At 43.0% G+C, this 46,341-nt stretch carries 51 protein-coding genes, 2 pseudogenes and 1 other annotated feature (1 of these 54 only partly in view); of the genes and pseudogenes, 14 read left to right on the forward strand and 39 right to left on the reverse strand.

Features of this window, described 5'->3' with window-relative positions; translation table 11 throughout:
* From IAE45_RS05110 to rpsB, 6 genes are all read right to left on the reverse strand, one after another.
* On the reverse strand, positions 1-474 hold the 5' portion of the coding sequence (locus IAE45_RS05110) for a phosphatidate cytidylyltransferase (RefSeq protein ID WP_077452615.1). It extends 333 nt beyond the left edge of the window; only the first 474 of its 807 coding nucleotides appear in the window; it begins with the start codon at positions 472-474; the stop codon falls past the left edge of the window.
* Entirely contained in the window at positions 471-1,271 is an 801-nt protein-coding gene (locus IAE45_RS05115; protein ID WP_086293422.1) for an isoprenyl transferase, read from the reverse strand. Before IAE45_RS05115 ends, IAE45_RS05110 begins: the two co-directional genes overlap by 4 nt.
* A gap of 191 nt (positions 1,272-1,462) precedes the next feature.
* A complete protein-coding gene (gene frr / locus IAE45_RS05120; RefSeq protein WP_077452616.1) occupies positions 1,463-2,020 on the reverse strand; it encodes a ribosome recycling factor in 558 nt (185 codons plus the stop codon).
* A 1-nt stretch (position 2,021) separates the two neighbouring features.
* Positions 2,022-2,744 carry a UMP kinase gene (gene pyrH, locus IAE45_RS05125; protein ID WP_005229433.1) on the reverse strand — a complete coding sequence of 241 codons (723 nt, stop codon included), beginning with the start codon at positions 2,742-2,744 and terminating at the stop codon, positions 2,022-2,024.
* A gap of 147 nt (positions 2,745-2,891) precedes the next feature.
* Positions 2,892-3,773 carry a translation elongation factor Ts gene (tsf, locus tag IAE45_RS05130; RefSeq protein WP_005229432.1) on the reverse strand — a complete coding sequence of 294 codons (882 nt, stop codon included), beginning with the start codon at positions 3,771-3,773 and terminating at the stop codon, positions 2,892-2,894.
* A gap of 110 nt (positions 3,774-3,883) precedes the next feature.
* Positions 3,884-4,672, reverse strand: a complete 789-nt coding sequence (gene rpsB, locus IAE45_RS05135) for a 30S ribosomal protein S2 (protein WP_005229426.1) — start codon at positions 4,670-4,672, stop codon at positions 3,884-3,886.
* Positions 4,673-4,974: 302 nt separating this feature from the next.
* Here rpsB and IAE45_RS05140 point away from each other — a divergent pair, with 302 nt between their 5' ends.
* On the forward strand, positions 4,975-5,445 hold the full coding sequence (locus IAE45_RS05140; RefSeq protein ID WP_200125254.1) for an arginine repressor: 471 nt from the start codon (positions 4,975-4,977) through the stop codon (positions 5,443-5,445).
* An 83-nt stretch (positions 5,446-5,528) separates the two neighbouring features.
* Here IAE45_RS05140 and argS read toward each other — a convergent pair whose 3' ends face one another.
* From argS to IAE45_RS05190, 10 genes are all read right to left on the reverse strand, one after another.
* Positions 5,529-7,220, reverse strand: coding sequence for an arginine--tRNA ligase (gene argS, locus IAE45_RS05145; RefSeq protein ID WP_200125256.1), 1,692 nt, complete (start codon positions 7,218-7,220; stop codon positions 5,529-5,531).
* A gap of 127 nt (positions 7,221-7,347) precedes the next feature.
* Positions 7,348-7,541: a binding site (T-box leader), on the reverse strand.
* Positions 7,542-7,620: 79 nt separating this feature from the next.
* Positions 7,621-8,634: an ornithine carbamoyltransferase gene (gene argF / locus IAE45_RS05150; RefSeq protein WP_200125258.1), complete on the reverse strand. Its 1,014-nt coding sequence runs from the start codon at positions 8,632-8,634 to the stop codon at positions 7,621-7,623.
* Positions 8,635-8,769: 135 nt separating this feature from the next.
* The gene (gene tsaD / locus IAE45_RS05155) at positions 8,770-9,789 is read right to left on the reverse strand and encodes a tRNA (adenosine(37)-N6)-threonylcarbamoyltransferase complex transferase subunit TsaD (RefSeq protein WP_077452619.1); all 1,020 of its coding nucleotides are present in this window, start codon (positions 9,787-9,789) and stop codon (positions 8,770-8,772) included.
* The gene (gene rimI / locus IAE45_RS05160) at positions 9,782-10,255 is read right to left on the reverse strand and encodes a ribosomal protein S18-alanine N-acetyltransferase (RefSeq protein WP_142962846.1); all 474 of its coding nucleotides are present in this window, start codon (positions 10,253-10,255) and stop codon (positions 9,782-9,784) included. Before rimI (IAE45_RS05160) ends, tsaD begins: the two co-directional genes overlap by 8 nt.
* The gene (rimI, locus tag IAE45_RS05165; protein WP_005237007.1) at positions 10,248-10,790 is read right to left on the reverse strand and encodes a ribosomal protein S18-alanine N-acetyltransferase; all 543 of its coding nucleotides are present in this window, start codon (positions 10,788-10,790) and stop codon (positions 10,248-10,250) included. The genes rimI (IAE45_RS05160) and rimI (IAE45_RS05165) overlap by 8 nt, the downstream gene beginning before the upstream one ends.
* On the reverse strand, positions 10,774-11,499 hold the full coding sequence (gene tsaB / locus IAE45_RS05170) for a tRNA (adenosine(37)-N6)-threonylcarbamoyltransferase complex dimerization subunit type 1 TsaB (protein ID WP_200125260.1): 726 nt from the start codon (positions 11,497-11,499) through the stop codon (positions 10,774-10,776). Before tsaB ends, rimI (IAE45_RS05165) begins: the two co-directional genes overlap by 17 nt.
* Positions 11,500-11,761: 262 nt before the next feature.
* The gene (locus IAE45_RS05175; RefSeq protein WP_200125262.1) at positions 11,762-12,742 is read right to left on the reverse strand and encodes a LacI family DNA-binding transcriptional regulator; all 981 of its coding nucleotides are present in this window, start codon (positions 12,740-12,742) and stop codon (positions 11,762-11,764) included.
* A gap of 32 nt (positions 12,743-12,774) precedes the next feature.
* The gene (gene galT / locus IAE45_RS05180) at positions 12,775-14,259 is read right to left on the reverse strand and encodes a UDP-glucose--hexose-1-phosphate uridylyltransferase (RefSeq protein WP_200125264.1); all 1,485 of its coding nucleotides are present in this window, start codon (positions 14,257-14,259) and stop codon (positions 12,775-12,777) included.
* A 3-nt stretch (positions 14,260-14,262) separates the two neighbouring features.
* The gene (gene galE / locus IAE45_RS05185; protein WP_200125266.1) at positions 14,263-15,261 is read right to left on the reverse strand and encodes a UDP-glucose 4-epimerase GalE; all 999 of its coding nucleotides are present in this window, start codon (positions 15,259-15,261) and stop codon (positions 14,263-14,265) included.
* 41 nt (positions 15,262-15,302) lie between these two features.
* Positions 15,303-16,460, reverse strand: coding sequence for a galactokinase (locus tag IAE45_RS05190; RefSeq protein ID WP_200125268.1), 1,158 nt, complete (start codon positions 16,458-16,460; stop codon positions 15,303-15,305).
* 150 nt (positions 16,461-16,610) lie between these two features.
* Here IAE45_RS05190 and IAE45_RS05195 point away from each other — a divergent pair, with 150 nt between their 5' ends.
* Positions 16,611-16,778: a DUF3042 family protein gene (locus tag IAE45_RS05195; protein ID WP_017144401.1), complete on the forward strand. Its 168-nt coding sequence runs from the start codon at positions 16,611-16,613 to the stop codon at positions 16,776-16,778.
* A gap of 55 nt (positions 16,779-16,833) precedes the next feature.
* On the opposite strand, the gene IAE45_RS05200 is transcribed toward IAE45_RS05195, so the two are convergent.
* The 9 genes from IAE45_RS05200 to IAE45_RS05240 form a co-directional block, all read right to left on the reverse strand.
* Entirely contained in the window at positions 16,834-17,190 is a 357-nt protein-coding gene (locus tag IAE45_RS05200) for a DUF488 domain-containing protein (protein WP_200125270.1), read from the reverse strand.
* A gap of 151 nt (positions 17,191-17,341) precedes the next feature.
* Positions 17,342-17,743: a rhodanese-like domain-containing protein gene (locus IAE45_RS05205; RefSeq protein ID WP_096742437.1), complete on the reverse strand. Its 402-nt coding sequence runs from the start codon at positions 17,741-17,743 to the stop codon at positions 17,342-17,344.
* Between the two features lie 83 nt (positions 17,744-17,826).
* Entirely contained in the window at positions 17,827-18,798 is a 972-nt protein-coding gene (locus tag IAE45_RS05210; protein ID WP_005229395.1) for an ROK family glucokinase, read from the reverse strand.
* Positions 18,798-19,007 carry a YqgQ family protein gene (locus IAE45_RS05215; protein ID WP_005229394.1) on the reverse strand — a complete coding sequence of 70 codons (210 nt, stop codon included), beginning with the start codon at positions 19,005-19,007 and terminating at the stop codon, positions 18,798-18,800. The genes IAE45_RS05210 and IAE45_RS05215 overlap by 1 nt, the downstream gene beginning before the upstream one ends.
* Before the next feature lie 30 nt (positions 19,008-19,037).
* Positions 19,038-19,706 carry a rhomboid family intramembrane serine protease gene (locus IAE45_RS05220; RefSeq protein WP_005229393.1) on the reverse strand — a complete coding sequence of 223 codons (669 nt, stop codon included), beginning with the start codon at positions 19,704-19,706 and terminating at the stop codon, positions 19,038-19,040.
* Between the two features lie 12 nt (positions 19,707-19,718).
* Entirely contained in the window at positions 19,719-20,258 is a 540-nt protein-coding gene (locus IAE45_RS05225) for a 5-formyltetrahydrofolate cyclo-ligase (RefSeq protein WP_200125272.1), read from the reverse strand.
* Between the two features lie 90 nt (positions 20,259-20,348).
* Positions 20,349-21,326, reverse strand: a complete 978-nt coding sequence (locus IAE45_RS05230) for a FecCD family ABC transporter permease (protein WP_200125274.1) — start codon at positions 21,324-21,326, stop codon at positions 20,349-20,351.
* Complete coding sequence (locus IAE45_RS05235; RefSeq protein WP_194195304.1) at positions 21,326-22,306, reverse strand: FecCD family ABC transporter permease; 981 nt, start codon at positions 22,304-22,306, stop codon at positions 21,326-21,328. Before IAE45_RS05235 ends, IAE45_RS05230 begins: the two co-directional genes overlap by 1 nt.
* On the reverse strand, positions 22,303-23,094 hold the full coding sequence (locus IAE45_RS05240) for an ABC transporter ATP-binding protein (protein WP_081118776.1): 792 nt from the start codon (positions 23,092-23,094) through the stop codon (positions 22,303-22,305). The genes IAE45_RS05235 and IAE45_RS05240 overlap by 4 nt, the downstream gene beginning before the upstream one ends.
* A 202-nt stretch (positions 23,095-23,296) precedes the next feature.
* Between IAE45_RS05240 and IAE45_RS05245 the strand changes: the two genes are divergently transcribed.
* The 7 genes and pseudogenes from IAE45_RS05245 to IAE45_RS05275 all read left to right on the forward strand — a co-directional run bounded on the left by IAE45_RS05245 (position 23,297) and on the right by IAE45_RS05275 (position 30,777).
* The gene (locus IAE45_RS05245; RefSeq protein WP_200125276.1) at positions 23,297-24,256 is read left to right on the forward strand and encodes an ABC transporter substrate-binding protein; all 960 of its coding nucleotides are present in this window, start codon (positions 23,297-23,299) and stop codon (positions 24,254-24,256) included.
* A gap of 137 nt (positions 24,257-24,393) precedes the next feature.
* Positions 24,394-24,543: a 50S ribosomal protein L33 gene (gene rpmG, locus IAE45_RS05250; RefSeq protein ID WP_005229384.1), complete on the forward strand. Its 150-nt coding sequence runs from the start codon at positions 24,394-24,396 to the stop codon at positions 24,541-24,543.
* A gap of 619 nt (positions 24,544-25,162) precedes the next feature.
* Positions 25,163-25,573: a FosX/FosE/FosI family fosfomycin resistance hydrolase gene (gene fosX, locus IAE45_RS05255; RefSeq protein ID WP_200125278.1), complete on the forward strand. Its 411-nt coding sequence runs from the start codon at positions 25,163-25,165 to the stop codon at positions 25,571-25,573.
* 64 nt (positions 25,574-25,637) lie between these two features.
* Entirely contained in the window at positions 25,638-26,024 is a 387-nt protein-coding gene (locus IAE45_RS05260) for a VOC family protein (RefSeq protein WP_077452634.1), read from the forward strand.
* A gap of 1,033 nt (positions 26,025-27,057) precedes the next feature.
* Positions 27,058-28,920, forward strand: a complete 1,863-nt coding sequence (gene ltrA, locus IAE45_RS05265) for a group II intron reverse transcriptase/maturase (RefSeq protein WP_002337637.1) — start codon at positions 27,058-27,060, stop codon at positions 28,918-28,920.
* Positions 28,921-29,033: 113 nt separating this feature from the next.
* A pseudogene (locus tag IAE45_RS05270) lies at positions 29,034-30,359 on the forward strand (Y-family DNA polymerase); the annotation flags it as partial.
* 142 nt (positions 30,360-30,501) lie between these two features.
* The gene (locus IAE45_RS05275) at positions 30,502-30,777 is read left to right on the forward strand and encodes a hypothetical protein (protein WP_074933093.1); all 276 of its coding nucleotides are present in this window, start codon (positions 30,502-30,504) and stop codon (positions 30,775-30,777) included.
* A 33-nt stretch (positions 30,778-30,810) separates the two neighbouring features.
* Here IAE45_RS05275 and IAE45_RS05280 read toward each other — a convergent pair whose 3' ends face one another.
* The 4 genes from IAE45_RS05280 to IAE45_RS05295 form a co-directional block, all read right to left on the reverse strand.
* Positions 30,811-31,269, reverse strand: coding sequence for a hypothetical protein (locus IAE45_RS05280; protein WP_008381061.1), 459 nt, complete (start codon positions 31,267-31,269; stop codon positions 30,811-30,813).
* 67 nt (positions 31,270-31,336) lie between these two features.
* Complete coding sequence (locus tag IAE45_RS05285) at positions 31,337-31,705, reverse strand: thioesterase family protein (RefSeq protein WP_077452636.1); 369 nt, start codon at positions 31,703-31,705, stop codon at positions 31,337-31,339.
* Positions 31,706-31,712: 7 nt separating this feature from the next.
* Positions 31,713-32,927 (reverse strand): CCA tRNA nucleotidyltransferase, encoded by a 1,215-nt coding sequence (locus IAE45_RS05290; protein WP_200125282.1) that lies wholly within the window; start codon positions 32,925-32,927, stop codon positions 31,713-31,715.
* Complete coding sequence (locus IAE45_RS05295; RefSeq protein ID WP_200125308.1) at positions 32,914-33,264, reverse strand: nucleotide pyrophosphohydrolase; 351 nt, start codon at positions 33,262-33,264, stop codon at positions 32,914-32,916. The genes IAE45_RS05290 and IAE45_RS05295 overlap by 14 nt, the downstream gene beginning before the upstream one ends.
* Positions 33,265-33,400: 136 nt before the next feature.
* Here IAE45_RS05295 and IAE45_RS05300 point away from each other — a divergent pair, with 136 nt between their 5' ends.
* Positions 33,401-34,306, forward strand: coding sequence for a YitT family protein (locus tag IAE45_RS05300; RefSeq protein ID WP_010749295.1), 906 nt, complete (start codon positions 33,401-33,403; stop codon positions 34,304-34,306).
* 44 nt (positions 34,307-34,350) lie between these two features.
* On the opposite strand, the gene IAE45_RS05305 is transcribed toward IAE45_RS05300, so the two are convergent.
* The 8 genes from IAE45_RS05305 to ilvD form a co-directional block, all read right to left on the reverse strand.
* On the reverse strand, positions 34,351-34,908 hold the full coding sequence (locus IAE45_RS05305) for a YpiB family protein (RefSeq protein ID WP_200125284.1): 558 nt from the start codon (positions 34,906-34,908) through the stop codon (positions 34,351-34,353).
* Positions 34,909-34,917: 9 nt separating this feature from the next.
* Positions 34,918-36,177, reverse strand: coding sequence for a tetratricopeptide repeat protein (locus IAE45_RS05310; RefSeq protein WP_086292866.1), 1,260 nt, complete (start codon positions 36,175-36,177; stop codon positions 34,918-34,920).
* The gene (locus tag IAE45_RS05315; RefSeq protein WP_077452640.1) at positions 36,178-37,227 is read right to left on the reverse strand and encodes a hypothetical protein; all 1,050 of its coding nucleotides are present in this window, start codon (positions 37,225-37,227) and stop codon (positions 36,178-36,180) included. It lies immediately after the preceding gene.
* Between the two features lie 168 nt (positions 37,228-37,395).
* Positions 37,396-38,649 (reverse strand): threonine ammonia-lyase IlvA, encoded by a 1,254-nt coding sequence (ilvA, locus tag IAE45_RS05320; protein WP_233618966.1) that lies wholly within the window; start codon positions 38,647-38,649, stop codon positions 37,396-37,398.
* A gap of 11 nt (positions 38,650-38,660) precedes the next feature.
* Positions 38,661-39,650, reverse strand: a complete 990-nt coding sequence (gene ilvC, locus IAE45_RS05325; protein ID WP_077452642.1) for a ketol-acid reductoisomerase — start codon at positions 39,648-39,650, stop codon at positions 38,661-38,663.
* Between the two features lie 50 nt (positions 39,651-39,700).
* Positions 39,701-40,177 (reverse strand): acetolactate synthase small subunit, encoded by a 477-nt coding sequence (gene ilvN / locus IAE45_RS05330; protein WP_077452643.1) that lies wholly within the window; start codon positions 40,175-40,177, stop codon positions 39,701-39,703.
* Positions 40,178-40,181: 4 nt separating this feature from the next.
* Positions 40,182-41,882, reverse strand: a complete 1,701-nt coding sequence (ilvB, locus tag IAE45_RS05335; RefSeq protein WP_200125288.1) for a biosynthetic-type acetolactate synthase large subunit — start codon at positions 41,880-41,882, stop codon at positions 40,182-40,184.
* Between the two features lie 2 nt (positions 41,883-41,884).
* Positions 41,885-43,573 carry a dihydroxy-acid dehydratase gene (gene ilvD / locus IAE45_RS05340; protein WP_096742425.1) on the reverse strand — a complete coding sequence of 563 codons (1,689 nt, stop codon included), beginning with the start codon at positions 43,571-43,573 and terminating at the stop codon, positions 41,885-41,887.
* Between the two features lie 808 nt (positions 43,574-44,381).
* Here ilvD and IAE45_RS05345 point away from each other — a divergent pair.
* The 4 genes from IAE45_RS05345 (at position 44,382) to IAE45_RS05355 (ending at position 45,621) form a co-directional block, all read left to right on the forward strand.
* A complete protein-coding gene (locus tag IAE45_RS05345) occupies positions 44,382-44,672 on the forward strand; it encodes a DUF5960 family protein (protein ID WP_200125290.1) in 291 nt (96 codons plus the stop codon).
* Position 44,673: 1 nt separating this feature from the next.
* Positions 44,674-44,940, forward strand: coding sequence for a hypothetical protein (locus IAE45_RS18850; RefSeq protein ID WP_200125292.1), 267 nt, complete (start codon positions 44,674-44,676; stop codon positions 44,938-44,940).
* Entirely contained in the window at positions 44,861-45,130 is a 270-nt protein-coding gene (locus IAE45_RS05350) for a hypothetical protein (protein WP_200125294.1), read from the forward strand. The genes IAE45_RS18850 and IAE45_RS05350 overlap by 80 nt, the downstream gene beginning before the upstream one ends.
* A gap of 101 nt (positions 45,131-45,231) precedes the next feature.
* A complete protein-coding gene (locus tag IAE45_RS05355; RefSeq protein WP_200125296.1) occupies positions 45,232-45,621 on the forward strand; it encodes a hypothetical protein in 390 nt (129 codons plus the stop codon).
* Positions 45,622-45,641: 20 nt separating this feature from the next.
* On the opposite strand, the gene IAE45_RS05360 is transcribed toward IAE45_RS05355, so the two are convergent.
* Positions 45,642-45,887 carry a hypothetical protein gene (locus tag IAE45_RS05360; protein WP_200125297.1) on the reverse strand — a complete coding sequence of 82 codons (246 nt, stop codon included), beginning with the start codon at positions 45,885-45,887 and terminating at the stop codon, positions 45,642-45,644.
* Positions 45,888-45,908: 21 nt separating this feature from the next.
* A pseudogene (locus IAE45_RS05365) lies at positions 45,909-46,341 on the reverse strand (C39 family peptidase); the annotation flags it as partial.

Below are 46,341 nucleotides of genomic sequence, written 5' to 3' on the forward strand. Positions count from 1 at the left end.
ACGTCGTCCCACCATGTATGCCCCAATATCCGTTGCCCACACGATAAAGAGACCGAAAACTAAAACGACTAAGCCATCCGTTGCTGACCGTGCCGTCAAAAAACGTTCAAACCCGACACCGGTATATAAGCTAACGATCACCGGAAAGCCAGCTTCATCGATGGTATACGTATTTTTCGAAATAACCGCGATCCCTAGTAACAAAAGAACGATCAGATAAAACAAGGCACTTTTATCTGTCCCCTCTGGCAAAAAGAAAAACCAGCGTTCTTGAGGCAAAACTAAGATTACCGCTCCGAGGATTGAAAGAATTCCTTCAAAACTGAAAATAGCTAATCCTTTCATTCGAAATAATTCATAAACACCAATTCCTGCCATTGCTGCTGCCAGCAATTCGACGGCAATGCCGCCAATATAAATAATTGGCAGGAAAAAGGCTAATGCGACGACCGCAGTGATTACACGTTGTCTCACTCTTCTTCCTCCTTCGTTTTCAAACCGCCAAAACGCCGGTTTCGTTGTTGAAAGCTCCCAATCGCGTCCTCTAATAACGCAGAATCGAAATCAGGCCAGAGCGCTTTTGTAAAGAATAACTCGCTGTATGCAATCTGCCATAATAAGAAATTACTGATACGTTCCTCACCACTCGTTCGAATCACCAATTCAGGATCACGTAACGCGTTTGGTAAAAAACCAGTCATCAAATGCGTCCCCAGCATGTCTTCCGTGAGCTCTGGTAGGGCTTCGCCGGAAGCTGAAAGTTCTTCATAAAGTGCTTGGACAGCTGTCAAAATTTCCGCGCGGCTGCCGTAATTTAAAGCAAAATTCAAGATCATCCCGGTGTTATCTTTGGTTTGGTCGATCGCTCGCTTGACCGCTTCTTGTGTATGCGCGGGTAAAGAATCCGTGAACCCCATCACTTTGACTTGAACATTTTCTTTGATCAGCTCAGGAACAAAGGTGTCGAAAAAGTCGACGGGCAGTTGCATCAAAAAGTCTACTTCTTCGTTTGGCCGTTTCCAATTCTCTGTCGAAAATGCATAAAGCGTCAATACCTTCACACCTAAGTGTGAAGCGTGTTTCGTGATTTTCTTTACCGTCTCCATGCCTTCTTTGTGGCCAGCTACTCTTGGCAAGCGCCGATTTTGCGCCCATCTGCCGTTGCCATCCATAATGATCGCGATGTGTTGGGGAATCGGCAGTGATGGATCAAATTCATGTTCAGCCGCTTCTTTGATATATTTGTCTTTTTGTGGAAAAAAACGCAGCATCGTATTCGCTCCTCTTCCAATTCTTGAAATTCATCTTTTACATTATAACAATAATCAGATTTCTTGCCTATGAAAACCAAGAAAAGATTTCTATATTAAGAAAAAACAAAAAAACAGCTGTCATATTCAAGTACATGAGCTACTTTCGCCCATAAAAAAAGAGCCGCTGAAGCGACTCTTCGTCATTCCTTTTAAACTTCAAGTAATTCTTGTTCTTTTTCAGCTGCGATGGCATCGATTTCTTTGATGCTGTTATCTGTAGCAGTCTGCACTTCTTTTTCAGATTCCCGCAAATCATCTTCTGTGATATCGCCAGCTTTTTCTTGTTTCTTGTAAGCTTCCATGGCATCCCGACGAATGTTACGGACGGCGATTTTCGCATTTTCAGCTTCTTTTTTCACATCTTTTGCTAATTCTTTACGGCGTTCTTCCGTTAATTGAGGAATCACCAAACGAATGACCGTTCCATCATTGGCAGGTGTAATCCCCACATCACTTTGCATGATAGCTTTTTCTACTTCTTGGATCATTGTTTTGTCAAAAGGTGTGATCATCAAAATTCTTGCTTCTGGAATCGTAATTGAAGCCATTTGGTTCAAGGGTGTTGGTACACCATAATAAGTAACCATTACGCGGTCTAAGATGCTCGCGTTCGCGCGGCCAGCACGGATTTGTCCTAATTCCCGCTGCAAGTTTTCTGCTGCTTTTTTCATTTTGTCTTTTGCTTCTGTTAAAATTTTGTCAGCCATGTTATTTCCCCCTTACTGTCGTTCCAATATGTTCACCTAAAATGGCGCGGCGAATGTTTCCATGCTCATTCAAGTTGAATACGACTAATGGAATATCGTTGTCCATACTTAATGAACTTGCGGTTGAATCCATTACTTGCAATCCTTTAGAAATGACTTCTAAATGAGTCAATTCTTCAAATTTCACAGCACTTTGATCCGTTTTAGGATCTGCTGAGTAGACGCCATCAACATTGTTTTTTGCCATCAAAATGACATCGGCGTTGATTTCAGCTGCCCGTAAGGCTGCGGTCGTATCAGTTGAGAAATAAGGGTTTCCGGTTCCGCCGGCAAAAATGACGACCCGCCCTTTTTCTAAGTGACGTTCTGCTCTGCGACGAATATAAGGTTCTGCGATTTGACGCATTTCGATCGAAGTTTGGACACGCGTTGGTACACCAGCGTTTTCTAGTGTATCTTGTAATGCTAAAGCATTCATCACAGTCGCTAACATGCCCATGTAATCAGCTTGGGCTCTTTCCATCCCCATTTGCGCACCGATTTGTCCACGCCAAATGTTCCCGCCGCCGACCACGATTGCCATCTGTACACCTAATTCGTGGACTTCCTTGATCTCTTTAACGATCTCTTGGATCGTCGGTGGTTTGATCCCAAAGCCTTCGTCACCCGCTAATGCTTCACCACTTAATTTTAATACAACACGTTGATATTTTGGTTTGCCCATCATGATTCCTCCGTACATTCTCCAATACTATTGTAGCATATTGGTGCTCTTTCGTTGAAAATTATCTACACTATTTCTTCAAAAACCGTTTTTGCTTAAAAAAAGGGAGCGCACTTCCATGCGTTCCCATCTGTTCGAGGAACAGAATTATTTTTTCACTTGGCTCATTACTTCTTCAACGAAGTTGTCTTCGCGTTTTTCGATACCTTCGCCGACTTCAAAGCGGACAAAAGATTTCACAGTTGCGCCTTTTGATGCAACATATTTTTCAACTGTCATATCTGGGTCTTTAACGAATGGTTGGTCAACCAAAGCGATTTCTGCTTTAAATTTCTTCAAGCGTCCTTCAACCATTTTTTCAACGATGTTCGCTGGTTTGCCTTCGTTCAATGCTTGTTCTGTCAAGACTTGTTTTTCATGATCCAATTCTTCTTGAGAGATTTGTGCTTCGTTCACGTAGCGAGGGTTGATCGCTGCAACGTGCATCGCAACATCTTTCGCAACTGATTCGTCAGTTGTTCCTTCAAGAACTGTCAATACAGCAATACGTCCGCCCATGTGTAGGTATCCGCCGAATGCAGCATTGTCATCTTTTTCAACAACTTCAAAACGACGGAAGCTGATTTTTTCTCCGATTACTTGTGTTGCTTCGATCAACGCAGCATCCATTGTGCCTTTAGAAGTTTCTAATTTTAAAGCAGCATCCATATCAGCTGGTTTGTTTGCTGCGATTACTTCAGCGATTTCTTTTACTAAGTCTTGGAACATTTCGTTTTTAGAAACGAAGTCAGTTTCTGAGTTCACTTCAACGATTGCTGCTGTGTTGCCGTTGATCGCTACAGATGCTAAACCTTCAGCAGCAATACGGTCGTTTTTCTTCGCAGCTTTTGCCATACCTTTTTCACGTAATAAGTCTACGGCTTTTTCGATGTCGCCTTCTACTTCAACTAATGCACGTTTTGCGTCCATCATTCCTACACCAGTCATATCGCGTAATTCTTTTACTAATTTAGCTGTTACTTCTGCCATTTTTTGTTTCCTCCTAAATGTTTTTAAACAAGATTGCTTGTCTTTAAAAAAAGCTGTTTCAAAGGAGAGTGAGGCTTGGCGCCTAGCCTTTGAAACAGCTCCATCATTTATTATTCAGCTGATGCGTTGTCGCCTTCGACAACATCAACGATTTCTTCGATTGAAGTTGCGTTTTCTGTTGATTCAGCAGCAAAATCTTCTTCTGCTACTTGGTCTTCGCCTTGGTTACCTTCGATGAAAGCATCTGCCATTTTCGCAGTGATCAATTTAACGGCACGAATAGCGTCATCATTTGATGGGATAACAACATCGATTTCGTCTGGATCACAGTTTGTATCGACCATCGCTACGATTGGGATATTTAATTTGCGTGCTTCTTGGATCGCGATACGTTCTTTACGTGGGTCAACAACGTACATTACATCTGGAATTCTTGGCATATCAGCGATACCGCCTAAGAATTTTTCAAGACGTTCGCGCTCTTTGTTCAAGCCAACGACTTCTTTTTTAGGAAGAACAGCAAATGTGCCATCTTCTTCCATTTTGTTGATTTGTTTCAAACGAGCAACACGTTTTTGGATTGTTTCCCAGTTTGTCAAAGTTCCACCTAACCAACGATGGTTAACATAGTATTGACCTGAACGGATTGCTTCTTCTTTGATTGCTTCTTGTGCTTGTTTTTTAGTACCTACGAATAATGCAACGCCGCCTTCTTCAGCAACATTTTTCATGTAGTCGTAAGCTGCGTCTACTAATTTCACTGTTTTTTGCAAATCAATGATGTAGATGCCGTTTCTTTCTGTGAAGATATATTTCTTCATTTTTGGGTTCCAGCGACGAGTTTGGTGACCAAAGTGTACGCCGGCTTCTAGTAATTGTTTCATTGAGATTACTGCCATGTTGTGTTTCCTCCAATTTGGTTTTTTTGTTTTCCTCTCTTGCTCTTTTACTCCTTGAAGAACTGAATTGATCAGCACCGCTTCGCAGATGGAACAAGATGTGGGATTGACGTGAAAAACTCACGCCTTAAACAGTATACAGTAGCTAAAAAAGAAATGCAACTGATTCAAATGAAAAACTACGATTCGTGGTTCGGCTTTTTTTTAACGTTCTAATTCTTTTCTTATTATATCTAGGTTTTTTCGGTGTTATCTGCTATGATAAGGCTGACTTAATCAATCATGCTTAAAGGAGTTTGCCTATGCGAAAAGCTGATCGCCATTTACTTATTAGACAAATCATTACTGAACATACTGTACGCACGCAAGAAGAATTATTGCAGCAATTGGAAGTCCAAGGAGTCTCCGCCACGCAAGCGACCATTTCTCGCGATATTCGTGATTTGAAAATCGTGAAAGTACCTGATGAGTCAGGTCAGACAAAGTTTGTCATTTTTCAAGGAATGCAAGCTTCTGAGGATGAAAAAGAAGAAGAGCAGCGCTTGATACAGATGATCGAAGACGTTGTCACTAAAGTAGATCGTGTGCAATTCATGACCTTGATCCACACCGTTGCGGACAATGCGCCTTTGCTTTCGGCAGCGATCGATGAAGTGACCATGCCAGAAAAAGTATGCTCGTTGGCGGGTTTTGATACAGTAGCGGTGATTTCCCGCAGCGACGAAGACGCCGAATCATTTTATCAATTTATCAGAAACCACGCGGTCTTATAAAACACTGAACAAATGTGCCCTATCTGTATTTTCACTACAAAAAGAGCTGTGCCCTTGTCGAAACAAGAGGCACAGCTTTTTTGTTACATTTTGTCAGGTGCATGTAAACCAAGCAACCGTAAATCTTCTTTCAATAAAGTAGTTACTGCATAAACCAGAGCCAGACGTGCGTCTTTTTCCGCATCCTCAGCCAAGATTTTCACATTGGCATAATACTTATTAAAGGCCTGTGCCAATTTAATGGCATGTTTGGCAATGACGGATGGTTCATATTTTTCCGCCGCTTGCATGACCGTTTCTGGGTAGCGTTGGATCAATTTGATAACTTCCCAGCTCTCAGCGTCTGCCAATGCCAGACTGCTGACAGCAGCGGGATCAAAGTTGGCTTTTTCAAGAATGCTCATGGCACGGGCATGAGAGTATTGCACGTAAGGACCGGTCTCTCCTTCAAAACGGACAACTTCTTCTAGCGTAAAGTCGAAATTATTCAAACGGTCATTTTTCAAATCGTGGAAAACGACTGCCCCGACACCAACTTGTTTTGCTACTTCTTCTTTGTTTTCAAGGGTTGGGTTCTTTTCAGTGATTTGTTCTTTTGCTGAATCGATCGCTTCATTCAATACTTCTTCTAAAAGAACGATCTTGCCTTTTCTTGTAGACAGTTTTTTCCCATCTTTGGTGATCAACCCAAATGGTACGTGGGTCATATCATCTGCCCACTCAAAGCCCATTTCCTTCAAAACAGCTTTTAATTGTTTGAAGTGATAACTTTGTTCATTCCCTACCACGTACAATGATTTTGCAAAGTTGTAGGTCCGTTTGCGGTACAATGCGGCAGCCATGTCCCGTGTGATGTAAAGGGTCGCACCATCGGATTTGCGGATCAAGGCTGGATTTAAGTCATAGGTAGCCAAATCAACGATTTCTGCCCCTTGGTCTTCTTTCAGCAAGTGTTTTTCTTCTAATAATTCCACGACTTCTGTCATTTTATCATTATAGAAAGCTTCGCCATTCAATGAATCAAAGGAAACTTCCAACATATCGTAGATTTTATTGAATTCTTTTAATGATTCATCACGGAACCATTGCCACAAATCCATTGCTTCTTGGTCACCATCTTCTAGTTTCTTGAACCAAGCTCTCGCATCATCTTCTAATTGTTTATCTGTCTCGGCAGCTTCATGAAAATCAACATACAAACGTAACAGTTCGTTGATTGGTTCCGCTTTGACCGCTTCTTCTGACCCCCATTTTTTATAGGCAACGATCAATTTCCCAAATTGTGTGCCCCAGTCGCCTAAATGGTTGATGCGAATTGGCTGATAACCGATTTTTTCTAAAATAAAGCCGATCGAGTTACCAATCACAGTGGAACGCAAATGCCCCATTGAAATTGGTTTGGCAATGTTTGGTGAAGACATGTCGATCGGTACTGCTTGCTGATTGCCGATGGTTTGATCGCCAAAATGATTTTTTTCTTTGAGAACCAGCTCTAAGACATGGGCAGAAATTGCTTTTTTATCCATAAAGAAGTTTAAATACGGACCGACCACTTCAATTTTTTCAAAAGACGCTTGATCGATTTTTTCTGCTAAGTCTGCGGCAATTTGCTGCGGCGCTTTCCGATAGACTTTTGCTAGCGAGAAGGCTGGGAATGCCACATCCCCATGGTCGGCTGACTTTGGATTTTCCAGTAATTGCTGAACTTGTTCAATCGATAGATCTTCTTTTACTACTTGATGGATCGCTTGTGCGACGATTTCTTTGTTATTCATAGTATCCCTCCTATAATGACTGAGCCCATGTATTGATGAAACGTTGTTTGAAGCAAGCAAACAGCTGTATGTTTTTCATGCAAGAAATGATTGATAAAAACAAAAAAGCCTCTAGCGCATAACATGCACTAGAGACGAGATTTCCCGCGGTACCACTCTGATTGTCCTTTTCGGACCCACTTTTTTCTGATAACGGCAGAATTCCGTTTGCTTGGCAAATTCTCACAAGTGCGTTTCACAATCTGATCAATTCGGCTTCCACCACCCCGAACTCGCTAACTGATACTCGAATCGCTACTTCTCTTGTTTCATCAAATCAAGGCTATTTACTTCCCAGAAAGTATAGCAAAGAAATGTTTGTTTGGCTAGCGAGATTTTGGCATTTTCAAAAAAAATTATTTTATACTTTAGGAATAAATAGATCTCCGGCAGTCACTGCCATGATTGCTTTGATTGAGTGCAAACGATTTTCGGCTTGATCAAATTGACGGGCATACTTACTGCGAAAGACCTCATCAGTGACTTCCATCTCAGAAATTCCATACGCCTGCGCTGCTTTTTTGCCATACGTGGTCTGATCATCATGAAAAGCCGGCAAACAGTGCATAAAAATCACTTGATCATTTTGGGTTTTTTTCATCAACGATTGGTTTACTTGATACGGCAGCAGCTGTTCGATCCGTTCTTGGAATTTTTCTTCTTCACCCATTGATACCCAAACATCGGTATACACGACATCGGCGCCTAGAACACCTTGATCCACATCATCAGTCACCAAAATCTTTGCCCCAGATTCCTTGGCATAGGCTTGTGCCTGTGCGATGATGGTTGCTTCTGGCTGCAAGGCCTTTGGGGTGACGACATGAATATTGACCCCTAAAATCGCACTGGTCACTAACAAAGAATTGGCGACATTGTTGCGCCCATCCCCACAGTATGCGATGGTCAAGCCAGTCAGCTCACCGAAGTTTTCTTGAATGGTCAAAAAGTCAGCGATCATTTGCGTTGGATGCCATTCATCCGTTAAGCCATTCCAAACAGGTACGCCTGAATAGCTGGCCAGATCTTCGACAACCTGTTGGCTAAAGCCGCGAAACTCGATCCCGTCAAACATACGGCCGAATACTTTGGCGGTATCTTCAACGGATTCTTTAGACCCCAACTGAATATCATTGGCCCCTAAAAATTCCGGATGCGCCCCCAGATCTACCGCTGCAACCGTAAAGGCTGCTCGCGTCCGTGTCGAATTCTTTTCAAACAAAAGTGCAATGTTTTTACCATCTAAATAACGATGTGGTTGATTGTTGGCCTTCATCCCTTTCAAGTGCTGGGAAAAATCAATCAAATATTGTAGTTCTTCTTTAGTAAAATCCTTTTCTGCTAAAAAACTGCGTCCTTTAAAAACCGATGTCATTGCATACCCGCCCCTTCATTAATTAATAAATATACACAATGATATCAAATTATGAAATAAAATACAACGAAATCTTCTGTTTGCTCATAAATGAAACAAAAAAACACCTAAGAACGGATCTTAGGTGCTATCATCTTAAGAAATCGGATGGGCAAAGCTGACACTTGGATCAGCATTCAATGAAAGATCTGCTAAGCGCTGCTTTTTCAACGCAACATGGGCATAGGCACCAATCATGGCCGCATTATCTCCGCAAAGACGCAATGGTGGAATCAACAATTCCACTTCCGGCAATTCCTGCATCGCTTCTTGTAAAGCGTCACGCAACCCTTGATTCGCGGCGACCCCGCCAGCGACGATCAGCTGGTTTACTGGATAGGCTTGGCATGCCCGCAACGTTTTATGAACCAATACTTCGACAACGCTGGCTTGGAAACTAGCTGCTAGATTTTCTACTGACAAAGCTTCCTCTCTTTGCTGTGCATTATGCACAAAATTGATAAAAGAACTCTTCAAGCCACTGAAACTAAAATCAAAATTATCTTCTTGTATCATTGCTCGAGGAAAGTGATACGTATCACTGCCTAGATGCGCAAGGCGATCAATTTCTTTTCCACTAGGATAAGGCAAACCCAGAACACGACCGACTTTGTCATAGGCTTCTCCAGCGGCATCATCTCTCGTTTCACCGATGATCTCAAAAGAGCCATCTTCTGCCATATACACCAATTCGGTGTGGCCACCGCTGACCAATAATGCCATTAAAGGAAAAACCAATGGCTTCACTAGACGAGCTGCATAAATATGTCCTGCCATGTGATTGACCGGAATCAGTGGTAAGCTGTGGGCCCAGGCAAAGGCTTTCGCTGCAGAAAGTCCAATCAATAATGCCCCAACCAACCCTGGACCATAGGTGACAGCAACAGCTGATAATTCTTCAGGCTGTGTGTCGGCCTGTGTCAATGCTTCCTCGATGCATAAAGTAATCTGTTCAACATGGTGACGACTAGCGACTTCTGGTACGACACCGCCGAAGCGCTGGTGGCTCTTGATCTGCGAAGCAACAATGTTACTTAAAATGGTGTCACCGTTTTTAATCACTGCCACACTTGTTTCATCACAACTGCTTTCAATGGCTAAAATCAACTCATTCATTTGATTTTTGTCCGCCTACTTTCTTTTCCATAATCAACGCATCCTCTTCAGGATGACTGTAATATTTTTTTCTACGACCGATGACTGTATAGCCCATACGTAAATAAAGAGCTTGTGCTTGCAAATTCGACACGCGCACTTCAAGATAGATTCGCCGACCATCAGTTTGTTCCACGATCGTTTCCATTCGTTTCAACAATTCTTTCGCCAAACCTTGCCCTTGATATGCTGGTAAAACCGCTACATTAAACAGCTCTGCTTCATCCAGCACTTGCTGAAAACAGAGAAACCCAATCAGCTCTTGATTAGTTTTTCCATAACGGAACAAATAGCGACTGTTGCTGTTTTGCAAATCTTGTTGAAATTGCTGCACATTCCAAGGCGAGCCAAAGGGATAGCTCTGATCTGCCAATGACCAAAGCATTTGCGGTGTCGGGATCGTTTGATCTGCTTGTTCGTTAGTCATTTAAAAATTTCACCATATCCAATGCGTCTTCATTGCCTTCGGTGTAGTACGCCGTTTTGATCGCCTGTGAAACAAACCCGAGGGTCCGATACAAACGTTGCGCATCACGATTGCCCAGGCGAACTTCTAATGTCAAACGGTCGCATTTGTTTTTCCTTGCATAACGTTCGATTTCTCCTAGCAAGAAAGAACCGATCCCTTTTCCTTGATAATCAGGAATGATCGCGATATTGGTGATATGGGCATCAGCGCCTAAAATCCGCACCCCGATAAACCCAATCATCCGCTCATTATGCAAGATGCCCAAATAAAGATGTTTGACCCGTGAATAAAGTTCTGACAAAAAGGCGCTCTTGGTCCAAGGCAGTTCCCCAGCATACACGAGACGCTCCACCTGCAGCAGCTCTTTAATGTCATCACCGACTAATTCACGAACAACGTATGTTTCCCCTCGTATCTCTTTTTTACGCTCTGGGTATTGAATCTGACGGAAAAGAGCCAGCTTTCCCGTCATCGTTTTAAATTTTTTCAACATAGGCATCCACTCCCGGTTCATGCGAGGCTAACCATTTTTCTTCGGCTTCAACTAATTTTAAATAGTCTGGTACAAAATCATGGATCGAAGCTACCGGCGCTTCTTCTTTCGCAATAGCAGCTAAAACCACGCCATTCGGGTAATTCCATAACGACACTTGATTGATATGGGCTGTCGGCAGTTCCGCCTCGATCATGTCTTTAAATTTGATGGTATCGGCGCCGACAAATAGCACTTCTTGACTATCGACTGCTTTTAGCTGGGTCAACAACTCAGACAGTGAGATATGCTGGTCTTTGATCCTTGTTTCTAAGGTCCCATTATGCCATTGGTAGGCACCTGCGTATACATTTTGACGGCGAGCGTCAAACAACGGAACGATCACTTGCGATACGCCCACGCAATTGGCAGCGACTGTTTTCAAACTAGAAACACCAATCAGCGGGATGTTCAATGTTTGTGCCAGCGTTTTTGCTGTTGTGACGCCGATTCGCAAACCTGTATAAGAACCAGGACCTTTCGCAACAACGATTTGCTCCAGCTCTTTAGAGGCCATCCCCACCGCTTGCATCAATCCATCAATGGCAGGCATCAATGCTGTGCTGTGGTTTTTGATCGCCATCGTCTGGCTTTGTCCCAACACTTCTTGACCATCGACCACCGCAACCGCCAGTGTCTGGTTTGAGGTATCAATCGCTAATGTTTTCATCTATCTTCTCCCCATTCAAAAAACTCTCTCATATTCTACCATATTCTAATCAAATGCCCAACCAAGTCTCCAAAAAGATGCCTGCGTTTAGAAAAAAAGCAATAGGACAACAATACCCGAACCTTTGAAAAAAGCAAGCGCGGCTGCAGCTGCAAACCGACGAGGCTGGTTAAAGGTTCGGGTAAGGCGATATGCATTTTTTGTTATTCCATTAAAACTCAGTTGCGTGTGTAACGACATCCTTCGGTGATTCAACTGGTTGCTAGGAAGACTGGCGCGTAATCAGTTCCGTTGCGATCGTAACTTTGCGAGGAACGGGTGCTGCATTCGTAATAATATCCAGCAAGGTCGTCACTGCCAACTCTCCCAGCCATTCCGTATGAACTTTGATGGTTGACAGAGTCGGAAAGACGTACTTTGCAACACTGACATCATTGAAGCCGATAATTGCGATCTCCTCAGGAATCTTGATGTTTTTTTCTTGCAAAGCACGCATAGCGCCAATCGCTAAGGCATCACTGGAAGCAAATAGAGAACTTGGCAACTCTTTGTTTTGCTGCAAATACTCTTTCATCGCCTCATAACCGCCCTCTACTGTAAACGGTGCGCTGAGATGATATTGCGGGTGGTGCAACTTCAACCGGCGAAGCCGTTCCTCAAAAATCCGGCGCCGAGGGTCTTCGATTTCTTGGTGATGATCCTTGGTAAACTCAACGCCTGATAACAAACCGATCCTTTGGTGGCCTTTTGCAATAAAGTCATCGATCACTAAATCCACCGCTTGTTGAAAGTCCACCACCAGAGAATTGACGCCCTGGGCCAATGCGTCAAAATCGACCATCAACAAATTGGATTGGCTTTTTTTCAATTGTCGAATCTGGTGATCATCGAATTTTCCTAGTGCAATCGTTCCATCGACGGCGGTATCAGTCAATCCTTCATAAGATTCTTTCAGCAACCGAATCCCTAATTCTTCGGTTTTATTTTCAATCCCGATACGGATCGCTAAGTAGTAAAGATCCGCTAATTCTTCCTCGGTATCAAACCATTGGATCAAGCGCATACTACTGGTTTCCGGCTGACTCTTCTTTTTATGTTTTGTGTAATTGAGTGCTTCTGCGGCTTTAAAAATTTTCTCTTTGGTTTCAGAGCTGACCGATAATTCTGAATCGTAATTCAGCACCCGTGATACAGTGGCTGGCGAGACGCCAGCCTGTTGTGCAATATCTTTGATCGTTGCCATCTTCCAGCCTCCTTTTTTTGCGGGGAACTTTTTTATAAAGTAGCTATAAAGCGAGCAAAGGCCGCTTGTCCTGTCTGGTCTCGTTTGAAGACGCCTGCATGCGTCAATACTTGTGTAAAGACTTCCCCTAATGCATGACGTAAAATCTGCGACACGTTTTCGGCATTGCATTCTGGGTGCTGGGCTTTGATCGCATCTGCCCAAGGAATATGGTATGCCGCGATCTGATTGGGCTGATCCAATAGATAAGCAGTCACTTCTTCTAGTTCCGGAGCTAAACGCGGTGGGAGAACTGCCAAGCCCATGACTTCAATCAATCCGATATTTTCTTTTTTGATATGCTGCACTTCTTGATGCGGATGAAAAATGCCGTCAGGATGTTCTTCGGAAACATTATTATCCCGCAAGACTAAGTCCATTTCAAACAGCTCTCCTTGCTTGCGTGCGATCGGTGTCACCGTATGATGAGGCGTTCCATCTTCTGAAAAGGCAGTGATCGAAACACTTGGATCTGAGTACTGTTGCCATTGGGCTAACATATATTGGCAAGCGGCGGCTAATTTTTGTTTGTTTTTCGCTTGTAGTCGTATCACCGACATTGGCCACTTCACGATCCCCGCAGCGACATCAGGAAAACCAGTCAAAGAAAAGCGTTGCTCGATCGGCGCTTTTGCCATGGCAAACGTGTGCCGTCCCCCTTGATAATGGTCATGAGACAAGATCGAACCCCCAACGATCGGCAGATCGGCATTGGACCCGACAAAATAATGCGGCATCACTTCAATGATCTGCAACAAGCGAGCAAAGGTTTGCAAATTGATTTTCATAGGACGATGATCTAAAGAGAGAAAAATCGAATGCTCATTGTAATAGGCGTATGGGGAATATTGAAAGCCCCATGCTTCATTATCCAAATTCATGCGAATGATCCGATGGTTGGTCCGTGCTGGATAATTGACTCGTCCTTGGTAGCCTTCATTTTCCAAACACAACATACATTTCGGATAATCTACAGAAGCAGCGGCTCCTTCTTGGGCAATTTGCTTGGGATCTTTTTCAGGTTTTGATAAATTGATCGTGATCTCGATCTCCCCATATTCGGTATCAACTGGGAACACGATATTCTTTGCGATGGCCCGAGTCTTGATGTAATCATTTTGACGGCACAGCTCAAAGAAATAATCCGTCGCTTCTTTAGGATCATTGGCATAATGCTGCGCAAAAAAAGCATTGACTACTGAAGGTGGTGGCGTCAAAAAGTCCATCAACTGGGCTTCAAAGATTTCTCTTTCTGCTTGAGAATCACCAATTTGCTGATTGCTCAAAGCGCATGCCACTAGTTCGTCCATCAATTCAATCGAGGAACGAGCAACAGAACGAATTTCGCTAGGCTCAAAAACAGCTTCCCCGATCATGGCTAGTACTCGGTTTTGCAAATAAATACGATCCATTTCCATCCAGCCGCCAGCCTTGATTGCTAAAGTGACGAAATCGCTGATTGTTTGGCTGATCGTCATTGGTTATTCCTCCTGCCCTTGATACCCATTTGGATGGCTGACATGCCAATTCCAAGCAGTCTCGATGATTGCTTCGACGTCGGTATAGACTGGTTTCCAGCCTAAAACCTTTCGTGCTTTTTCACTCGATGCCACTAAGGTACTTGGATCACCGGCACGGCGCGGCGCCACTCTGGCAGGGATCTCTTTTTTCGTTACATTGCGGGCAGCTTCCACCATTTCTTTCACAGAGTACCCATGATTGCTGCCTAGATTGAAGACATTGCTCTCATTGCCTTTTTGTAAAAATTCTAATGCCAACAGGTGAGCAGCGATCAGATCTTCAACATGGACATAATCGCGGACACAAGTACCATCTGGAGTATCGTAATCCTCCCCAAAAATCGCTACCTCTTTGCGTTGTCCTAAAGCAGCTTGCAAGATGATCGGTACTAAGTGTGTTTCTGGATCATGGTCTTCACCGATCGAAGCATCCGACTTCGCGCCAGCCACATTGAAATAACGCAATGCGACATACTTCATTCCATAGGCTTCATCGCACCAACGCATCATTTTTTCCATGATCAACTTGCTTTCGCCATATGGATTTTTAGGATTTGTTGGGGTTTCTTCCGTGATTGGACTATGGTCAGGTTCCCCATAAGTTGCTGCTGTAGAGGAAAAGACGATATGTTTCACTTGATGTTCGTTCATCACTTCTAAGAGGACCTGCATCCCATACACATTATTGTTGAAATACTTCAATGGTTTTTCTACGGATTCTCCCACCAAAGAGCTGGCAGCAAAGTGAATCACGCCATCGATCGTTTCTTTTTCAAATACCGATTGTAAAAATGCTTTGTCGCGAATATCTCCTTCATAAAAGGTTGCTGCTGGATGGATCGCTTTGCGATGTCCTGTCAGCAAATTGTCAACGACAACGACTTGTTTTCCTTGTCCGATCAATTGATCGACTGCATGAGAACCGATATAGCCGGCTCCTCCTAATACTAAAATCGCCATATTTTCAGCCTTCTTTCTTCATTCCTTCATCGTTTCTTATTCTACAGTTTTCGTGCACCATCATCAATACTTGCTTGATAAATGTCGGTTGCGTAGCCGATTTCTGCTAAATAGATTGCTTTGACGGACGCTTCAAAATCAGCCCATTCACTTGCTTTGACCAATGCGATCCCGCAGCCGCCAAAGCCCGCACCAGTCATCCGCGCACCTAAAACAGCAGGATGCGCTTGAGCAGCTGCGACTAATGTATCTAGTTCACGCCCTGTCACTTCATAATCATCCCGCAATGAAGCATGGGAGGCATTTAACAACTGGCCGAATTCTTCAAGATCACCAGCAGTCAAAGCGGCTTTTGCTTTTAATGTCCGTTGGTTTTCCGTCACTGCATGTTTCGCCCGTTTGATCAAAAGTGGATCATCGATCAATGCTGTATTTGCAAAAAAGGTTGCTTCGTCTAATGCGCCCAATGAATCAATGGCTAATGATTTTTGCAAACGAGCTAATGCTTCTTCACATTCTGCACGTCGTTCATTGTATTTAGAATCAGCCAATTCGCGGCGCTTATTGGTATTCATGATCGCTACGACATAATCGCCAAATGCCGCTGGTACGACTTCATAATTTAAAGTGTTCGTATCTAAAAGCAATGCATGGTCTTTTTGACCCATTCCGATCGCAAATTGATCCATGATCCCTGAGTTAACGCCAATAAACTCATTTTCGACTTTTTTGCCGATTTTAACTAAGTCCAAGGTCGTCAGGGTTAAATCAAAGAGATCTTTTAGACAAACTCCCGTCAGCAATTCAATCGATGCAGAGGAAGAAAGACCTGCGCCATTGGGAATGTTGCCATAAAAAGCGATGTCAAAGCCACGATCGATCCCTTGTCCCGCTTCTTTTAGGAAACGAACGACCCCTTTTGGATAGTTTGTCCAATCATCTTCTTTTCGGTAATCCAGCTCATCTAACGAAAAGGAAATTACGCCTTTTTCTGGAAAATTCTCTGAATAGAGTTGGATCAACTGGTCTTCACGTTTTCGTGCTACTGCATACGTCCCTAATGTGATTGCCGCCGGGAAAACATAACCGCCATTGTAATCTGTGTGTTCACCGATCAAGTTGATTCTCCCTGGCGCAAAATACACGCCTGTGCCTGCTGTTCCAAATTTATCAATAAAGATCTGTTGCAATTGCTCCATTTTTCTCACTCCTACTTTCTTTTTAGTAAACTTATTGTAAAATATTTACTAAATTATTTCAAGCGTTTTCAATCCCAAAAGTGATTTTTTTTGATATTTTTTCCGTTTTCATTCATAATGAACCTATAACTAAAGGCGAGGTGTTTAATGATGAAACGATTTCTTTCAGGATTTTTAGTAGGAACAGTCGCAACGGTTGCTGCAGCTGCAAGTGTTGTTATGACGGTCAAGAAACAAGTGATTGATCCAATTGATGAACAACAAGCGGATCATGATGAAAAACGGAAACGTGCGATGCGTAAAAGCGTTGCCCGTTAATCATTTGCTACAAAAGAGCCGTCAGCCTTCAATAGGCTGGCGGCTCTTTTAGGTATCATTCTTCCTTCTCCAGTAAGTCCTGCAAAAACACGGCTTGATTTTGTTCTTCATTTTTCGCTCCGTATAGTAAGGTCACAGTCTCTTGTTCAGCAACCAACGTTTTTAACTGTGCCAAGGCATCTTTGGCTGGCGTTTTCTCTAATTCTTGTAGATAGCGGTCTTTAAACGCATCAAAACGTTCAGGATCATGCCCAAACCATTTGCGCAATTCAGTACTTGGTGCGACTGCTTTGAGCCATAGATCGACCTGAGCTGTCTCCTTTTTCATTCCTCTAGGCCAGATGCGATCCACCAATACCCGATAGCCATCTGTCGCTTCCGCCGCTTCATAAATTCTTTTTCGCTTGATCAATGCACACTCTCCTTACTGATAGACCAAAGTTCTATAAATAAAGGCAAAAGCCCACAATGTAAATTGAATAATGCCTCACTTGAAACACTCCGTTTGGTGTTTCGTCGCTCATTCAAATTTACTTGTGTTCTTTTGCCTTGAGTTCTCTGTTTTATAAACTATTTTTCTTTTTCGTCTTGCCGCTCCAGCCTTCATACCCTTCTTTTAGGATATAGACATTGGTAAAGCCTTCTTTGCGTAATTTATTTGCTGCCCGAATGCTCAACGATTTACGCGTGTCATATAAGTAGATCGGTTGATCTTTACGAAATGCGCTGAAGGAATTCGTCAAAACAGTAAAGGGAATATTACGCGCCCCTAAAATATGTCCACTGTCAAACTCATTTTTTTCCCGAACATCGATCACTTGGGCTTTCTTCATTCCTGCTTTGAATTCATCTTCTGAGATGATCGTTGCTGAACGGCGTCCCATGATTTGAAAATACGCCCAGTTCAAAGCGAATGCTAAGATGATTAATCCCAAAACCAAGTTTAGCCACATAATTGGTGTCATTTCTTCTATTCCTCTCTATTGTAACAATCATTCTTTTTTTGATGTATGCTGCTTGAATGTATCATTGCCTAGCAGCTTGGCATCTATGCTTTTGCTGCAAATTGCAAAGCTAATGATGCTGCCCCGATCACACCGGCGTCATTCCCAAGTTCTGCCAATTTGATTTCGGTACTTTCCGTTACCTGTGGGAAGGTAAACTGAGCAAAGTAGGCAGCAACCCGTTCACGTAAAAATTCACCGGCTGCTGATACGCCTCCACCTAAAACGATACTTGATGGATTTAATGTGTTTCCTAGGTTTCCGCATGCCAACCCAAGGTAGAAGCACACTTTATCAACGACCATCAAGCCAAATGGATCGTTTGCTTGAGCTGCTTCAAAAATATCTTTACTTGAAACATCTTCCCCATTGTCCAGCTGTTGTTTCAATGCCGAGTCGCCAGCATATTCTTCTGCCAACTGTCGAGCAACTCGCACAACACCCGTCGCACTAGAAACCGTTTCTAAACAACCACGTTTGCCGCAAGTACATTCAAATCCCTCAGGATCAACAGTGATATGACCGATTTCTCCGGCACAACCAGCAACCCCATGAAGCAATTGCCCTTCCATGATGATACCGCCGCCAACACCTGTACCTAGTGTGATAAAGATGACATCAGGATTGTTATCCCCTGCCCCTTTCCAACGCTCACCTAAAGCTGCTACATTGGCATCGTTATCGATGGCAAACGGGATTTTTGTGCCTTTTTCAATCAGTTCTTTGACTGGCTGAAGTGTTTTCCAGTTCAGATTGTAGGCACCGATGACGGTTCCTTTGTCACGGTCGACACTTCCTGGTGTCCCCATACCAATACCAATAAATGCTTCCGGCTGTAAGCCATATAATTCTAGGCGATGATTGATCGATGCCACGATTTCTGGCACGATATGTGAGCCTTCATCAAGAATATTGGTGTCAATACTCCATTTTTGCTGAATCTCGCCTTCGCTCGTTAAAATAGCGAATTTCACAGTTGTTCCGCCTAAATCAATTCCGATGATTTTTTTGTCCATCACTTGTTTTCCTCCCGGCTTTCTTCAATTCGATGCTCCCGCGTAAGAATTCGCCGGGCAGTCAGATATACATCCCGATCTATCAAGCGACTGTCATAAAAGTTCTTCAGCTCGATTTGCATCAGTTCTATATCGTAGATCCGCTTGCCGACATATACGTAAACACCAAATTGTTTCAGTAATTGTTGTACGTCATATAACGTTTCCATTTAACCACTTCCTGCTTATTATACAAGTAATTAATATTTTTTAAAACCATATATCACAAAAATAGCCAATAAGAAAACAAAGAGTACGCCAGAGAGGATTCTGGTGTGGATCGAATATTTTCCGTAGTTCTTTGGCAATGCCAAAAGATTCCCTAACAATAACCCACCGAGGATCCCCCCAATGTGTCCCCACATATCGATCGTTTGATCAAACACCCCAAAAACTAGGTTCAATCCAACGAATAAGGCAAATTGCCGTACCATTGCTTGGATGCGATAATCATTTCTAAAATGCCAACCTAAGATCAAAAATGCCCCAAAAAGTCCAAATAAAGAAGTACTAGCGCCTGCTGATTGAACCCCTATTTGGTTGAATGCGAAACTCATGGTATTGCCCATGATGCCGCTTAGTAAATACAAGGCAAAAAAGCGGCTATGACCATAGATGGCTTCTACTTGCTGCCCCATATAATAGAGAATCACAGAGTTGATCGCAAAATGTGCCAACCCGAAATGTAGAAAGATTGGGGTAACGAAACGCCAATATTCATTTAAATAGACGACAAATGGACCAAACATCACCCCGCCTGATTGAATAGAGGGACTAAAATAACCTAAGATAAACACAATTGTTTGGATAGCTAAAAATAGATACGTGAAGACCGGCTGATTCAGCCATCTTTTCATTTGAGAATTCATTGACGTGCTCCTTTACGTGCGAATAAGCGAATCCGTATAGATTTTATCGATTGGGATGTCGAATACATCTGGTGTCCATTGATCGTTGAATTGCTCTCCGAAGACCAAAGAAACGGTCTTGCCATCGAAAGCTGACAAGAAACGATCATAATAGCCGCCGCCAAAGCCGATGCGATAGCCTGTTTTCGAAAAAGCCAAACCCGGAACAATCAGCAAATCCAAGTGATGGGCTTCTTGCTCACTGATCGGCTCTTCAACCCCAAATGCCGACGCTTCATAACGCGTTGCCGGCTCCACATGATAAAACTGCAATTTTTTTTGTTGTGCTTTCGGCACTGCGATTCGTTTGTTTTGTTCAAATCCTTTAGCAAAAATAGCCGCTGTATCAAATTCAAATGGCAACGAACGGATCACACCTACTGACTCAGCCCTTTGCCAAATCTGAGAAGAAAACAGCAACTGCAAAATCACCGTTTCTTTCTGCTGCTTTTGCTTGATCGGCATTTTTTTTAATGTTTGGATCATGTGCTCTCTAATGACTGGTTTTTCCATTGGATCACTCCTCTCAGAAATAGTACCAAAAACTGTGTCCAAATAGCAAACTAGAATCGCAGATTTCTTGGCATGATCATGACTTTTTGCTTATCGCCCCTTGCGTCGGATCAGTAAGTAGACGAAGTACGGTGCCCCTACGATAGAAATGATGATACCAGCTGGGATCTCACCGCTTGTCAATAGTAAACGGCCGATCGTATCACTGACTAAGACTAGCAGACTGCCGATCATTCCGGCTAAGAAAAAGGCACTGCGAGATTCTCTGCCGATGAGCCCCTTGGCGATATGAGGCGCTAATAAGCCAACAAAGGCTAAATTACCGGTATAGCCAACCGTACTGGCAGCCAAACCAACCGCGATCACTAAAAACCACGTCCGCAAACGGGTCAAAGAAACCCCTAAGCTAATTGCCTGCTCCTCGCCAAAGCCAAGTAAATTAAGCCTTGGTACGGTCCAGAACGCTGCGGCAGACAATACGATGACCCAAGGAAGCAGACTGGTGATTTGCTGCCAAGAAGTTCCCCAAATCGAACCTGAAAGCCATGCTGCTACAAAGCGATAGCGGTCTTTTGATAATTCCACCGTAAAAAGTAAGGTAGCCGCCGCCAACCCTGCATTGACAGCGATTCCCGCCAGCAGCACTCGCTCCATCGACAACAATTGGTGGTGCTTATAGGCAATCAAATAGACCAGTAATGCAGCTAATAAACCACCGATGATCCCAACAAAAGGCAAAAGCTGCGATCCTTGGGTATAAAACCCTAAGTAGATCATTACAAAGAGACCCGCGCCATTGTTGATTCCTACGATACTTGCATCAGCCAGCTCATTTCTCGTCACCCCTTGCAAGACAAATCCAGAAAAACCAAAGGCACCGCCGGCGATCAATGCCAGACAAGCCCGTGGCAGTCGAAACTCAGTAAACGTCAGTACTTGACTTGAAGACGCCGTTCCTTGAAAGATTGCCCCTAATGCCTGAAAGGATAAAATTGTTTTTCCCACCATGACACTTCCTAAAAAAGCGGCCATCACCAGTAGAAAAAAAACAAAGAGTGTTTTTTTCATCAGTCTTCCCTCCGTATCTTGACCAATAGAAAAGGCACACCGATCAACGCCATCAGTATCCCAAATGGCGTCTCAAAAGGGGGATTGATCAAGCGACCTGCCAGATCAGCGGCCATCACTAGAGTCCCGCCTCCGATGATCGTCAAAGGCAAAATCAGTTGATAGTTTTTACCCACCATTCCTCGCACGACATGAGGAACCATTAAGCCGACAAAACTGACCGGTCCAACAAGCGAAACCGCCATTCCCGCCAAAACTACGACTAACAGTAAGGCAGATGCCCGAATCAGATGCGGATGCTTCCCTAATGAAATAACGGTGTCATCTCCTAGCGCTAACAGATTGAGGGCTTTTCCTAGACGTAGCACAAAAACGATGGCTATCAGATAGATGGGTCCCACAAAACGCAGTTGTTGCCAAGTCACATTCGCCGCACCACCGATAAACCAAAAGGCTAGCTCTTGGTTTAAATCAAATTGCAATGACAGAGTTTGACTAATGGCTGAGAAAAAAGAACTTAATGCCACACCAGCCAAAATCAGTCCCGTGGGCGACATGCCTAGTTTGGCGTATCTGGTCAGTAAAAAAAGCAGCCCAGTTGCCGCAAACGCACCAAAAAAGGAAAACAGCGCCGCTTGACTCGGTTGCACACTAGGAAAGAGGATAAATGCGATCGCTAGTCCCAAGGCAGCCCCACTATTGACACCTAAAAGACCACCGTCTGCCAAGGGATTTCTCGTAATCCCCTGCATGATGGCTCCTGTAACAGCAAAACAGCTTCCTACTAGAAAAGCAGCCAAAACACGCGGCAACCGAATATTGCGCAAGACTTGATGCAGCTGATTCTCATAATCAAAAGCAAAGACAGCATCCCCAATCGTTTCAAAAGAAAGGTTGGCCGCTCCTTGAGTGATCGCTAAAAAGAAACAGATAATAAAGCAGCCGCTAAAAAGCAGTAGCAACCAAGGAAATTTTTTCATGCTTGGGCTCCTAACTCATAGGTCAAGACCAACGGCTTTGTACTATTAGGAAAGGTACCTAACACGGCATCGATTTCAAACAAACGTTGCAGCCATTCTTTGGTCAGCACTGTTTCCGGTGTACCGGAAACCAACAGCTCTCCACCTTTTAATGCGTAAATATAATCAGAAAAACGTGACGCATGATTCAGGTCATGAATCGACATAATGATCGTTTTTCCGTAGGTTTTATTGATTTGCTGTAATAAGAGCAAAATTTCTAATTGATGCGCAGGATCTAAAAAAGTCGTTGGTTCATCTAAAATCACGATATCCGTATCTTGCGCCAGTGCCATGGCAATCCATACGCGCTGTTTTTGCCCCCCTGACAGCGTACTGATCGTTTCATCTGCCAGTGGCGTCAAACCCGTTGCCTGCAAGGACCAGTCGATCGCCGCAAGATCTTGTTCCGATAGACTATTCAGTCCTTTTTGATAGGGAAAACGACCGTAAGAAACGATTTCGCGAATCGTCAAGCCAATCGATGAGTCGCTAACTTGAGAAAGCAGCGCAATCTTTTTAGCCACTTCTTTGGTTTTAATGTTCTGTAGGTTTTGGGTATCTAATAGGACCTCACCAGACAAAGGCTGTAAAATTCGGGCGAGTGCCTTTAAAAATGTCGATTTTCCACTGCCATTCGGACCAATCAACCCGATGATTTTTCCTTCTGGTATCTCGATTGTTAGATTTTGCACAATTTTTTGTTTTTGATAGCCGACACTCAAGTCAACTGTTCGTAATTTCGCCATATTCGTCCCCAAAATAATTGATTGATAATGCTTATCAATTATGAATGTAATCCTGCTATTCGTCAATAGTTCTAAAAAAAGGAAATAAAAAAATATGATTGACAAACGAGGGATTCTTCGTGATAATAGCTATCAGCAAATGAGAACTATTCTCAATTAAAGCAATAAGTGCTCAACATGTAACAAAGGAGGAAGTGTTTTTATGAAACAATGGTCAAAAAGAAGTACTTGGCTTACCCTACTAGCTGCCTGCTCCCTTACCCTACTGGGTGCTTGCGGCACGAATAATGACTCAACGGATAGCAGTGGATCAGCCACTACTTCTTCAGAAATAGCAACAACCTTTACCGATGCGATGGGAAATGAAGTCACTGTTCCCGAAAATCCACAGCGGGTGATCGGTAGTTATTTGGAAGATTACTTGGTTGCTTTAGGGGTAACACCGGTTGCTCAATGGACCGTCGGCAATGACAGTGATCAAGCATACTTGCAAGACAAACTAGCAGATGTGCCAAGAATCAATTATGATTTGCCCTATGAAGATGTCTTGAGCTTTGAACCAGACCTGCTACTGATGGACAGCAGTTCCATGGTGGAAGGTGACAAATATGAACAATACAGCAAGATCGCGCCAACTTATGTGGTCACAAATGGCGAAGACGTGACCTGGCGTGAACGCTTGACAGATATCGCAAAGGTCTTACACAAAGAAGAGCAAGCTGCCCAAGTAGAAGCTGATTATGATGACTTAGTCGCTACTACCAAGGAAACGTACGCTGATCAAATCCAAGGCAAGTCGATTGCTGTTTTATGGGTGGTCAATAATTCTGTCTTTATGGTTTCAGAAACAAAATCAAGTGGTCAACTGCTGTATCACGAACTCGGTTTTGAAGTTCCCACACTGGTTTCAGAAATCAGTGAAAGTGCCACTGCTGACTGGTCTGCCGTCTCTCTGGAAAAATTGGCAGAATTGGATGCCGATTACTTGATTTTAGTGAATAGTGATAAAGGCGCTGATTTTTTCAGCGAACAAGTCTGGCAAAATCTTGATGCAGTCAAAAACAATCATTTATGGGAATTCGGTCCTGAATCAAGCTGGCTCTACAATGGTCCGATCGCCTATACCAAAATGATCGAAGATATCCAAGGCAAATTGAAGTGATACGTTCCCTGAAATTCGTCAAGTAAAACTACTTAACAAATTTCAGGAAAAAGCTAGCATTCCCACACGAAACATGCTATTATGTTTTAGTCTGAGAGATTTCTTAGAGGATTCTTGTATCGTTAGGGGGGAAAATCATGCGCGTAAACATCACATTAGAGTGCACTTCTTGTAAAGAACGCAACTACTTATCAAACAAAAACAAACGTAACAATCCTGATCGTTTGGAAAAGAAAAAATATTGCCCACGTGAAAGAAAAGTTACTTTACACCGCGAAACAAAATAATACTATTTAAGAAGTTCGCAAACGCTGATAACCAAGGCGTTTGCGAACTTCTTTTTTCAGACATTTTGTAATGATAGCTGCTGCATTTTTATTTCCCTCTTTACACAACCACTCCCCTATTTTCACTTATTTGCTTTGAACTTTTGAACCACTTTTTCTTTGAAGCGACGTATAAATAAATTTTAATGTATAATGAAAAAAAGAATCTAATGTTCAACAAAGGCGGCACATAGAACATGAACCAGCTTTTTCTTCTAGCTGTCCCGCCATGCTATACTGCCTATAGGAGGTGAACCCATGCTTGGCAATTTTGTGTATCTACCTAGTAACTATCGTCTGTTTTATGGCGCTTTTCTTTTTGCTCTTATTGGAAATATGCTTTTCATTTTTATCAAACACCCTGCTTGGACCTTTAGCCTACCGACGGTGATTGTCCTCTTCTTAATAAATGTCTTCTTTTGGACAAAATACAAGAAGAAACTTATTCCTTGCGCAACAGATGCACTGTTTTATGTTCTGCTCTTCCTCTTGGTATTTCACAATCACTAACATAATGCTTATTTTGATACTAATTGTTTCTCTTTCCCCTATTTCGTCATAACAAAGGAGTGTTGATGCGATGGAGATTTCCCATATCACGTTGATCGTACAGAATTTAGCAAAGACGACAACGATGCTGGAAACATTGTTTGAAGCAGAGGAAATTTATGATAGCCGAGACCAGTCCCATTCTTACTTCCCAGAAAAATTCTTTTTGATCGATGGCTTATGGCTTGCTGTTATGGAGTATGCCTCCCAGAAGCTGCCGAAAACGTATAACCATATTGCCTTTAAAATCGATCCAACTCAAATCGATTCCTTGATTACGCGCATCCGAGGACTAGGATTGAAGATCGAAAAAGATCGTTCTCGTATCAAAGGCGAAGGTGCTTCTATTTATTTTTACGACGATGACAACCATTTGTTTGAACTGCATACTGGTACGTTGGCTGAACGATTGCACCATTACCGTCTGACAGAAACTAAGTAATCTTCATTGCTAGCAACTGCATGGACTGTTATGTAAAGAATTCCCACATGAAAGGAAGAAAAAAATGAAACTAGATATGGTCGGTATTATCACAAAGAACATGGAACAGGCACTGGCTTTTTATCAAGTACTTGGCTTCACGCCATTAGGTCAGCACTCAGAAGATTATATGGAATTAGCAAATGATGGTGTTCGCATCTCCTTGAATAGCCGCAAAATGGTTGCCGGGATCTACGGACATCCACCAATGACTGTGGGTGATACGATTGAATTAGCCTTTTTATGTGATTCCCCTGAAGAAGTTGATGCCCTTCATGCAAAAGTCGTAGCTGCCGGGTATCAGTCTTTCAAAGAACCTTGGTCTGCCTTTTGGGGGCAACGCTATGCCATCGTCAAAGATATAGACGGCAATCTCTTAAGTTTGTTTGCAACGCTACCTGCCGAAAATTGATCCATAAAGCGACAGTCGATCCAATGGATCGGCTGTTTTTTTAATCATTCCGGCGGGTAAAAAGACAAAATCCCGTTTTAATGTCCAATCGAATTCTGACAATCTGAATCGAATGTATTTCTTATAAACCAACGTTTTTCCTCAGTTAGAAACGAAAATAATATCTCTATAAAAAAACAAATCCACTCATCCGCTCCTGTTCGCTTGACAAAAAAGAACAAACGTTCGTATAATTTCGGTAAGGAGTGATAAAAATGGGTGGTTTTAATTATGCGCTCGAGCCAAAACGCGATATCTTATTTATCGATGTTAAAAGTTTTTATGGTGCGAAACGTTCCTAACTGAAAAGGTTAGGCACACAAGATTTTCTTGTGTAGAACTAATGATTTGAGGAGTGAAATGACGGTGTAACGACCTGAAGCGCTCCCTCTGATACTCCGATTGGCAATACCTTAAGTTAGAATAGGAATTGTCAAAAGCTCGGTAAAGTCGGCTGAGAGTTACCGCAGTTGCATTATGCAATCGAAAGCTGTTCAGCGGTGAATGGTGTAACCTATAGGCCGGGAGTCCAGAAATTACTCATGGTGAGAATGTGCAGCTGCACTGACGAACTCGCGAATGTACGAATCTATAAGCTTGGGGTACAGAAATGTATCTTACCCGCACAAATATTACTGTGACAAAGGGTGTAGCTTGCGGTTAAGTAAGAATCGTAGATATGAACAACCGTGCAATGTAGTAGGCATTGGAAAGTTACAGGTTCAGAGTGAGCGCCTAAAAGTAAATGCAGGGATAAAATCATTGGAACGTTGAAAGCTAGTGTCGTGGAGGACTAACTTCCTTTGAAACGGTTGAGACGAAGAATAATAAGCTCATTTACACTAGTGAGAGTAGTGGCACAGTACCTATGAAGCAGTGATAATAAGCTGTGGAGGGATAGCCACAAGTCAATTTGCTTTACTAACAGTTATGATACAATCCATAGAATCGAGTATGACAAAATAAACGCCGACGTCCGAAAGGAGGCGGTGCTATGGAAAACGTATCAGCATCACATTCAATTCGCCATATGGAATATTATGGTCTTATTGATAGCTTTGATTCTCTTTACAAAGAGAGTAGCGAGAACAAAATTTTCAGTAACCTTATGGAAATTGTCACTTCTCCTAATAACATTCTATTGGCATTTCGGAATGTTAAAGGAAATTCTGGTAGTACTTCCCCAGGCGTCGACAAAAAGAATATTGATGATTTAAAAGCAATACCGAATATCGAGTTTATAAAAACTGTTCAAACAAAATTTTCAGAATATAAACCGCAACCAGTTAAACGAGTAGATATTCCTAAGCCAAATGGGAAAACTAGACCACTAGGTATACCAACAATATGGGATAGAATCATACAACAGTGTCTACTACAAGTTTTAGAACCGATCATGGAAGCAAAGTTTCATGATAAGAACTATGGTTTCCGACCTAACCGGTCGGCACATCATGCATTCGCTCAAGCAGTACGAATGGCGCAACTTTCAAAACTAACTTTTGTAGTAGACATAGACATAGAAGGATTCTTTGATAACGTAAACCATTCAAAACTTATTAAACAGTTTTGGACATTAGGGGTACGTGATAAATGGCTTCTAGGTGTTATCCGAGCAATGCTTAAAGCACCTATTATTCATAGGGATGGACGCATTGAACATCCAAAGAAAGGAACCCCGCAAGGCGGTGTTCTCTCTCCACTTCTTGCCAATGTTGTTTTGAATGAACTGGACTGGTGGATATCTTCTCAATGGGAAACACACCCGACTAGGAAAAACTACGATTGTTATCATCAAACAAGAAAGCAATGGATTAAGAGCAACAAATATCGAGCACTGCGTGCTTCGAAACTAAAAGAGATTTATATTGTTAGATACGCAGATGACTTCAAAATCTTCTGTAGAAAACGAAGTGACGCAGACAAAATCTTTCTAGCCACTAAATTATGGTTAAAAGACCGACTGAAACTTGATATAAGTGCTGAAAAATCAAAGGTAGTGAATCTAAAGAAACAGAAATCTGATTTTCTCGGATTCACAATGAAACTGGTACGCAAAAGAAAAAGCTTTGTGATTGAAACGCACATGTGCGCCAAAGCCATGAGTGCAGCATCTAATAAGTTAGCAAAACAAATTAAGGTGATTCAACATTCACCTACCCAAGTTGAACTTCAAAAACAGTTAAGTATTTATAACTCAATGGTAGTAGGTATCCATCAATATTATAAAAAGGCAACCCACATCAGTGTGGACTGCCCAAGAATAAATCAACGCCTAATGATTATCATCAAAAATCGACTAGATATTAAGAGAAAGGGTCCTCCACCGAGTGATTTTATTAAAAAAAATTACGCTCGGTCAAAGCAGTTGAGGTGGCTTAATGGTGTTCCTATGCTTCCTTTTGGATTCATAAAACATAGCCACACCTCCCTGCCCAAGATAGGAACCTGTAAATACACGCCCGAAGGTCGTGTGCTGATACACAGGTATCTTACTTTCCCAATCGATATTATCAACCAACTCATGAACATGTCTAATCCTAATGAAAGCATTGAGTTTAGAGACAATCGTGTATCCAAGTACTCTTCCCAAGTCGGCCGTTGCCGAGTAACGAAAGAAGTCTTAGAGCTAGCAGACATATACTGCCACCGTATTGTCCCTAAAAATCTAGGTGGGAAAGACAATTATCAAAATCTGGTCATTGTCCACCGGAACATTCACTCACTTATTCATGAAGAGGATAAAACAAGAGCATCACTTCTCATACAAAACATGAGAGTTACAAGTGCTCAACTTGAGATAATCAACCAGTTTCGCAAAAAAGCTAAGAATCGTGAATTGTCGCTGAATCTATAACTGTATGATACTGTTAGTAAACTTTGATGGAACGCCGTATGCGGTGAAAGTCGCACGTACGGTGTGGAGCGGGGGAAAATCTGGAGATTGCATCAAAGGATTACCTATCGCTATCTTCTGTCGAATGCATCTCGCGCGGATTAGACCCTATCCAAGCGATGCTGGTCGTCATGTCTCATTCTGACAATACTGGAAATGGCTTAATCTTAGCGGCTTCCCCCAAGGCAAAATCGGCATTAGGAATCTCAAACGTGACTCGCAATGACAATCTGCCGACGCATCCCGATTTATACAAAGCATCGCCACGTATGAGTTTTTATATCAAAGAAAATACCAAAGTCAATAATGTCTTTCGCAAATATGTTGGACAAGACGACTTACTGATCTATTCAATTGACGAAACGATGATGGATCTGACCCGTACACTGGATCTTTTCATTCCCGATAAAACCATTTCTCGCGAAGAAAAACGATGGCTGATTGCCCAGCAAATTCAAAAAGACATTTACGAAACAACGAAATTGTATGTCACCATCGGTATTGGCGACAACCCTTTGTTAGCAAAATTGGCTTTGGATAACGAATCCAAACACAACCGTTCCTTGATTGCCGAATGGACCTACGAAGATGTACCGACAAAAGTTTGGCAGATCGCCCCTATGACGGAGTTTTGGGGAATCGGTCGACGCACAGAAAAACGACTTCACTTGATGGGGATTGAAACGATCGAACAATTGGCTCATGCCAGTCCTGATCTTTTGCGCAGCCGCATGGGGATCATTGGTGAGCAGCTCTACCATCACGCTCACGGCATTGATCGCACGATTTTAGCTGAACCGACACCGCAGGTCATGGAAAAAAGTTATGGCAACAGTCAGGTCCTGCACCGCAATTATTACTTGCAAGAAGAAATTGAGATCGTCATCAAGGAAATGGCGGAGCAAGTTGCCGCCCGAATTCGCCGCCATCATTGTCAGACCGCTTGTATCAATGTTTACATCGGCGTAGCCTTTGGGGAAACTGCCTCTGGTTTTTCCCGGCAAATGAAGATCCCACCAACCGACAATACCCGCAAGCTTGTTGCTCATTGTCTGTTTCTCTTTCGAAAATTTTATACCGGGCAAGTCATTCGCCACATTGGTATTACCTATTCAAAATTGGTTTATACAGAAAATGTTCAGTTGGATCTTTTTGAGCAAGCAGAAACGCAGTTGCGCCAACGTAAATTAGATTTGATCATCGATAAGATTCGTGAAAAATACGGCTTCACTTCGATCGTTCACGCCACAAGCCGGATGGAAGGTGCTCGTGCCATTGCCCGTAGCAAATTAGTTGGTGGTCATGCTGGTGGTCTAGATGGGATTGCCAACATAGGACCTGTCCATCAGCAAACGGAGAAAGAATCGATAGCTAATGGTTCGCAAACGACAGTTACATAAATTTGTTTCTTTCTTTTGTGATCACAATTCTTAAGATAACATTAACAAATGGTCTATTTTTTAAAGATTTATGTAATTTCGATTCATTCATCTCCCCCTTTGTTCCTTTCTAAGGTACTTTAATAGCAAGGAGTGTGAGCAGATGAAAATTGACAAAATCGAATACAAACGAGTCATCAATGGTGCAGGACACCTTGAGTACGATTTGCTGCAATATGTAGAAAAGAATCGGGCGACTGCTGCACAAAACCTGAAACAGTCTGAGATCGATTACCTTCTGGAAAAAGACATTCAGCATCGGATCATTCAACATGCTCGTAAAAGTTTTTTTGGCGATACGATCGTTTTAAAAGATGAATATGCCGAAGATTATCTTTTATTAAAAAAGTATACGGATATGTTCCAAGAATCATTCTAAAAAAACGCAGAACCAGCTGGTTCTGCGTTTTTCTTATTCTTCGAAATGTTCTTGATAAACGTCATCAACCGTTTGATTTGGGTCGATCACGATATACAGACTCTTCGTTTTTTCACTGATTTTTGTTGATTGGTATACATTATCCAATCCTTCCGTATCTTTGTCCTTGTATGGGAAATACACAAGATCCGGTGTACCGTTACGGTAAAGAATTTCCATCCGTTCAATATCTTCATATTTCAACGCACGAGCAAACATCCCTAATTCAAGTCCGCCTAAGTTGATGTCATGCGTTGCCACATGATCGCCTTCTTGGAAGATTTCAATTTTGAACCCAGCACATGGATGAATCTCAACAAATTCACTTCCGTGGATACGGCCAAAACTGGTCGTGATTTGTTTGATCCACAAGTCACCGATGTAACGGCGCTCGATCGTCCATGTTTCTCCATTACGGAAATAAAATTTTAAAGCTTTCATTTCTCTAGCCATGACAAAACGCTCCTTTTTATTAATAATACATTTTAATTCTAACACATAGTCGCTACTGGGACACAAATTAACTTTGGTTTTCGTTGACTTTTTTCATAAACCGAGAGATTTCCACCGCCGCTCGTTGATGGGTTCCTTTGGCAATGAGTTGTTGAGACCCATCGGTCACCTGATAATCAAACTGGAATCCTTGTTCTTTTTCCCATTGGACAAAAACAGTGATTGTTGCTCCGACTGGGGAAGGTTTTAAATGATCGATCGAAAACTTTGTACCCACGGTAGTAAACCCTTTATCTAAAGTAGGCTCAAGTGCTTCCCAACAGGTGTTTTCCACCATTGCTACCAGTCGAGGGGTTGCTAAAACTGCCAAGCCCCCAGAACCCATAACAGCCGCAGTGTCTTGAAGGTCAACGAGAAAGTCTTTTTTACTTTCCATTCTTCAGTTATCCCTCCTTCGCTAAATATGCTTGGGCAAATGCCAACAGTGCTTCTTTCTCATTAGGAACTTTCCGTGTGATGACTGCAGCTTCGGCAGCAGCCAAGACTTCTTTGAGCCACGGCCCAGAAGAACGATCAACTGTCTGCAGCAAATCGCGTCCATTGATCGCCAGCTCCTTCAAAGAATGGATCGGTAGTTGCTGATACCGCTGACTGATTTTTGCAGGATCATTGGGCAGCTTGTCATAACGCAATAATCCCTCGGCTAAATAGGTCGCTTCGAGACCGAACTGATACAACAGCAGATCGTTCCATTCGCCGTTTCGACGCATTAGCAGTGCTTGATAGACCGTTTGTACTTGGCGGATGCAGTCATTGGAACATTTCCAAGCTTTTAAAAAGCTGCGGACTGCCTCAGGAGCTAAACCGATTTGGTCAATGAGCAAAACCCAAGCAGCCGTTTCGGTTTCTAAAGGAATCGCGGGCAAGTCTGCCATCCGCAACAACGCTTCGCCATATTCCCGTAAGCCTGGGCAATAGATATAGCATTCGGTTTCTACTAATGCCTGTAATGCTTGATTACGATGATTGCCTAACAGTAATTTGACGAATTCAATCATGATCCGTTCAACAGAGATTTTTCCTAACAAGGCATGATTCGCATGGATAGCAGCCAACGTTTCTGTTTCTAAAACAAAGCCTAATTGGCTGACAAAACGTAGCCCCCGCATCATTCGCAGCGCATCCTCATGAAACCGTTCCTGTGGGTGACCCACTGCTCGTAAAATTTGATTTTCGATATCTGCAAGTCCATCGAAAAGATCAATGATGACCCCATCTTCTTGAAGTGCCAATGCATTGATGGTAAAATCCCGCCGCTTTAGATCTTCTTTCAAGGAACGGACAAAATCGACTTTGTCAGGTCTACGATAATCCTGATAGGCGGCTTCGGTTCGAAACGTGGTGATCTCATATTGCGCCTGCTCCCACAAGACCAGCACCGTCCCATGCTCGATACCAATGTCAATGGTTCGAGGAAAAAGCGCCTTGATCTCGGCTGGAAATGCACTGGTAGCAATATCGACATCATGGATCGGCTGGCCTAAGATCGTATCCCGCACGCTGCCGCCAACGAAGTAGGCTTCATAGCCTGCGGCTTCGATTTTTTTTAGGAGTGGTGCAGCTTCTGCAAATTCTTTTGGTAGTTTAGTCAGCTTCATGTACTTTCCCATCTTTTCTTTCAAAACGATACGCATCCCGCTGATTGAATTTTGCCATATTTTCCTCAAACACTTCAGTCAGGTTGATGTCTAGTGAATTAGCCATGATCATCGTCACAAAGAGTACATCACCGAGTTCTTCTGCCACGGTCTTTTCAACTTCATCGCTTTTTTTATTTTTTTCCCCGTAATAGTGATTCACTTCTCGCGCCAATTCGCCAACTTCTTCGGTCAAACGAGCCATTTGGGCGAGGGGGCTGAAATAGCCAGTTTTAAATTGTTGAATATAGGCATCGACTTCTTCTTGCATCGATGCCAAAGAACGTTTTTCTGTCATCTTCTTCACCCTTTCTCGTTTATCTTACCAAAAGAATGGCTGCCTGCCTAGATAGAGCCCCCTCAGGATTTGTTGTACATTCAATGATTTCGTGCTACATTGATACTTGTGGAAGTTGAATAACGGAGGAAACAGGATGCGGGCATTTTTTTCATGGCGAACGATTCGCGACATTGTTTTGATTATTTTCGGTACGAGTATTTATGGCTTCGGTCTAGTCTATCTAAATATCCCAAATGACTTAGCAGAAGGCGGTGTGACAGGGATCACCTTGATCCTGCGAGCCTTATGGGGCATCAATCCTGCCATTAGTACGTTGATCTTAAATATTCCGATCATTTTGATCGGTGGCAAAATTCTTGGTCGACGCTCATTAGTGTATACGATTTTAGGAACCTTTGGTTTGTCTTTTTGGTTGGCCTTTTGGCAGAGTGTTCCCCTGTTGATCGATCTACAGCACGATCTACTGATCGTCGCACTCTTAGCCGGTTTGATTGCAGGAATCGGTAGTGGGATCGTCTACAAAGTTGGTGGAACAACAGGTGGCGTCGATGTATTGGCACGTATTTTAGAGAAAAACTTTGGGGTGACGATCGGGCGGTCGCTTTTGATCTTTGATGTGTTCGTCCTGTTGCTTTCTTTGACCTATATAGATTTGAACCGCATGATGTATACGTTGATTTTTTCTTATGTCTTCACGCGTGTGATCGATTCGATCCTAGACGGCGGCTATTCAGCGAAAGGGATCTTAGTGATCAGCAATCACAGCGAAGAGATGGCTCCTGTTTTAATGGATGAATTAGAACGCGGTGTCACGTTTTTACAGGGCGAAGGGGCTTACTCAAGAGTATCGAAACAAATCATATATATGGTGGTCAGTGGACGGGAGATTTCTGAAGTCAAGCGCATCGTTCATGACTTTGATCCGCAAGCGTTTGTTTCGGTCATCAATGTCCATGAAGTCGAAGGCGAAGGCTTTACCTACTTAAGGCCTAAGTCACGGTTCTTACAGCGCAAAACCGCTGTTTCTAAAACAAAATAATGACATAAAAAAGCAGCCCCGATTAAAGGACTGCTTTTTGCTTGTTAACGGCTTTCTTCTTTTTGCTGGAGCAAGTGCCGATTTACTTCATCGGAAAGTTCTAAGAAGGCATCACGATCCCCGTTTTCCAATGCTTGATCGATCTGCCGATACAAGGTATCGATTTTGGTTTTTGCTTCTTCTTTTTCAAGGTACTGGGTAACATGTTGGGTCATTTCTTGATCCAAGTGGTCGTTCCACCGTTCATAGGGATTGTCTTCCAGAACAGCTAAATATAGGGATTGCGACCAAGAATCTGGGAAGAGACATTCAAGATACAACGGTTGTTTCCAATTCATGCGAATCTCATGAAAAATCTGATCAATGTCATAAAAGGTCTGTCCCTCGATACTCAAGACAAAGGGTTCGCCTCCAATTTCCGTACTGCGGACACTTAACCCTCGTTTGGCTGCAGCGGCCCCTTCTACAAAATGAACATTGGTCAAGATCGCTTCATGATTCGCCAGATAGTTCAACACCCAAGAGACTTCACGACGACTGAAGGAAACGGTCGAAACTAACCAATTAAGAAACTTTTTCTTTTCTTGTACATTGACGTTCATTTCTCTCACCTATCTTTCTAATAAGTCCTCCACGATCGACTGTACTTCTAAATCACCTGGCTCGTGTGCCAAATAATGTTGCAGCAAATGAAGTGCTTCAGACAAACGTCCTTCTTCACGTAAGAAAATGCCGTATTCCTTCATAAACGCTGGTTCATGGTGCAAATCAGCATTGGCTGCTTCGTAATATTTTGCTGCTTTGTCAAAATCTTCTAACGCATTGAAGGCTTGCGCCAGATTCCATAGAGCGTGAGGCTGTTCATTGTCTTCCATTCGTTCGATCGCCAAGATTGCTTCTTGCCAGCGCTCTTCGTTCAAGTATAAATTACTTAAGGTCAGCAACGTATCCTCTTCTTTTTCACCAGTTTCCAGTGCTTTAAGTAAAAATGATTCGGCTGCTTCACTGTCATGAAGTCGGTAAGCATTCTCGGCAGCAAAATGATAGAAATCTACTTGGTATGGATCTTCATGAATTCCTTCCTCGATCACACGTTGCGCTTCTTCCAGCTGCTCTTCTTCTTGCAATGCTTCAGCCAAATAGAGATACAAGGCCCGGTATTGGGGATTCATGACCCGCAACTGCTGCAAGTAGCGTATCGCTTGTTCATTTTCCTTCAGCTGCAAATAGACTAAAGCTGTTTGAAAGAGACGCTCATCCGTCTGTTCGTCTTCTAAGCTTGCTTCAAAGTATTCTAATGCCTCTTCAAACTTACCTGCCATACTCAATGAAGTCCCAGTCCGTTCAACGATTGAGATTCCTGAAATATCCGTAATTTCTTCTTCCAACAATCCTTGATAAAGGTCAACAGCTTCTTGATAGCGATCCGTTGAAAAAGCTAACTCAGCTAAGGCAAAGCGAATCAAGGGTTCCTCTGGCACAAGGCTTTGCGCTTCTTTTAATTTGGCTTCACTGACTTCCGGGATACCGATCAGTTGATAGAGATCCGCACTCAACAACAAGGCTTGCAGATACGCTTCACTCGTTGGTGGTATTTGATCGATATAGGTGAAGGCTGTTTCGATCTGGTCTTCTTCCATCGCAATTTCTGCTAAAGGAAGCAGCAAAGCTTCATTTTCAGGGTGCCGCTGCTGCAGGGTTTCAAATAACGTTTTTGCCTCTTCTAAAAAACCGATCTGCAATAATTCATCGCCCAAAGCGCCGAGTGTTTCATCATCATCTTTTTGCAGTGCTTCGGTAAAATTCAATTGTGCTTCAGCCAACTCTTCTGCGGCTAGTGCTTTTAACATTTTTTCACTATAAGTTTCCATCTAGACCCCTCGAATCTCATTGATTAATCGCTGATAAGTCTCCATCGTCTGGACAAGATCTTTTTCCTCGATTTCTGTTCTGCCCCCTATTGTACCAACTTTTGCCAAAAATAACAGTTTTTTTTCTTTATGCTGCAATTCTAGTACATGGCTGAAATACTCGCTTAAGGAAAAAGATTCGGGCAATTCGATAGGAAAGCCTAATCGGGCAAGCCATTGGCAAAACACCGGCAGATCGACAGTCAATTGCTGCTGCTGGACTGTCCAAATAAAATGAAACAAAAAGCCAAAGAACAATTTCATCGCATCAGACAGTAAGTGACCATTTTCCGTTCGATAAGCAGCATCGGCAAAGAGTTGCCCAAACTCCTCCAATTCGCCGCCCGACTGCTGATACAATTGGATCAGCTGATTGGTATATGCTGCCAATGAGTGTCTCATCAACGCCTGATGACTGGGATACGTTCGATAAAGCTCTTTTAAAAAATCGCTATCGGCAAGCACGCCACCACGGATCAGGGTCAAAAAGTCCACCAGTTTCCCATCGATCTGCTTTTCGGCAATCGTCTGATCGAAAATAACAAATTGTGGTGTGTTAGGGTTTTCCAACATCGGGATATCTGGCTTTTTCACAACGATCGCTGTTTCTTTGACACTTTTAGCTAAAGCCCGCAAGGAGACGGGAATCAGCCAAAGCTTTGTCGTTAGAACCGAAGTCGCATGGATAAAACTGCTCAGTGCCAATACACCTTCATTCCCAAATCCGACGATCAACAAGGACTCTTGCTTAGAAAAGCGACCGAAGAAATCCATTGCGGCTTTAAATTCGCTAAAGTTGTTGCAATACATTTGGTTGGTACAAATATACCAATTGACCTCGCGCGGCAAAAACAGGCGTGTTACTTTTTCTGAAAAGCGGTCATAATAACGCTGATTCGTCAAAATGATCACCTGTTGCGGCTCGATCGACTGTTCTTTCATGACCGATGCCAGTGTTTCACCGTAAGAAATCTGAGTTTCTTGCTCATTTCTGTAAAAAACAGCTTCCATCGGCTCACTCCTTTGTTGCTACTACTTACTATTATAGCAAGAAGCCGCTGAAACACCTACTAAATCGCTAACCATTAGGAAGTATTTTTCGCCGATTTGTCCCATCTTTCTATGCCAAAAAACAAAAAACATGATTTCCTGTTATTACAAAGGAAACCATGTTTTTTTCTAAACCAAAAGCGAGTAAAGTGATTGATTTTGCTGAAGGTTGATATAGTTTTGGTCAAACTGTTCAATTCGTGACAGTAATGCGGGTAGATCTTTTTTGTGTTTCAACAAGATTCCCAGCATTACTGGTCCTGTTCCACGATTGATTTTTTTCGTATATTCAAACCTCGTGATATCATCATCAGGCCCTAATACATGGCTAACAAATTCCTTCAACGCACCGGGACGTTGCGGGAAGTTGACGATAAAATAATGTTTCAATCCTTGATAAATCAGTGATTTCTCTTCGATCTCAGCCATGCGGGAACTATCATTGTTGCCGCCACTCACAATACAGACGACTGTTTTGCCTTTGATTTGCTCTTTGATCAGCTCCAAGGCTGCCACACTCAAGGCACCAGCTGGTTCAGCGACGATCGCTTGTTTGCTGTATAATTCTAAAATCGTTTGGCAGATTGCACCTTCTTCCACCGTTACCAATTGATCTACGTAGCGTTTGGCATGAGCATAGGTTTGAGCTCCGACTTGTTTGACTGCCGCACCATCCACAAAGGTTTCAATATGCTCTAAAGCCACCGGTCCTTGGTGATCAAAGGCTGCTTGCATCGAGGCCGCTCCTACAGGTTCTGCTCCAACAACTTTTATCTTCGGTTGCTTTTCTTTCAAATAGGCTGCGGTTCCGCTGATCAAGCCACCACCGCCAATGGCAGCCACCACCAAATCGATCGTTACTTGTTTCTTTTCAGCATCAGCCAACATTTCCACAGCTACTGTTCCTTGTCCTGCGATAATATTGGGATCATCAAAAGGAGCAATGAAAGCCATTTGTTCTTCTTTGGCAAATTGTTTGGCAGCCTGCGCCGCCGCATCAAAGGTATCTCCCACCAATTCGATCTTGACGTAGTCACCGCCGAAAAAGAGCACTTGCGCGATTTTTTGTTGCGGGGTCGTTGTCGGCATGAAAATGACCGCATGGATCTGCTGTTCTTGACAGGTATAAGCAACGCCTTGGGCATGATTCCCAGCACTGGCACAGACGACCCCACGACGAGTTAGTTCAGGATCTGCCTGGGTGATCGCATAGTAGGCACCTCGTAATTTGAAGGAGCGGACTTTTTGCAAGTCCTCTCGTTTCAATAAAACCGTCGCTTGGTATTTTTTAGATAAAAAGCGATCATATTGCAGCGGTGTATGACTAACTGCTCCCCGCAGTCGCTCGTAGGCTTGTTCGATTGCAGAAACTGTCACCAACAAATGCGCCACCTCTAATCTTTCGCAACAAACGGCATCATTTTCCGTAATTCGCTACCGACTTTTTCAATTTGATGGTTGCCGTTTTCTTCACGCATTTTATGGAATTCAGGGAAGCCATTTTGATTATCCTCAATGAATCCTTTCGCGAATTGACCATTTTGGATATCTGTCAATACGGCTTTCATGTTCTCTTTGGCTTGCGCGGTGATCACCCGTGCACCGGAAACGTAATCGCCATACTCTGCCGTATTTGAGATCGAATGGCGCATTTTTTTGAAGCCTCCTTCATAAATCAAGTCAACGATCAGTTTCAATTCATGACAAACTTCAAAATACGCCAATTCCGGTTGGTACCCGGCTTCTACCAATGTTTCAAAGCCAGCTTCGATCATACTGGTCAAACCGCCACAAAGCACGGCTTGTTCCCCAAAGAGATCGGTTTCGGTCTCTTCTTTAAAGGTGGTTTCCAAAACACCGACCCGTGTGGCACCAATGCCTTTTGCATAAGATAAAGCTGTCGCTTGTGCGTTGCCAGTTGCATCTTGATAGACTGCAAACAAGGCTGGCACCGCAAACCCTTCGGTAAAGGTTCGGCGCACCAAGTGGCCCGGTCCTTTAGGCGCAACTAGAAACACATCCACCTCTTTTGGCGGCGCGATCACATCAAAATGAATATTGAAACCATGCGCAAATGCCAATGCGTTACCGGCAGAAAGATTCGGTTCGATCTCATTTTTATACAACGATCCTTGGATCTCATCGGGTGCCAAGATCATGACTACGTCCGCTTTTTGTGTGGCTTCGGCTACTGGAAAGACCTCGAACCCGTCGTTTCTTGCAGCTTCTGCTGACTTTCCTTCACGAATGCCGATAAAGACTTCATGGCCTGTGTCCCGTAAATTTTGCGCATGGGCATGCCCTTGAGAGCCATAGCCGATGATCGCAATCTTCTTGTCTCCTAGATTATCTGTAACTTCCTCGTTGTAATATACTTTTACCATACTTGTTTCCTCCGAATTCTTTCTTTATTTTAAGCAATTCAAAATTGCACTTACCCTCTTGTAAAACCCGTGACCCCTGTTCGTGCCAATTGTTTGATCCCATAGGGACGCAAAACTTCGATGCATGCTTCTACCTTTTTTGTATCGCCGGCAACTTGCACAACGATCGTTTTCAGTGCGACATCGACAATGTGCGCTCGAAACGGATCGATCACTGCTTGGATCTCCGAGCGGCTGGTAGTTGGTGCATTGACTTTGATCAGCACCAGCTCCCGTTCGATATGAGGAATTTCTGTGATATCAGAAACCTTCAAGACATCGATCTGTTTGTTCAGATGCTTAGTCACTTGTTCTGTTTCTGCCAAATCGTTCACGTTGACAATGATCGTCATTCGTGAAAATTCTGGCCGTTCCGTTGTGCCGACAGAGATACTCTCGATATTGACCTGTCGGCGGTTTAAGACACTCGTAATGCGGCTCAAAACACCTGCTTCATTATGAACGATTGCTGCTAATACCCGTTTCATCTCCTTAGACCCCCATCATTTCATGATTGGCTTTCCCCGGTGGAATCATCGGCAGCACGTGCTCTGAGGGCGAGACCATTACTTCGATCAGCTGCGGTCCTGATTGAGAAAAAGCTGCTGCCAATTGATCTGCCAGTTGCTCTGGGGCATCGATCCGACAGCCTTCGATGCCGTAAGCTTGTGCCAGTTTAACAAAATCAGGTTGTTGTGCAAAAACAGAGGCAGAGCGTCGTTTGCCATGAAAGGTTTCTTGCCATTGACGGACCATTCCTAACGAACGATTGTTCAACAAAACAAATTTGACATTCAAGCCATACTCATTCAAAATCGCAAATTCTTGGTTCGTCATTTGAAATCCACCATCGCCAACAAACACCACGACCATTTTTTCTGGATGAGCAAATTGGACACCAATTCCCGCAGGGATCCCATAGCCCATCGTGCCCAGTCCGCCACTGGTAATCAATTGTTTAGGAAAGCGAAACGGATAATACTGCGCGACCCACATTTGATGCTGCCCAACATCGGTAATGACGTAAGCCTCTCCTTTGGTCAAACGTCCTACTTCTTCGATGACCTTTTGCGGTTTGATTTCTTGTGTCTGAGTGCGATCATAGCGATAAGGTTTTTCCTTTTTCCGTTTTTGGCATAGATCCAACCAGTCAGACCATGTTCCTCTTGTTGGCTTATAGCGCAGCATTTGTTGCAAAGCAGCCTTGGCATCGCCAACGATTGGGATCTTAGTTTCTACGATCTTGCCGATCTCTACTGGGTCGATATCGATATGAGCAACGATCGCCTGCTTGCCGAACTGACTGCCGGCCGTTGCTAAACGATCATCGAAGCGAGAGCCGATATTGATAATCAAATCGGCTTCCGATAAAGCCATGTTCGCCGCATAGGTGCCATGCATACCGCCCATGCCCAAGAAAAATTGATGATCACTTGGCAGCAAGCCTAAGCCGAGCAACGTTGTGACTGTCGGCAACTTGTACTTGGCAATAAATGCATTTAGTTCAGCCGCAGCTTCGGCAGCGATCACGCCTGCACCCACCAGTACCACTGGTCGCTGTGCTTTTTCTAGAACTTGCATCAATTTTTCGATTTGCAGACGAGATGGCTCTGCAGTCGGTTGATAGCTTTTCCTTGTGATCGGCAACGAGCAGGTTTCGGCGGTTTCTTGTAAGGTAATATCTTTCGGAAGGTCGATGACAACTGGTCCCTTACGACCAGTTGAAGCGATGTGAAAGGCTTCAGCGATCACTTTCGGCAACTCATCGACACAGCGGACTTGGTAGTTGTGTTTCGTGATCGGCAACGTGATACCTAGAATATCCGCTTCTTGAAAAGCGTCTTTGCCAATTCCTGGTACGGCCACTTGCCCCGTGATAACCACCAACGGTACGGAATCACTCATGGCATCGGCAATGCCCGTAACAACATTCGTAGCACCTGGTCCGCTAGTCACTAAAACGACCCCCACATTACCAGTAGCTTTGGCATAGCCTTCAGCGGCGTGGATCGCCCCTTGCTCGTGACGCGTCAAAATATTTGGAATCGCTGCATCATATAATTGGTCATATAACGGTAAGACGGCGCCACCCGGATAGCCAAAGATCATCTCGACGCCTTGCTCTTGCAGGCTGTCCACTAACACTTGCGCGCCAGTCCTTAGATGCGATGCTTGATACTCGATATTTTCCATTGCTACTCCTCCTCATCAGGTACTCGCATAATCCCGCCCGTATTCGCAGAGGTCACTAAAGCGGTATAACGTGCAAGCCAGCCTTTCTTCACTTTCGAACGAAATTTTGGTCGTTCTTGCGCACGCGTGGCAAGTTCTTCTTCTGAAACTTGCAGATTTAGCGTCCGATTTGGCAAATCAATTATGATTTCATCACCGTCGTTGACTAGCCCTAGTGGGCCCCCAGCTGCAGCTTCTGGCGAAATATGGCCAACCGCGATTCCTCGGGTCGCTCCTGAAAAGCGGCCATCTGTGATCAAGGCGACATCTTTGCCTAACCCACGACCAACGATACTTGAGGTAGGCGCCAGCATTTCTGGCATACCTGGTCCTCCTTTCGGACCCTCATAGCGGATCACTACAACATGTCCTTTTTGTACGGTATGGTTGTCGATGGCAGCAACTGCTTCATCATGAGAATCAAAACAGATCGCTTTCCCTTTGAATACTTGGACACTTGGATCGACCCCACCGACCTTGATGACACTGCCTTCTGGGGCGATATTGCCGTACAAGATCGATAGCCCCCCCACAGGACTATACGGGTTTTCTTTGGGATGAATGACTTCTTCGTTGTGGATCTTCGCTTCAGCGACATTTTCTCGTAACGTCTTACCGGTAACAGTCGGTCGATCGGGATGAATCGCTCCCTCGATATCACAAAGCTCCCTTATGATTGCCGAAACGCCGCCAGCTTCATGGACATCGTGCATCGAATAGGCTGATGATGGCGCTATTTTTGAGAGATAAGGCACTCTTTTAGCGATTTCATTGACCCGTCTTAAGTCATAGTCAATCTCTGCTTCATTGGCGATCGCTAAGGTATGCAGCACTGTGTTGGTGGAACCCCCCATCGCCATGTCTAAAGCGAAGGCATCATCAATAGCTTCTTTGGTCACGATGTCGCGAGGCTTGACTTGTTTTTCAACAAGATCCATCAACTTAAAGGCGGCTTGTCTAACTAGTTCTCGTCGCTCTTGAGACACAGCGAGGATCGTGCCATTGCCTGGCATTGCCAATCCTAAGATTTCTAAGAGGCAATTCATCGAGTTGGCAGTAAACATCCCTGCGCAGGAGCCGCAAGTCGGACAGGCATTTTGTTCCATAAACTCAAAATCTTCTTTTGTCATATTACCCGTCTTGTACGTCCCAACGGCTTCAAACATGGAAGATAAGGTTATTTGATGTCCCCGAGGATCAATGCCGGCTTTCATCGGACCGCCGGAACAAAAGATTCCTGGTACGTTGGTCCGCATCGCTGCTAAAATCATGCCAGGAGTGATCTTGTCACAATTTGGGATATAAAATACGCCGTCAAACCAGTGGGCATTGATGACGGTTTCTGCAGAATCAGCGATCAATTCTCGGCTAGGTAGCGAATAACGCATGCCAATATGTCCCATCGCAATGCCATCATCCACGCCGATCGTATTGAACTCAAAAGGGATGCCGCCAGCTTCACGAATCGCTTCTTTAGCGATATCTGCTAACTCCCGTAAATGCACATGTCCGGGTACGATATCGATATAGGAATTACATATCGCGATAAATGGTTTGTTCATATCATGGATATTTTTAACTTGTCCTGTGGCATAGAGCAGACTCCTAGCTGGCGCTGCATCGATCCCTTTTTTAATTTGATCACTTCTCACACTCATCATCTCCTGCATTTTGGAATAAAAAAAGCATCCCGGTTATAAAAAACTGGGATGCTTTGCCAGAATCCCATTTTACTTACGCAAATAGGACTCAAACAAACGGATAATTTTTGCTTCCGTGTTCTAAGTCCTGGTATCAATAATAATGACTAATAAATATTGATTAAAATTACGCATAGAAAATGGCTCCTTCATTAGAAATAGTAACGTTCTTGTAATTGTTTACCAATATACCCTTTGCAAAAACACTTGTCAACGAATTTTCTGAATTTTTTTTCAATAATGACAATTCTATCAAGCCCATTCTAACATTGGATGTCATTTAATCGGTTTCCCGTTTTTGTTAAGATCTCTTTTGTATCAAGGGTGATTATATCCAAATGTGAGTAAGCATTGGCGCTAAGTGTTTTTTTTAGATCAAAAGAAAAACAAACTATTATTTTGAATTTTCTGACAATAAGATGTGATTGCTTGCTTTCCAGATGACAACCGCATGGGAACAACCAATATTTAAGTAAAAGAAAAAACCCTTGATTACTCAAGGGTTTCTACAAGACTCAATTATTTCACTGCGTCTTTTAATTAAATCATTTCCTTACTACTATATACTGGTGTTTTTTCGCATCAAATAAGGAAGATTTAACATCACATACTGTTAAAAATATTTGACTGGTATGGACTAGTGGACAGTTTATGCCCCTTTTTTGCCCCTTTAAATAGCATAAATATCTAAATAATTAATCTAGTGTTCGCTTTACAACGAGAACGTTCGTTCGTATAATTCTTGCAAGGAGTGATTGATATGCAAATACCACTTGCGCACCAACAGACATATGCTTTCGAACGATACTATTATGAATTCATCGAACGAATGGGCCCAGCTCATCTATTATACGATCAATTCGTTAGAACTATGGAGAACTTCGGAAAACCCTATTTTACCGTCCCCTCAAGCTACAGTGGTTCCCCAGAAGAATTAGCTTATGTATTTAAGAAAGACGGAGAAAACTATCTATTTGATCACGTTAGGACACAAGAAAAGATTCTCCGAAAATACGATCCTAAAAAAAAGTATAAACCCGGCGGCAACTGATATGAACATAATCAGTCAATATGAGCAAGGCTACCTATCTCTTTCGGAATTTACAAATGAGTTTCCTGACTCTATCTCTGAATCACAGGAAGCTTTGTTCGGCGCAAAATGTGTCGAGTTTTATGTTGCTGTCACTTTAGGTAAAACGGATTGTCGCTATTATGTACAGACTTATGGAGGCGATTGTTATGAATTCGATGAAAGGCTATGTATCGAAGATACGAGTACTGAAGATGAGCAAGACCCCTTTGGTGCGGTTCTCGCTTGATAATGTGAACTGTTTGATTGCGGCGCATAGTTTAAACTTTCTAGCCGATGTGGATGAGGGAATGCAAATTGTGGTTGCTGGTGAGTATAACGATCGCAAACAGTTTGTTGTGAAGAAGTATAGTGTTCTTGGCAAAACGAAGATTATGATTGAATTTGAAGCAATGAAAAAAGCTTCCTACTCTAATTGAGTAAGGAGCTTTTTACGTTCTCTTTCTGTTCGTATGGACTTAGTAATATAATCTCCTTATCAGTCAGTGGTCGGCTGAAATACTGATAAGGAGGTGAAAACATGGGTCAAAACGATTTCTTTGAATCATTTAATAGAAAGTATCCTGCTATTACTCAAGAACAAGAAAAGCTTAATTCTATAGTAGAAGAAATATCCGACTATTGGACTCAAATTTATAGACAATTATTAAATACGAAGCACGACGTTTTTATAAATATGAGGAATAGCTTTGAATTTAGTGCATGGACATCTTTTACTATAGATAATAGAACTCTTAAAGCTGAGAGAGTTGACAATAAAGTTGAGATATTCTTGGAAGTATCAGGTGTCAAGCAACCAGATGTCTATAGTGTTTATTTAGAATCTGATAAACCTATTTTCAGTAAGACAAAATCTGATTTCACAGTTAATGATTTAGACTTTCTGTTAGAGAATCTACTCGACTCATAGATATAGAAAAAGGGCTGAAATTAATGCCCTTTTTCTATATCTCCTAAAAAACAGCTAATTTCCGACAAACTTTTAACTTTGATTTTTCTTCCATTGATTATGTTATCATCAATCACAGTTTTTCCGTTAATGTGTATCTTCCCACCCTCAATTTTGGCATCCCCTTCATAACTGTTAATATGGTTAATGATAGTTTCAGCATTTTCTAGGCTAGCAATTCTCGTTTCTAAAGATTCAATCTTTTTCAATAATTCTTGCGTTGTCATAACAATTCATCTCCTTTGTTTTTATTTTTTCACCAATTTAATTTGAATACCTTCGAGACGTTTGGCTTTACCAGTTGTTCCAGCAACTTCACCATCTTTGACCCAACCAGTCCATCCGATACCTTGCACGTGGACACGATATTGAATACTGTACTTCTTAGCCAATTCTGTATCACAGATACGAATGCGGACTGCTTCCATTCGCAAAGATTCTCCTTTGGTACCTTGGGATCCTTTGCGATAGCCAAGCCACCCTTTTCTTTGAATATGGGTATTTATTTCAATCGGCGATCCTTTTCCATCGTACAAAACTTCGAGCCACTCGGCACGCAATGCTTTACCGGTTGTCCCAGCTGTAACACCTTCTTTGACGTACCCCAATGTCCCACCTTTGTACTTATTGTTCGACTGAACATGCATACGATAACCCAGACCACCAATTTTATCTTTTGAT

Origin of the sequence: Enterococcus sp. S53 (genome assembly GCF_016516865.1) — a bacterium.
Lineage (GTDB): Bacteria > Bacillota > Bacilli > Lactobacillales > Enterococcaceae > Enterococcus_D > Enterococcus_D innesii.

Coding starts and splice junctions, on each gene's coding strand:
- IAE45_RS05115 (WP_086293422.1), bottom strand. CDS start 1,271: ATGCTGCGTTTTTTTCCACAAAAAGACAAATATATCAAAGAAGCGGCT.
- frr (WP_077452616.1), bottom strand. CDS start 2,020: ATGGCTGACAAAATTTTAACAGAAGCAAAAGACAAAATGAAAAAAGCA.
- pyrH (WP_005229433.1), bottom strand. CDS start 2,744: ATGGGCAAACCAAAATATCAACGTGTTGTATTAAAATTAAGTGGTGAA.
- tsf (WP_005229432.1), bottom strand. CDS start 3,773: ATGGCAGAAGTAACAGCTAAATTAGTAAAAGAATTACGCGATATGACT.
- rpsB (WP_005229426.1), bottom strand. CDS start 4,672: ATGGCAGTAATCTCAATGAAACAATTACTAGAAGCCGGCGTACACTTT.
- IAE45_RS05140 (WP_200125254.1), top strand. CDS start 4,975: ATGCGAAAAGCTGATCGCCATTTACTTATTAGACAAATCATTACTGAA.
- argS (WP_200125256.1), bottom strand. CDS start 7,220: ATGAATAACAAAGAAATCGTCGCACAAGCGATCCATCAAGTAGTAAAA.
- argF (WP_200125258.1), bottom strand. CDS start 8,634: ATGACATCGGTTTTTAAAGGACGCAGTTTTTTAGCAGAAAAGGATTTT.
- tsaD (WP_077452619.1), bottom strand. CDS start 9,789: ATGAATGAGTTGATTTTAGCCATTGAAAGCAGTTGTGATGAAACAAGT.
- rimI (WP_142962846.1), bottom strand. CDS start 10,255: ATGACTAACGAACAAGCAGATCAAACGATCCCGACACCGCAAATGCTT.
- rimI (WP_005237007.1), bottom strand. CDS start 10,790: ATGTTGAAAAAATTTAAAACGATGACGGGAAAGCTGGCTCTTTTCCGT.
- tsaB (WP_200125260.1), bottom strand. CDS start 11,499: ATGAAAACATTAGCGATTGATACCTCAAACCAGACACTGGCGGTTGCG.
- IAE45_RS05175 (WP_200125262.1), bottom strand. CDS start 12,742: ATGGCAACGATCAAAGATATTGCACAACAGGCTGGCGTCTCGCCAGCC.
- galT (WP_200125264.1), bottom strand. CDS start 14,259: ATGACGATCAGCCAAACAATCAGCGATTTCGTCACTTTAGCAATCAAG.
- galE (WP_200125266.1), bottom strand. CDS start 15,261: ATGGCGATTTTAGTATTAGGAGGAGCCGGCTATATCGGTTCTCATGCA.
- IAE45_RS05190 (WP_200125268.1), bottom strand. CDS start 16,460: ATGGAGCAATTGCAACAGATCTTTATTGATAAATTTGGAACAGCAGGC.
- IAE45_RS05195 (WP_017144401.1), top strand. CDS start 16,611: ATGAAACGATTTCTTTCAGGATTTTTAGTAGGAACAGTCGCAACGGTT.
- IAE45_RS05205 (WP_096742437.1), bottom strand. CDS start 17,743: ATGACACCAATTATGTGGCTAAACTTGGTTTTGGGATTAATCATCTTA.
- IAE45_RS05210 (WP_005229395.1), bottom strand. CDS start 18,798: ATGGACAAAAAAATCATCGGAATTGATTTAGGCGGAACAACTGTGAAA.
- IAE45_RS05215 (WP_005229394.1), bottom strand. CDS start 19,007: ATGGAAACGTTATATGACGTACAACAATTACTGAAACAATTTGGTGTT.
- IAE45_RS05220 (WP_005229393.1), bottom strand. CDS start 19,706: ATGAATTCTCAAATGAAAAGATGGCTGAATCAGCCGGTCTTCACGTAT.
- IAE45_RS05225 (WP_200125272.1), bottom strand. CDS start 20,258: ATGGAAAAACCAGTCATTAGAGAGCACATGATCCAAACATTAAAAAAA.
- IAE45_RS05230 (WP_200125274.1), bottom strand. CDS start 21,326: ATGAAAAAAACACTCTTTGTTTTTTTTCTACTGGTGATGGCCGCTTTT.
- IAE45_RS05235 (WP_194195304.1), bottom strand. CDS start 22,306: ATGAAAAAATTTCCTTGGTTGCTACTGCTTTTTAGCGGCTGCTTTATT.
- IAE45_RS05240 (WP_081118776.1), bottom strand. CDS start 23,094: ATGGCGAAATTACGAACAGTTGACTTGAGTGTCGGCTATCAAAAACAA.
- IAE45_RS05245 (WP_200125276.1), top strand. CDS start 23,297: ATGAAACAATGGTCAAAAAGAAGTACTTGGCTTACCCTACTAGCTGCC.
- rpmG (WP_005229384.1), top strand. CDS start 24,394: ATGCGCGTAAACATCACATTAGAGTGCACTTCTTGTAAAGAACGCAAC.
- fosX (WP_200125278.1), top strand. CDS start 25,163: ATGGAGATTTCCCATATCACGTTGATCGTACAGAATTTAGCAAAGACG.
- IAE45_RS05260 (WP_077452634.1), top strand. CDS start 25,638: ATGAAACTAGATATGGTCGGTATTATCACAAAGAACATGGAACAGGCA.
- ltrA (WP_002337637.1), top strand. CDS start 27,058: ATGGAAAACGTATCAGCATCACATTCAATTCGCCATATGGAATATTAT.
- IAE45_RS05275 (WP_074933093.1), top strand. CDS start 30,502: ATGAAAATTGACAAAATCGAATACAAACGAGTCATCAATGGTGCAGGA.
- IAE45_RS05280 (WP_008381061.1), bottom strand. CDS start 31,269: ATGGCTAGAGAAATGAAAGCTTTAAAATTTTATTTCCGTAATGGAGAA.
- IAE45_RS05285 (WP_077452636.1), bottom strand. CDS start 31,705: ATGGAAAGTAAAAAAGACTTTCTCGTTGACCTTCAAGACACTGCGGCT.
- IAE45_RS05290 (WP_200125282.1), bottom strand. CDS start 32,927: ATGAAGCTGACTAAACTACCAAAAGAATTTGCAGAAGCTGCACCACTC.
- IAE45_RS05295 (WP_200125308.1), bottom strand. CDS start 33,264: ATGACAGAAAAACGTTCTTTGGCATCGATGCAAGAAGAAGTCGATGCC.
- IAE45_RS05300 (WP_010749295.1), top strand. CDS start 33,401: ATGCGGGCATTTTTTTCATGGCGAACGATTCGCGACATTGTTTTGATT.
- IAE45_RS05305 (WP_200125284.1), bottom strand. CDS start 34,908: ATGAACGTCAATGTACAAGAAAAGAAAAAGTTTCTTAATTGGTTAGTT.
- IAE45_RS05310 (WP_086292866.1), bottom strand. CDS start 36,177: ATGGAAACTTATAGTGAAAAAATGTTAAAAGCACTAGCCGCAGAAGAG.
- IAE45_RS05315 (WP_077452640.1), bottom strand. CDS start 37,227: ATGGAAGCTGTTTTTTACAGAAATGAGCAAGAAACTCAGATTTCTTAC.
- ilvC (WP_077452642.1), bottom strand. CDS start 39,650: ATGGTAAAAGTATATTACAACGAGGAAGTTACAGATAATCTAGGAGAC.
- ilvN (WP_077452643.1), bottom strand. CDS start 40,177: ATGAAACGGGTATTAGCAGCAATCGTTCATAATGAAGCAGGTGTTTTG.
- ilvB (WP_200125288.1), bottom strand. CDS start 41,882: ATGGAAAATATCGAGTATCAAGCATCGCATCTAAGGACTGGCGCGCAA.
- IAE45_RS05345 (WP_200125290.1), top strand. CDS start 44,382: ATGCAAATACCACTTGCGCACCAACAGACATATGCTTTCGAACGATAC.
- IAE45_RS18850 (WP_200125292.1), top strand. CDS start 44,674: ATGAACATAATCAGTCAATATGAGCAAGGCTACCTATCTCTTTCGGAA.
- IAE45_RS05350 (WP_200125294.1), top strand. CDS start 44,861: ATGAATTCGATGAAAGGCTATGTATCGAAGATACGAGTACTGAAGATG.
- IAE45_RS05355 (WP_200125296.1), top strand. CDS start 45,232: ATGGGTCAAAACGATTTCTTTGAATCATTTAATAGAAAGTATCCTGCT.
- IAE45_RS05360 (WP_200125297.1), bottom strand. CDS start 45,887: ATGACAACGCAAGAATTATTGAAAAAGATTGAATCTTTAGAAACGAGA.